Origin of the sequence: Microtetraspora malaysiensis (assembly GCF_050947145.1) — a bacterium.
Lineage (GTDB): Bacteria > Actinomycetota > Actinomycetes > Streptosporangiales > Streptosporangiaceae > Microtetraspora_A > Microtetraspora_A malaysiensis.
Genome location: NZ_CP191998.1, coordinates 2089757 through 2146274, shown reverse-complemented (window position 1 = coordinate 2146274; position 56518 = coordinate 2089757). Strand labels below are relative to the sequence as shown.

Sequence of the window (56518 nt, the reverse complement as noted above, 5' to 3'; positions counted from 1 at the left end):
CTTCGGCTTGCTCTCCAACGTCGTGTGGACCAACCACGGCCCCTGCGCCGTCGAGGGCTTCGAGAACGCGCGGATCCGCCTGCGCGCCCGCGGCCCGGTGACCGTGTACGGCGTGGACAAGTTCCCCCGCATGGTCGACTACGTCATGCCGTCCGGCGTCCGGATCGCCGACGCCGACCGGGTACGGCTCGGGGCGCACCTCGCCCCCGGCACCACCGTCATGCACGAGGGCTTCGTCAACTACAACGCGGGCACGCTGGGCACCTCGATGGTCGAGGGCCGTATCTCGGCCGGCGTCGTCGTCGGCGACGGTTCCGACGTCGGCGGCGGCGCGTCCATCATGGGCACCCTCTCCGGCGGCGGCAAGGAGGTCATCTCCCTCGGCGAGCGCTGCCTGCTCGGCGCGAACTCCGGCATCGGCATCTCCCTCGGCGACGACTGCGTGGTCGAGGCCGGGCTGTACGTCACCGCCGGCACCAAGGTCGCCCTCCCCGACGGCACCACGGTCAAGGCCAAGGAACTGTCCGGCCGCTCCAACATGCTCCTGCGGCGCAACTCGACGACGGGTGCCGTCGAGGTCGTTCCGCGTACGGGCACCGGCATCGAACTCAACGCCGCCCTGCACGCCAACGACTGACCCGGCCCGGCCTCGCCCCGTCACCACCCGGACGGCGCGAGGCGCCTCCTTTGCCCATCCCGACGCCACAGCACAGCGACCGCCGGGTGGGAGCGCAGTCCGGAGCGCCGTTCGGAAGACCCACCTTGTGGTCATCATTGGCGGGTCCTGGTTCGGGAGCCGATATAGGTGAAGCCCCAGCGGTCCTTGCCGGCGCGGTGGAGCCGGTAGTGGGCGGGGTTGCGGTAGCGGTCGCGGTTGTGGAACTGGCAGGTGGGTCCGAGGTTGTCCAGGTCGGTGGTGCCGCCGTCGGACCAGTTGGTGATGTGGTCGATCTGGCACAGGTGGGCGGGCATGGGGCAGTGGTCGACCATGCATCGGGTGTAGCGGGTGAGGATGGTCCGGCGTTGTCGTCGGGTGGCGCGGCGGGCGGTGCGTCCGACGTCGAGGACGCATCCGTCGGCGTCCATGACCAGGCGGGTGAGTCCGGAGGTCTGGGCGAGGCGGTGGATGTCGGTGACGGGCAGGAGCTGTCCGGTGGCGAGCAGCAGCCCGGGCAGTGCGCGTCCTGAGATGAGCCCGCCGGGCGTCGCCCAGTCTGCACCCCGCCCCCGTCCCTGGCTCTGTGCCTGGCCTTGTCCCTGTCCCGGCCCCCGCGCCTGGCCCCGTGCCTGTCCCCGCTCCCGTGCCTGGCCTTGTTTGCGCTGTTCGCTATCGCGGGCAGGCCGATCGCTCGGCCTATCGGCCCGGGTGCCCCGGCCGCCCGCTCTCTGACCGCGCTCCGCGTCACGCCCAGCGCTCCGACCATGCTGCCCGCTGTCGCGAGTGCCCTGGCCAGGTGCTTCCTGGCCACGCTCCTCCGCGTCGCGCCGAGTGCCTTCATCTCGCCGCCCGCCGTCGTGAGTTTCCCGGCGATGCCCTGCGTCGTGACCAGCGCTCTGGTCAGGTTGCCCGTTGCTGCGGGCGCCCTGCTCGCGGCTCGTGTCATCTTGATCGCTTGTCTTGCGCCGGTCGGGGGCGAATGCCTCGCCTCGCCCAGGGTCGGACGCCTTCGACCGCGAAGGCGCGGGCGTTCCCGCTGATGAGGAGTCGGACGTCTCAGTGGGTGAGGAGGCGGGCGGGTCGTCGGGAAGGGACTCGGCGTTGATCAACACCAGCAACTCGGTACCGATCTGCTGCTCCAACAACGCGATCAACACATCCGCGTTCCGCACCCGCAGCGGCCGCTCATCCCCCGCCACCCTCGGCTTCGCATACGCCTCCAACAGCGTCCGCAACCGCGCCGCCGCCTCCCGAGGCAGCCGGAACTCCCCCTCCACCCCGCCCGAAGCGCTCTCCCGTACCAACAGGAACCGCTCCCGATAATCCGCCTCGCCGTCGTCGGCTTCTCCGTCCGGGTCCAGCACCGCACGCAGATACCGCCCCGCACGTGCGATCTCCGCAGGAGTTGCCTGGTCCGCCAGCCCGACCAGAATCGGCTCCGCCAACGCCGCCTGCTCATCCGTCAGCCGCGCGGTCGCCGAACAGATCGCCGTCACCGCACCCTCAGCCAGGCTCCCCTCCGCGAACCGCGCCCGCACGGTCGGCAGGCGGGCAAGCTCGGTCGCCAACGCCAGCACCCGGCCCGCCCCGGCCACGCTCATCCCCGCCGCCCCCCGCAACCACGACCGCGTCGAGGCATGCCCAGCCCGCCTGGCCTCACCCGCGGCATGCACCCGCTCCACCCGCGCCGCGATCGCCGAAATCAACCGGTCCCGCGCGAACAGCAGATCCTCCGCCTCCGCCAGACACACCCCCGGCGCGTCCGGCACCACCCCCACCGCCAGCACCGACGCGACCTGCCGGACCTGCGCCACCAACGGCCACGACACCCGACCCGCGTGGGAAGAGTCGTCGCCAGGAGTGGGCCCTTCCTGCTCGGAGGTTCCATCCCCAGACTCGCCATCGCCCGGCTCCTCAGTGGGCGGGTCCGCATCGACGTCCACGGCGGACGCGCAAGCGGACGCCGCACAAGGGCGTCCGTCATCATCGCCTGACGCGGTCGCGGGGTGAGCCTCGGACACCGGCGCCGACTCACCCACCGGCGATTCCGCCTCCGCCAGCGGTTTTACCGAAGCCGCGTCCGGACCCAGGCGACCAAGGAAAGGAGGCACGGTTTTTGCCGAGATCACATTATTCGCCGTTGAATTACTTCTTTTCGCTGCATCGGGGCTCTTCGAGCTTGATCGGGGAGGTCCGCCGCGCATCTCGGTAGGCGATCACGGTGAGTGACGACCGAGGTGTAGGCCGACCCCGGATATGCGAAGCCCGCGGCTCTTGTGGATCATGACTGTTGTCTAGGCAGCCGATCTTCAAGAAACCACGGGCGTGCACAACACTACAGAGATCTCCTCGAACGCGACACTCCTGCTGGGCCTGGAAGGCCTGGCGGTCACGGCGGTGGAGCGCGGCGACGATGGCCATCGCGTGGCCCACGTGGTCACCGACGATGAGGCCGCACGGGCCTGCCCGACATGCGGGGTACTTTCGACGCAGGTCAAGCAGCGCGTGGTCACCTCGCCGCGTGACCTGTGCGTGGGTGGCGAGCCGATCACGCTGCTGTGGCACAAGCGCCGCTGGATCTGCCGGGAGACGTTGTGCCCACGCGGGTCGTTCACCGAGCAGATCGCGCAGGTCAGTGCCGGGATGCGGACGACGGCCCGGCTGCGCCGCGCATGCGGGCGGGCGGTGGCCGATGGCGGGCGTACGGTGGCCCAGGCCGCCCGCGACCATCGCGTGTCCTGGCCGGTGGCGATGCGCGAGATGCGCGCCTACGCCGCACAGGTGCTTCCCGAGCAGCCCAAGCCGACGGAGGCGATCGGGATCGATGAGATCCGCCGGGGCCGTCCCCGCTGGGAACTCGACCCGGCCACCGGGAAATATCGGCTTGTCGCGGACCGATGGCACGTCGGGTTCACCGACCTTTCGGGCGGTCAAGGGCTGCTCGGTCAGGTCGAGGGCCGCGTCTCGACGGCGGTCGCCACGTGGCTGACCGCCCGCCCCGCCGAGTGGAGAAACGCCGTCACGCACGTGGCGATCGACATGTGCACCGTGTTCCGGTCGGCGATCCGTACCGCATTGCCCCACGCCGTCATCGTCGTCGACCACTTCCACCTGGTGCAGCTGGCCAACACCAAGCTCGCCGAACTGCGACGACGGCTGACGTGGAAGATGCGCGGACGCCGCGGCCGGGCAGGCGACCCGGAGTTCGACCACCGCAGGCTGCTGCGCTCCAACAGCGAGGACCTGACCGACCAGCAGCGCTCCGACCTGGAGCGTGACCTGAAGCGGACCGGCACCTACGGCAAGCACATCCTGGCCGGCTGGCGCGCCAAGGAGAAACTGCGCCGCCTGCTCGCCCTGGCCCGGACCAACCCGGCCCGATCACAGATCAGCCACCGCCTGCATGCCTTCTACGTCTGGTGCGCCGACCACGCCTACCTGCCCGAACTCGTCACCCTCGCCGAGACCATCGCCGCCTGGTGGCCACAGATCGAGGCGTTCCTCCTCACCGGCATCACCAACGCCAAGAGCGAGGGCACCAACCGGGTGATCAAGCTCGAAGCGCGCTGCGCCTACGGCTTCCGCAACACGAGCAACCAACGCCTTCGATCACGCTGCGCAACCACTCGCGCGAGCCGGAGTCGAACCATCCCCGCCTAAATTCGTAGACCCTGCATCGGGGAGAAAGTCGTCAATCGTAAACATGGCGGCACTACGGGGCGATTCGCCCGTTTGGGCTGACCCGGGGGTTGCGGCGCGCCCCCACCAGTCAGCATCACGGGGGTGGGACTCGTCGCAGTCCGACAACTCCTCCGGAAAGAACCCGGCGGGCTCGAAGAGCTGATTCATACCCACCCCCGATCGCGATTAGAACGCCTGTATGAATAATGCCGAAGGTGGCGGCGCTAATCAAGTCGAATTCGCAAAGAATTTCGAGGCGAATATCGATATCAAATTTCAGGAAATATCGGACCAGGGCCCGGCGTCAGCACCCGTACCGCCGCCAGTGCCCATGCCCGGTGACCACGCCCGGCACCCGCCCCGCCATCCGCGCCCGATGCCCGGTGCGCGTGCCGGACCTCGTACAGGGCCGTCCACGGCCGTAAGAGCCGAGTCAGCCGGTCAGCGTTGGCGCCGGGATGCCCGGGAACGCATCAGGACGACCGATGCGTCGCCGACCTTCGACAGCGGAGGGCTGCCGCCCACGACGCGGGCGCGGCATGAGAAAGAGGAACCGCGGGCGCGGCATGAGACAGGCGGGCGCGGCATGAGACAGGCGGGCGCGGCATGAGACAGGTCGAGGCACAAAGGTGATCCGTACGGGAAGCGCCAGATTCGGAATCCGTCCTCCAGGATGATGACCATGACTTCTCAACCGCTGAACCACGGCACCGGGCCCGGGACGATCACGCCAGACGGCTGCGCCGTTGACTACTACGCGATGTTGACGCCGAACGGCGAGCCTGAATTCGTCCACGCGGCGATCCCCGAGGCGGCCTCGATCCTTGAACTGGGCTCGGGGGCAGGGCGGATCACCCACCCCCTCCTGGCACTTGGGCACGAGGTGGTCGCGGTGGACGAGTCGCCCGAGATGCTCGCCCACATCAAGGGAGCCGAGACAGTTCGGTCCCCCATCCAGACGCTGTCACTTCCGCGCAAGTTCGACGTCGTCCTGCTCATGTCCTTCGTGATCGAGACGCCCGACGACGAACTCCGCCGGGCGTTCCTTCGCACCTGCCGGGATCACGTGGCCGACGACGGATGCGTGATTCTCCAGCGCAAGCTGCCGGAGTGGTACGACACCGTCGCCGTTGTCGAACGGGTCGTCGGGGACGGCCACGTAATGCGGTTGACGCATGTCGAGCGGCCGGAACCCCACCTTCTCAACGCCACCATGGAGTACACGGTCGGCGACCGGCGATGGACCCACGCCTTCGTGAGCAGGCGCCTCGAGGACGACTTCCTCGCGGCCGAGCTCGATGCGGCGGGGCTGACCATGTCCGGCTTCCTGGCGGAAGACCGGGGATGGGTACGCGCGGTGCCGCAAGTCGGCTGACCCGGCAGCCACCACAACAGCCACCACGGCAGAACCGTCACAGAGCCGTACACCACTGGGCCACCCGAGCGCGGCCTGCCCCTGAGATGCCCCCGGGCATCCCCTGAGTTGTCCCTGAAGTTCCCTCTGACCGGGCGAATTCCCAACCGGGACGGCATAGCGTTCGAGACATGGGACGCATTCTTCTGATCGCCGCGCTCGTCGTGGTCGGCCTCTTCCTCATCGGCTCCATCGTCGGCCTGGTCTTCAGCGCCCTGAAGTGGATCCTCATCATCGGCGCGATCGTTCTCGGCGTCACGCTCATCGTGAAGAACACCGGCTCGCACCGGCACTGAGACTCTTCGGGTCCGCGCGCCCGCACGAGGCCAGGTGTCCGTACGGTCTGGCCACGCGCCTGAAACGGCGGGCCCCGGGCGCCTCCAGCCAGGCCATGGGTACGTACGGCCAGGCCGCGGGCGGCATGGACCGCCGTCATGCACAAGGGTGCGGGCCCCGCCGGAGAACCGGCAGGGCCCGCTGGATGTGACACGCCCTCAGGCACGCCTCGCATGCGCCTCGGAAGCGCCTCGGAAGCGCCTCAAACGGGGCTCAAACGGGGCTCAAACGGGGTTCACGAGAGGGGCGGGTAGGCGTTCCTGAGCAGCTCCTGGAACTGGGACGAGAACCAGTGACCCGAGACGGGAGCGTTGGCCAGCGCGCCGGTCCGGTTGTTGCCGTTGCGCTCGTTGCCGGTGTATGTGGGGTCGCACATCCGGTCGAAGCCCTTGCCCTCGTCGTTCGGGATCGCCGAGCTGGAGCCGTCGGACTCGCCCGGCGGCTTGATCCAGACGTAGGCGTCGAGGCCGGCGGCCGGGTTGGCCTTCGGACGCTCGCCGAGGCCGGCGCCACTCTGGTTGCACCAGTTGCCGGCGTGGATCCTGCGGTCGATGCGGGACTCGTCGACGAAGGTGTTCACGTCGGTCGAGGTGCTCGCCTTGGTCGGACGCGCGGTGCCACCCCAACCGTTGCGCGAGGTGTCGATGAGCATGCCGAGCGTGGACGGGAAACCCTTCGAGATCAGCGTGTTGCGGAACGCCTGGGCGTAGGACAGCTCGTCCACGTACTGGTTCCAGTCCACCCACCTGGACTGGCGGACGCTGGTGCCGTTGACCTTGGTGTCGATGGTGTAGTACGGCTCGGTCAGCGCGGAGTAGTTGGCGGTGTTGGTGATGAAGCCGTCCACACTCGCGTAGCCGGCGGTGGTGCCGCGGGCGGTCTCAGCGAACAGGTCGGCGGAAGGACCGAGGTTGGTGTCCCAGCCCAGCCATCCGTGGTGCCCGGCGTCCACGTACGTGTAGACGTTGGAGATCGCGTGCAGCTTGTTCAGGGCGTACTGGACGCCCTGGACGTACGCACCGGTCGACTTGGCCTCGGAGCACTTGGCGACGTTGAGGTTGGTGATCAGGTTCGGCAGCGAGTCGATCTCGACGATCGACACGATGCGCAGGTTCTTGTACTTCGGATCCGCCATGATGGCCGCGATCGGGTCGATGTACTCGGTCTTGTACCTGTTTAGACCGTTCTCTGCGATCAGCAGCTCACCGTTGGAGGCGAGCGCCGAGCAGTCGCGGTTGGGCAGGTTGTAGATCACGACCTCGACCGTCAGCGGCGCGCTGCCGTTCGCCGCGTCCTGCCGCACGGCCTCGTCCAGGTGATCGCGCAGGCCCATGTGGTTGTCGCCCGCGGAGCCCGAGGTGATGGCGGCGATCCGGTCCAGCCAGACGGCGGTCGAGACGTTGGCGACCTTCGAACCGCCCGGCTCGGACGCGGCCTTCGCCGACCAGTCCGGGTTCACGTACCCGGTCGCCCCGGCGTACGGGTTGTCCACATGGCTGCCGGGCGGGGCGCTGGGCGACGCGCTCGGCGAGGGCGAGGGTGAGGACGAGGGTGAGGACGAGGGAGAAGCGGACGGCGACGCCGAGGGGCTGGCCGACGGAGACGCGGACGGCGAGGCGCTCGGGCTCGGCGACGAGGTGCCGTTGCAGGTCACGCCGTTGAGCGAGAACGACGGGGGCGTGGGGTTGCTCCCCGACCAGGTGCCGTTGAAGCCGATGCTGGTCGAAGCGCCCGGGGCGAGGCTCTTGTTCCAGTCCAGGTTGGTGGCGGTCACCTTCGTGCCACTCTGCGACCAGTTGGCGCTCCAGCCGGGCAGGGTCACCTTCTGACCGGAGTTCGGGAACGTAAAGGCGAAGGTCCAGCCGTCGACCGCGTCGCCCACGTTCGTGATCGTGAGGTTGGCCGTGAAGCCGCCGTTGCCGGGGGCCGACGTCCATTCGTTCGTCGAGTACGTGACGCTGCACGCGACGGCGGCGCTCGCCGACGTGGCGGCGGCCACAGCCATCGTGGAGCCGAGCGCGAGCACGGACACGGCGACGAGGCCGCGCCGTACCAGGGAGCGCGCCGCTCCGGATCGGGGGGTGAATCTCATTGCGGGGGTCCTCCTGGCGACATGGTCACTGCGCTTGGGAGCGCTCCCACCGACCATAGGCAGGGCACACTCCCCCGTACAGGGACCGGTCAAGCACGACGGCCGCCGCATGCGGGCTGGAGCGCGGGCGCCACACCCGCGAGCAGCGCGTCCGCCCCGGCCGGGGCCCATGGACGCGTCCGCGACATCCTGAAACTTTCAACCAAACGTACGGTCGGCCCGCGCGTTACTCGCTCGCTTGGCGTCGGCCACACCGACCGCCGGGCGGGGTCATCGGCGTACGGTCAGCAGCCACTTCCAGCGGGGCAGCTCCGCGACGGCCGCGGCGGCCACCAGCACCGTGACCAGCGCGCCCGCCAGCGGATGCCAGGCCGTCCACGACGAGGCGAGCGCGGCCGCGAACTGCAGCAGCACGAGCGCGATCGTGACCGGACCCGGCACCGGGACGACCACCTGTGCCTTGTCTCCGGGCGTGGAGAACACCGTGGGAAGCCCGATCAACACCACCACCGACACGACCGCGAGCATCGCCGAGTGGCCCCATAGCGCCCACGGCGTGGCCACCCAGGCGACCAGTTCCGTCGCGAAGCGCAGTGGAGGGCCGAGCACGGGTTCCGGGGGACGGGAGTTCATCAGCACAGCTTCGCATAACGGGCAAACATCATCAGGACGGGCGGATGAGCCCGCGACGGGTGGCGACCGCGACCGCCGCCGTGCGGGAGTCGACGCCGAGCTTGGCGTAGATGCGCACGAGATGCGTCTTGACGGTCGTCTCGCTGAGGAACATCCGCTTGCTGATCTGCCGGTTGGACAGGCCCTCCGCCACGTGGCCGAGCACCTCCAGCTCGCGGGGGCTCAGCGTGCCCTCGGGTGCGCGTACGCGGCCGAGCAGCCGGGACGCGACGCTCGGCGCGAGCGCGCTCGCCCCGCTCGCGGCCGACCTGATCGCCGCGTGCAGCTCCTCGGAGGGCGCGTCCTTGAGCAGGTAGCCGGTCGCGCCCGCCTCGATGGCCGCGAGGATGTCGGCGTCGGTGTCGAACGTGGTGAGCACCAGGACCCTGGGCGCGCCGTCGCCCGCGACGATCCGCCGGGTGGCCTCGCTGCCGTGGATGCCGGGGCCGAGCCGTAGATCCATCAGCACGACGTCCGGCCGCAGCCGCACCGCCTCCGTGACGCCGTCCTCGCCGGTGGCGGCCTCGCCCACGAGCTCGAAGTCCGGCTGGCCGAGCAGCATCGCCCGGATGCCGGAACGGACCACGGGGTGGTCGTCCACCAGCAGGATCCGGATCGCGGCGCTCATCGGTTGCCCCCGGGCAACGGAAGCGTCATCGCCAAGGCCGTCCCCTCGCCCGGCGCGGACTCCACGGTGAGGGCGCCGCCGAGCGCGCGAGCGCGCTCCCGCATGACGCGCAGACCGTACCCGGTGCCCGGGCCGTCCTCGGGCGTACGCGCCGGATCGACCGGGTCGAATCCGCATCCGTCGTCGAACACGTCCAGCACGACCGCGTCGTCCAGGTAGGTGAGGGTCACTCCCGCGTTGTCCGCGCCCGAGTGGCGGCTGACGTTGCCCAGCGCGCCCTGGGCGACCCGCAGCAGGGTCAGGTCGTAGGCGGGAGGCAGCTCGACCGGATCACCGGACACCTCGAACCGCACCCGCGTCGACGTCCGCGCCGCGGCCGAGTCGCTGATCCTGCGCAGCGCGGCGGCGAGAGAGGAGTGCTGCAGGGCGGGCGGCGCCAGGGCGCGCACGAAGTTGCGCGCTTCCTCCAGGTTCTCCGCCGCGGCGCGCTCGGCCTCCAGCACCCGCTCCTCCGCGCTCTCCGGCCGTGTGGCGAGATCGCGCCGGGCGGCCCGAAGCAGCAGGACGATGCTCGACATGCCCTGCGCGAGGGTGTCGTGGATCTCGTGGGCCAGGCGCTCCCGCTCGGCCAGCGTGGCGGCGTCACTCTCGGCGCGCACCAGCTTCTCGCGCGTACGGACCAGGTCGTCGATCAGGAGCCTGCGCTGCTCGCTCTCGTGGTAGAGCGCCTTGTAGACCAGCGCCATGAGCGTCGCCACAACCGCGCCGATCGCCGGGCCGATGACCTGGGGCGGGGTCAGCCCGCCCGCGTGCCAGCTCGACGCCGCGACGGCGGCCGCGGTCAGCACGACGACGCCGGGTACGGCCGCCGGCAGGCGCAACAGGTGGAGGTAGGCGAAGAACAGCGGAAAGGCCAGCCAGACGAAACCCGGCGACGCCAGCGCGAGGGCCGCCCACGCCAGGGTCACCAGCAGCAGCCAGATCCGGCCGAGGAGCAGGTGGAGGCGCCCTCCGAAGTCGGGCAGCCGCGACTCGACGATCAATGCCGTCCCGTAGAAGAGGCCCAGCAGGACGCCGCCCGCCGCCACGACCGTACGGCTCTCCTGCACGACGGCGAGCACGAGCAGCACCGCGAACGTGCCGTGGATGGCCCACCTGAGCAGCCGCAACGCCGGAGGGAACGGAAAGTCCATCATGTCGCACTCAGCGTAAGTCACCGCCGGTCCGGTTCCGTGTCGTCCGAAAGGTGTAATCCGGGCCATCCAAGGGAGGACCCGCGGCCGCTCGTCCTCACGACGCGCCGGACCCGCTTCCCGTCCCAGGCTGGACACCGACCGAGAAACCGAACCACCAGACCACCGCCGGGGAGACACACGCCGTGTTCGTGGCACTGCGAGATCTACGCTTCGCGAAGGGACGATTCGCCCTGATGGGGGCCGTCGTCCTGCTCATCACCCTGCTCGTGACCATGTTGTCCGGGCTGACCGCCGGGCTCGCCAGGGAGAACATCTCCGCGATCACGGAGTTGCCCGCGGACCGCATCGTCTTCGCCACCTCCGGGGACTCCGCGCCCTCGTTCTCGGACAGCCGCGTCACCGACACGATGTGGCGGGAATGGCAGCGGGTCCCGGGCGTCTCCAGCGCCGAACGGCTCGGGATCTCCATGGGCCGCGTCGCCTCCGGCGAGCGCGGCACGAGCGCCGCCGTCTTCGGGGTCGAGAACGTCCGGGACGGCGAGATCGTCCTCTCGTCCGTCCTGGCCGAGGAACTGGCCGAGAAACCGGACGGGGAACACACCACGGTGCGGATCTTCGGGCGGGACTTCACCGTCTCGGCGACCGCGGGGAGCGCCTCGTACAGCCACGCCCCCGTGGCCTGGATCAGCATCGGCGACTGGCAGCGGACCGCCGGGCAGGACGCCGTCGCCACGGTGATCGCCCTGCGCACCTCGGGGGATCCGGACCTCTCCGGCGCCGACGCGCGCCTCGGCACCACCACGGTGGACCGGGACGACGCGCCCGCCGCCATCGGCTCCTACTCGTCCGAGAACGGCTCACTGCAGCTCATGCGGGGATTCCTGTTCGCGATCTCGGCGCTGGTCATCGGCGCGTTCTTCACCGTGTGGACGATCCAGCGCCGTGGGGACGTCGCCGTGCTGAAGGCACTCGGCGCGAGCACGGGCTACCTGCTGCGCGACGCGCTCGCCCAAGCCGTCATCGTGCTGCTGCTGGGCGCGGGGATCGGCGGAGCGCTCGGCGCGGGCGCCGGGGCCCTGGCCGGGGACGCGGTCCCGTTCGTCCTGTCCGCCGCCACCACGGCCGTTCCCGTGGCCGTGATGATCCTGCTCGGCGCCGCCGGCGCCGCCCTGGCCATCCGCAAGATCACCTCTGTCGACCCGCTGACCGCGCTCGGAGCCTCCCGATGACCCTCCCGATGCCCCTTCGCCTCGACGACGTCGTCCTCACCTACCCCGACGGCGACCGCACCCTGACCGCGCTCGACCACGTCGATCTGGACGTCGCACGAGGCGAGTTCGCCGCCGTGGTCGGCCCCTCGGGTTCGGGCAAGTCCAGCCTGCTGGCCGTGGCCGCCATGCTCCTCACCCCCGACTCCGGGCGGGTGACCGTGGCCGGGCACGACGTCTCCGACGCGCCGGAGGCCGTCCGGACCCGGATCCGCCGCGATCACATCGGCGTGGTGTTCCAGCAGTCCAACCTGCTCGCCTCGCTCACCGCGCTCGAACAGCTCCTGGTCATGGCGCACATCTCCGGCGCCTCCCCGCGTGCGGCCGCCGTACGGGCACGGGAGCTGCTCATCGCGGTGGACATGGCGGACAAGGAGCACAAGCGGCCGCACCAGCTGTCGGGCGGCGAGCGGCAGCGCGTCAACATCGCCCGCGCGTTGATGAACCGGCCCGAGGTGCTGCTGGTGGACGAGCCCACCAGCGCGCTCGACCACGAGCGCGGCACGCGGATCGTCTCGCTGCTGGCCGGCCTCACCCGGGAGAACGGTCTGGCCACCGTGATGGTCACGCACGACCTCGCCGCGCTTCCGCTGGTGGACCGGGTGCTCACGATGGCGGACGCGAAGCTGTCGGGAGGACTGCCGGGAGGACTGCCGGAAGAACTGTCTGGAGAGCTGTCCGGAGAACGGTCGGGAGGGTTGCCGGAGGATGGACGGAGGACCAACACCGACCTGCTCGCGGCCCCCAAGGGGGTGGGCGAGTAGCATCCGGAGGTCACACCTATCGCGAATGGGGATCGTCATGACCGTCAAAGTGACCGTCACCGGCGCGGCCGGCCAGATCGGTTACGCGCTGCTCTTCCGCATCGCTTCGGGCCAGCTCCTGGGCCCGGACACCCCGGTGAAGCTGAGCCTGCTGGAGATCACTCCGGCGCTGAAGGCCGCCGAGGGCACCGCGATGGAGCTGGACGACTGCGCGTTCCCGCTGCTGCGCGGCATCGAGATCTCCGATGACCCGAACAAGGCCTTCGACGGCGCCAACGTGGCGCTGCTGGTGGGCGCCCGCCCCCGCACCGCGGGCATGGAGCGCGGCGACCTCCTCCAGGCCAACGGCGGCATCTTCGGCCCGCAGGGCCGGGCCATCAACGACCACGCCGCGGACGACATCCGCGTGCTCGTCGTGGGCAACCCGGCGAACACCAACTCCCTCATCGCGCAGTCGGCCGCGCCCGACGTCCCGGCCGAGCGGTTCACCGCGATGACCCGCCTGGACCACAACCGCGCGCTCTCGCAGCTCGGCGCCAAGCTGAACGTCCCGATCACCGAGATCAAGAAGATGACGATCTGGGGCAACCACTCCGCCACGCAGTACCCCGACCTCTACCACACCGAGGTCGCCGGGAAGGTCGCGGCCGAGCTGGTCGAGGAGGCGTGGCTGCGCGACACGTTCATCCCGACCGTCGCCAAGCGCGGCGCCGCGATCATCGAGGCCCGGGGCGCGTCCTCGGCCGCCTCCGCCGCCAACGCCGCGATCGACCACGTCCACGACTGGGTCAACGGCACCCCTGAGGGCGACTGGACCTCGGCCGCGATCCCGTCCGACGGCTCGTACGGCGTGCCCGAGGGCCTCATCTCCTCCTTCCCGGTCGTCTCGAAGAACGGCAAGTGGGAGATCGTCCAGGGCCTGGAGATCGACGCGTTCTCGCGTGAGCGCATCGACGCCTCGGTCCAGGAGCTCGTCGAGGAGCGCGACGCCGTCAAGGAGCTCGGCCTCATCTGACGCCGTCTCGGACGCCGCAGGGACCCCCGTCGCATGTGTGACCACACGCGACGGGGGTCTTCTCATCGGCACGGCAGTTGATGCGGAGTCGTGACCAACCGGGCACTCCTCCCGTCGGTCTAACGACGGGGAGAAAGGGGAGTCCAATGACGACGACGACCCGACCGGCCGCACGGGTGCCGGTCCGCAGCGCGATCACCGCCCTCGCCATCGGTGCCATCGGTGCCCTGGGGACGACGGGGGCCATCGGAACCGCCGCATCGCCCGCCGCGGCGAGCGCCCGAACCGCCGTGCATGCGCACGACTCGATCAGGAACGTCTCGGTCAAGGGGTGCCGGGACAAGAAGTACGGCCAGGTCCCGTGCGGGCCGTGGCGGCTCGCCATGCACAGCGGGAAGACCGTCACCTTCACCGACGCGCTGGTCTGGCCGCGCGACGCGAAGGGCAAGACCTACACCTACCTCGCGGCGCCCATCGCGGTCAGCGGCGACGGCCACTCGCTGGTGTACTTCCGCAAGAGCGACAACCGCCTCGTCGTGCGCGAGCTGGGCGGCACGGTCCACGTGATGCCCACGCTCAAGGGGCTGAACGCGAACGCGTCGGTGGAGCTCAGCCTGTCGCAGGACGGCCGCCGCCTGCTCGTCGGCTACTTCGGCTCCGACGGCGAGCGGCGGCCGTACCGCGTCTACGACGTGTCAGACCCGGGTCAGGGCGCGACCCTCCCCAAGACCCTCGTGAACGCCTCCCTCAGCGGCGACGGCGCGACCGTCCTCGGCGAGATCGAGACCGACGAGAACACCCAGACGCTGGTCACCTACGACGCCTCCGGAAACGAGGTGTCCCGGGTCGAGCCACCCCAGGTCGTCGTCAACAACAGCCCGCACGCGCTGTCCTCCGACGGCCGGACCGTCGCCGTCGTCACCGGGTCCGGCGGCGGGGCGCGGCTCAAGCTCTACGACATGGTCGAGGACCGCGTGGTCCGCAGCGTCCGCGTCAAGCTGCCCGCCGGCAGGACGCCGTTCATGCTCGACTGGACCGGTGACCACCAGGTCACGATGCACGTCGACCGCGGGCGCACCATGTGGATCGGCCAGTTCGACAGCGAGACCGGGGCCGGCAAGGTGCGCGACACCTACCCGATGCCCAAGGACGCGTTCGTTTTCGCGGCCTGCGGCGGGTGACAGGCGAGCGCCCGCCAGCAGCGCCATCGCGAGCAGCGCGCCGACCTGGGACACGACCGTCACCCGCTGGGTGAGCCCCGCGGGCATCAGCCCCGGGTCCAGCCCCAGCGTCCGGATCGCGTACGGCACCAGCACCAGGAGGAGCGAGCCGATCGCGATCTGGCTGAAGACGCGGACGGGCCGCGAGCCCGTCCGCCGGGCGATGAGCAGCCCCGCCAGCGGCATGCAGACGAACGCCACGAACGCGGCGTATCGGTGGATCTCACCCGACATCGAGAGGGACATCCCGGGGCGGTCGGTGGGGAAGCCCGCGACCAGCAGCATGCAGCCCGCCCACCCGCCGACCAGCAGCGCCCCCCGGCGCTCCAGCCGGGCGAGCCGTACGGCGTGCAGCGCGGCCCCCGTCGCGAGCAGCGACAGCGAGACGCCGAGCAGCCATCCGTGCGGGGTGAACACGTAATCGCTGATCATGTCCCGGAACGGGTTGAGCCCCGAGACCACGTGCAGAAGTACCATTCCCGCCGAACCGGCGACGATTGCCACATATCCCAACACGATGCCCATGACCACGACTCTGGCGGGAAGATCGACTCCGTCCCATCGGAGATCGGCCGGAAGCGTCCCCGACCTTTCCCCGAGGCGCCCCTAGGGATCTCAGGGTCGGCCCTCCGGGTTCTCCCGCGGGCGAGGGGCGGGTGTCAGCCCGTGGCCGCCATGTACCACCGGGCGTGGCCGTCGCCGCGGGTGAGGGAGTCGAGCCGGCGGGGCAGCTCCTGGCGGGAGAAGGGGTCGCCGGAGGCATTGCGGATGTGGATGCCGACCGCGTACATGTCCCTGACCTCCATCAGGGTGCTGTATCCGGGCCAGCGTCGCAGATCCGAGCCGTATGCGTGGGCGAAGGCGTCCACCTCGGCGGCGCTCAGGCCGAACCGGCGCTGCCCGTGATAGGTGTGCACCAGGTCCCACTCGCGCGGCCCGACCGCGACACCGTCCCAGTCGCACAGCACGACGTGGCCGTCCTGGCAGCGCAGCAGATTGTCGATCCACGCGTCGCCGTGCAGCAGCACGGGCGGCCCGGTCTCCAGCGCCTGCCAGCTCCCGGTGAGATGCTCGATCCGGTCGCTGAGCCAGGAGCGCTGCGCCGGGGTCAGCACCTCGGCCCGGTGCTCGACCGCGTGCCGCACCTCGGCGAGCGGGTCGGTCAGGTGGCGCAGCGCCATCGGCGGCACCGGCTCGCGGTGCAGGTTGCGCAGGATCCGGCCCAGCTCGTGGGTGGTCGGCCGTCCCCGGGCGCGTACGTAGCGCCAGAAGGTCACCGCACGGCCCGCGTGCACGATCGGCTGGCCCGGGATCTCGTCCACGGGACGGACCGTCGGGAACCCCCGGTCGGCCAGCCACCGGGCGACGGCGAGGACCACGGGGAGGCGGGTCAGCGCGTCCGGCGCGGTGGCGATCCGCACCACCATGTCGCCGCGCAGCTTGAACACCGCGTTGCTGCGCAGCCGCATGAGCCGCGCCCCCTCGGCGTCCACGCCGAGCCGCAGGCACACGTCCCGCAGTACGGCGAACGCCTCCTCCGACAGGCTCGGCGTCCGTTCCTGCCTCCCGTCCGCCGCCTCTTCATCGGACCGGCCCGCGGACCGGTCCGATGAAGAGGCCGATGAAGGGACCGGAGGCGGAGCCGATGAAGGGGCCGGGAAAGGAACCGGTGACAGGCCCGGCGACAGGCTCATAGGGCGAGCCGCGCCGACGACTCGGCGAGCACCCGGCTCAGGTGCCGTACGGCCGGCCGGCGCGGATCGGCGTCGGCGAGCAGCGCCTTGGCCCGGGTGACCACGATCGAGGTGCGGTGCTCGGCCGGGACCTGGCTGAGCGCCTCGGCGGCGATCCGGCACGCCTCCTCGTGGTCGCCGTTCCTGGCCAGGTGGGCCGCCTGGTCCAGCAGGATCAGCGCGGGATCGATCGTCTGGAAGCCGGGCGGGAACGCGTCGATCGCCTCGATCTGCTGCGCGTCGCCCAGCTCGATCAGCGTGCCGGTGCGGTAGAACACCATGCGCTTCTCGGTGAAGACGAAGGCCAGGTCGTCCTGCCGCAGTCCGCGCATCCGCGCGAAGATCTGCTCGGCCTCGGCCAGGGCGGTCCTGGCGGCCTTGCCGTCGCCCATGCGGGCCAGGGCACGGGCCTCGGCCGCGGCCGCGAGCGCCGCCGGCGAGCTCGGCGCCGACCCGGCCAGCATCCGCGCCTCGCGCGCCAGCCGCACCGTCTCGTTGAGGTCGCCGTAGTAGTAGAGCAGCATCGTCTGCTGCGCCCGGACCAGGGCGCGCAGCCGCAGGTCGCCGACATCGTCGGACGCCGTACGCGCGGTGCCGTACCAGGCGTGGGCCTGCCGCGTGTCGCCGAGCTTCATCAGCGCGTCGGCGGACAGCAGCGCGAGCATCGTGGTCGCGGTGAGCAGGCGACGCTGCGCCGAGGCCGGCTGCCGCATCACCGTCAGCTTGCGCACGTCGGCGATCTCCAGCATGACCCGGCAGAGCATGGGCATCGGCGGGGTGGTCATGTACTCCCTGCGATGGCGCAGCACCTGCTCGTCCAACCGGTCGAGCTGGTCCTCGGTGACAGTGCCGATGGCGAGGGCCCGGTCGAGGTCGTGCCTGGTCCCCTCGACCTCGGCGAAGAACCGGCCGTCCGGGCGGCCCATCAGCGTCGCGTGGTGGAAGAGCGCCCGCCGCCTGGCGTCGTCGGCCCGGTGATCGGCCCGGTGATCAGCGCGGTAATCAACGCGGTAATCAGCGCTGTGATCGGCCCGGTAATCAGCCCGGTAATCAACGCCGTGATCGGCGCTGTGATCGCCCCAGTAATCCGCGCTGCGATCGGTCCTGTGGCCGGCGTCGGCCCGCACCGCCTCCTCCGGCCGGCCCTGCGCCACGACGACGACCTTCGGCCCCCCGGTGTCCTCGCAGTAGTCCGCCGCGAGGCCGAGCCGTACGGCGTTGGCCTTGTACAGGCGGGCCAGCAGGTCGATGGTCTGGGGACGCGGCCTGGCCCGGTTGTTCTCCCAGGCGTTCAGCAGGTCGATGTTCGCCCTCGGCAGGCCGAGCCCGTGCTGCTCGCAGAGGTCCTCCAGCTCCTCGATCGCCTGCCTGGCCGACCATCCGCGCGCCAGCCGGTGAGCCTTGAGCATGCTCACACCGCAGCATCCGTGGATGGCCTGCACCGTCTGCCAGGGGGTCCACCGCCGAGCCTCGGCCTGCTCGCGCCAGCCACGAGCGCACGCGGGGGAATGCTCTCCTCGGGCCATGGTCCTGCCCTTCGCTGCGTGTGGAGGATCTCACCTGGTTACGGATATTTCCCACAGGTTAACGGGACAGCACACAACCCTCCGTACCGTTATGGGTTCGTGGCCCGGGATCCGGTGGTGTTCCACGGAAATCCGGCGAGTTCCCTGGTTGTTGCGCGGTTCCGCGGATTGGGACGGATTGCCGCCTGTTCCCCGGGCAGTCACTCTTTCCGGAGATAGGTCCCCACGTTCCCCGGAGAGACCCCCATGAAGGCAGATCGCAGCGAGGCGATGGACCACCTTCAGCGGCTGGCCGCCCAGCTTGAGGCACACTCCTTCCAGGTACGGCTGACCGCGCCGGCCGGACTCAATCCGCGCCTGCGCGTGATCAACCCGATGGAGCCCACCATGGCCGAGGACGTGCTCGCCTCGGACACCAACGACGGCGAGTGGTGGTACTGGCTGTCGTGGGCCGGCCGCATCGGGCACGCCTCCGACGTCGTCACCGCCGCCGAACGCATCGCCAGCGTGTTGCACGTGATCCGCCGATAGCGAGGCCGCGTCACCCGCTATTCCCCCCTTCGGCCGCCCGCACTATCCACATTTCAGGATGTGCGGAGCGCGGGCTTTGCCGTGCTGTCGACAGCGAGCGGATAAGTCGCTTACCCTGGGCTAGGTGGGTCTTCGCCTTTACGATACACGCCGCCGCGCGATGCGCGATTTCTCCCCGCGAATTCCGGGAATGGCATCGATTTATCTCTGCGGCCCCACCGTGGTCGTGCCGCCTCATATCGGCCAGGTCAGATCGCAGGTGAATTTTGACGTCCTGCACCGCTGGCTGCGGCACTGCGGATATCGCGTCCTTTTCTGCCGGAACGTCACCGACATCGAGGACAAGATAATCGGAAGGTCGCTTTCCGAGGGGCTCCAATGGTGGCGGATCGCCGATCCCGTGTACCGGTCGTTCGACCGCGCCTACACCACGCTCGGCTGCCTTCCGCCCAGCGTGGAGCCTCGGGCGACTGGACACATCCCGGAGATGATCGAGCTCGTGGAGCAGTTGCTCGCCGCGGGCCACGCGTACGAGTCGGACGGGAACGTCTATTTCGAGGTGGGCTCCTACCCCGACTACGGCGCACTTTCCCGGCAACAGCCGGAGAACATTCGGATAACAGAGGAGAACGAACGCGGAAAGCGCGACCCGCGCGATTTCGCGTTGTGGAAGCGGGCGAAGCCGGGCGAGCCGGTCTGGCACACCCCCTGGGGCGACGGCCGCCCCGGATGGCATCTGGAATGCTCCGCAATGGCGCGGAAATATCTCGGTCACGAATTCGACATCCACGGCGGCGGCGCGAACCTTGTTTTTCCGCATCATGAGAACGAGCTGGCCCAGTCGCGGGCGGCCGGAGATTCGTTCGCGCGATTCTGGGTGCACAACGGCCCGGTCACCCACCGGGGCGAGAAGATAAGGAAGCACGCGCGCAATCCGCTCGCCGTCCACGCACTGCTCGACCGGGTACGCCCGATGGAGTTGCGCTATTACCTCTGCGCCGCCCACTACCGGTCGCCGCTGGAATTCTCGACCGGCGCGGTCGAGGAGGCGGCGACCGCCTACCGCCGGATGGAGAGGTTCGTGCTGCGGGTCGGCGCGGAGCCCGCCGCCGATCTTCCCGCCCAGTTCAGCGACGCCATGGACGCCGACCTCAACCTTCCCCGGGCGCTGTCGGTCGCGCACGCTACGGTCGCCGAGGGCCACGCGGCGCTCAATTCAGGCGATCATGAAAGTGCCGCGCGGAAATGCGGTTCGGTGCGCGCGATGCTGAATGTGCTCGGCCTCGACCCGCTCGCGGAGGACCGGCCGAGGGAAACGCGCCTCCACGACGTCGCGAGAGCCGTACTCCGGGTCGCGCGGAATCTCGCCGCCGCCGAAGGCGACCGAGAAAGATCAATGATCATGCAGCGAAAGATCGACAACGCGCTCAACAATCGCCGCGAATCCGCGCTTATCGGTCCCTGAGTCCTCGCTCGGACACCAGCCGCAAAGTAACCCGCCGGTTGCTTTCACGCCGTCAGGCGACCGTTTCCATGTCCTCGACTACCGCCCTGCCGACCAGGAGTAGCCCGTCTCAGGCGGCGACCGCCGCACCCGACCACCGCACCCGGCCACCGCACCATGGGCGCGACGCTCCTTGAAGGAGCCCCGCCCATGGTGGCGGCTCACGTCCTTGACGCGGGGGTCCTGACATCCGCGTCCCAATGCGATACCTACTAGTGACCAGGAGTGGGTGATCCTGACGAGTTCTTGGGAATCATGAAACCAAAAGGAGGGCCGGAATGAAGAGAGTCCAGATCACCATGCGGCCTCGGCCGCCGAGGCGCCCCCAGCCCATCGACCTGCGCACCCCTTCCGGGCGCGTCCTTCCCTTCTGAGTCAGACTTCGATCACGTACGGGAACGCCCCCGACGGCGAACGGACCACCCCTCCGGCGACGTACCGGCGACCGCTCCCCATGCTCCCCGGGCTCACCGGGCGTCGGTGGAGGATGGGGAGTGCGCCGCCTCCCCCGAGGGCGCCGGACCGAGTTCGAGAGCCCGCACCCCGGCGGCGAGCGCGAGCGGCACCGCGAGCGCGAGGGTCATCGACAGCACCGCGACGCCGGAGTCGCTGGCGAGGGTGCCGACCACCCCGCTGACCAGGGCGCCGGCCAGCCCCGCCCGCAACATCGGGGCCCGGGCGAACGCCAGCGGCAGCGCCCCGGCCGTGACCTTCCCCGGGTTGCGCAGCGCGAAGACCAGGAACGCGAGCGCCGCGACCAGGATCGGCATCAGGTTCGGGTTGCCGAACGTCCGCAGCATCGCCTCGAGCTTCTGCTGGACCTGCTCGACCGCCTGGCCGTGCGCCACCTGCCCGATGAAGCGGCCTAGATGCGTCTGGTCGGCCTCCGGGCGCAGGTGGTCGAGGAAGGCGACGGTCAGCGCGAAGACCGCGCCGCCCGCGCAGATCACCGCCAGGCGGGCGGCGGACAGCCGTCGTCCCGCGACCAGGACGGCGGCGACGGCGGTCGCCGAGACGAAGCCGATGGTGCCGCCGAACTTGCTCCCCACTCCGGGCCACGCCTCGACGGCGACGCAGGCCAGGCCGATCGCGAGCACCGCGGCGACCGCGGCACGGCGGCGGCCCCGCGCGACCAGGGCCTGGGCGACGGCCGCCGCGCACAGCAGGGCGGACGCGGCGAACAGCGCGTTCGGGATGTTCCCCATCCCGTAGTAGCGCGCGCCGACGACGCCGGTGTACCCCATGACGCCGTTGAGCTGGAGGGTGGTGCCGGTCGCGAGGTCGGCGACGAGCACCGCACCGGTGATCGCGGCCACGACGGTGCCCGGGCCGAGGACCGTCCTCCGCCACGGTCCGGCGAGCGCGACGGCCGTGACCACCGCGTCGATCGCCAGCGCGCCGGCCACGATGGTGAACGCCGGCCACGGGGTCTTCACCCACGGGAAGAGGTTGACCACGTACGTGGACACCGGCAGCGCCGCCAGCGCGAGCGCGGCCACGCGCAGCGCCGACCGGCCGCGCGGGCCGCCTCGCCGCAGGATCAGGTACGCCACCCCGTAGAAGAGCACCTGGGCGACGGCGAAGGCGGTGAAGAAGGCCGCCGTCATGTCGCGGACGGTCTGCCCGGCGACGTCCGCGGCGGCGAGTTCCCGCGCCGCGTCCGCCACGGGTCCGGGGTGGCCGGCGGTCGCCGTCCAGGGCAGGCCCATCACCAGGCCGGGCGTGGCCAGGCCGCGGGCCGCGAGCAGGGTCGCGGTGACGTCCGGCAGGATGACCATGTCGTCGCGGTGGGTGGAGTCGGAGCCGAGCCGGAACCCGCCCGCGCCGCCGGTCCGCGCCGTCTCCGGCGTCCGCATCATCGCGACCCTGAGGTGCGGGGTCCGGTCGTGGTCGGCGAGTCCCGCGACGAGCACCGTCGCGTCCGCCGGGATCCGCGCCAGCGCCTCGCCCACCTCCCGGTCGGCGTCGCGTACGGCCTGAGCCCGGGTCGCGGCGGGCACGTCCTGCTCGTCCGTGAGCGTCCCGGAGGCCAGGTACGGCCGGACCGCGGCGTCCACGTCGATCGCGAGGAACGGGCAGCGCCCCCACTCGGCGGCGGGCAGCTCCGCGACGGTCGCGGCGTACGCGTCCACCCGGCCCGCGCGGTCGGCCAAGGCCAGCGCCGCTCCCGGGCCGACGGCGGCGGAGCACAGGCCCGCGTCGTGGATCGCCTGCCCGAGCAGCCCGGCGCCCTCCGCGTGCGCGCCGGAGGCGTCGGGGGTGACGAGAGCCCCCTGCCCCTGCGCCCGCGGCGCCTCCGGGAGGCATCGTTCGCCCGCCGTCGTGCGGATGCCGGCCGAGATCGTCAGCCAGCCCGCGGCCGGGCAGGTCACCGGCCCCATCGTGCGTACGGACAGCGAGCCGATCGCGCTCTCACCCGCCAGCCGCCACAGGTTGGGCGTCTCCTCTGGGCCGAGGTCGCTCCACCGCAGGCCGGGGACGCCGATCAGGGCCACGCGCGCGGCCGGGGACGTCTGCGCGTGCGCCGCGCCCGCCGTACCGGCGAGCAGCGCACCGGCCGGCACCACGCCCGTGAGCAACAGGACGAGCATCCGGATGAGGGTGGGGATCGCGCGCATGAACGCCGAGCCTAACGCCGCGACCGGCCTGGTCCGCGCCGACAGCGGGGCTACGGCCGCGCGGCGCGGACCTCCGCGTAGCAGCGCTCGAACCCGTCCAGTACGGCCGGCCACGAGCACGCGACCGGCTCCACCTCGCGGTTGTGCGCGGCGATCGAGGCGCGCAGCGGCTCGTCGCGCACCAGGCGCGCGATCGACGAGGCGAGCTCGTTGAAGGTGCGGCCGAGCAGACCCTCCTTGCCCGGACGGACGAAGTCGGCGACCCCGCTCTGCGAGCGCGCGACCACCGGCACCCCGGCCGCCCTGGCCTCCAGGGCGGCCAGCCCGAACGACTCGCGCGGCGCGGGGGCGACGAACACGTCGGCCGAGGCGAGCAGCTCCTTGATCTGGTCACGGGTGAACCGGCCGGGCAGCGACACCCAGTCCATCTCCTGCCCGCGCAGGTACCGCTCCATGGAGCCGCGGGCGGGCCCCTCTCCGACGATCGTGGCGCGCATCGGGATCGTCTCGGGCACACTGGCCCGGGCCGCCTTGAGCAGCTTGAGCAGGCGCACCGGCTGCTTGCGCGGCGCGAGCCGTCCCACCGCCACCACGTGCGCGCCGCCCCGCTCGCCCTCCGGTACGGCACGGCCCGGATCGGGACGCCACGCGGCGACGTCCAGCCCGTTGGAGACGACGTGCACCGGGACGCCGGAGCCCGCCACCGCGCGGATCGGCCGGGCGGCCGCCTCGCTGACCGTCGTCACGGCGATGCCCCAGCGCCGCCACTCGAAGGCGGCCTGCAGCCCCAGATAGAGGCCGGAGGTGATCGGGTCCCACATGCTGTGCACCGTCACCACCACCGGCATCCCGGCGCGTACGGCGGCGCCGACCCCCTGCCAGGCGAACGGCGAGACGGCGCCCGCGTGGACGTGCACGACGTCGGGCCGCCAGCCGGTCATCAGGCGGATCAGGTGGGCGGTGCCTCGGGGGTGGACAGGGAGGTCGAACGGGAGCCCGGCCACGACTCGGCGCACGCCCGGGAGGGGCTCCCCCGGTGTGGCGGTCGCCACTTCGACCGTGTGACCCGCCTCTCGCTGCTTCCCGACGAGGTCGGCCACCTGCACCTCGATGCCGCCGAGACGTGGGAGGTAACAGTCACTGATGTGCAGGATCCTCACCAAACCAGACTGGCAGAGGCCGGGACCGCCATCAAACCGTCGGTCCGGTGGCATGGAATCATTGCGCTGTGTCGAGAACCGCGGTCTTCTTTCACGCTCATCCTGACGACGAGGCGCTGCTGACTGCCGGGACGATGGCGATGCTGGCCGCCGAAGGCCACCGCGTGGTGCTGGTGGTGGCGACCGCCGGAGAGCGGGGCCTCGCCGACCTCCCCCACGGAGACGAGCTGGGCCAGGCCCGCATGAAGGAGCTGAACCGGTCGGCGGAGACGCTCGGCTGCGCCCGGGTCGTGCTGCTCGGGTACGGCGACTCCGGGCTGGCCATCGACGGCGGCGTGGCCGAGGACCGCCCGGACAACGCCTTCATCGACGCCGACAGCGAGGAGGCCGCGCAGCGGCTGGCCGCGATCCTCAAGGAGGAGACCGCCGACCTGCTGACGATCTACGACCCGGCCGGCGGGTACGGCCACCCCGACCACGTCCAGGTGTACCGGGTGGGCAGCCGGGCGGCCGAGATCGCCGGGACCCCCATCGTGCTGGAGGCGACGGTGAACCGGGACCCGCTGCTGAAGGGGGTGCGGCTCGCGGCCCGCCTCTACCCCAAGATCGACGTCCGGAGCTTCGAGCGCGCCTACTCGCCGAGCCACGTGATCACCCACCGGGTGAACGTCCGCAAGTTCGCGCGGGCGAAACGGGCCTCGATGGCCGCCCATGCCAGCCAGACGACCGGCGGCGACGGCGACCGCACGCTGGGCGCGATGCTGAAGATCCCCTTCTGGGCGTACCGGCTGATCTTCGGCACGGAGTGGTACGTCCGGCGCGATCTGCAGCCGGGCACCCGGCTGCACCACCCCTTCCAGTGATCCGCCTCCCTTAGGGGTGCGCTCCTCCCAAAGAAGGAGAGCCACCCCCTGGCGTTGCCGCCAGACTGGTACGGGTCGCCGGCGTGATGGGGAGCGGGAGCATGAGCAAGTGGTTGCGGGTCGTGTTGTCGATCACCTCGCTCGGCCTCGCGGCCGCGCTGATCGTCTTCCTCCCGCAGATCGTCGGGACGATGACCGGGGCGGACATCTCCTGGTCGCAGATCGGCGGCCTGTTCGCCTCGATGAGCTGGCAGATGATCGCCCTGATGACGGGGGTCTGGCTGGCCAGCCTGCTGGCGTACACGTTCGTGCTGACCGGATCGCTGCCCGGCCTGACCCACGCCCAGGCGCTCACGCTGAACGCCGCGGGCAGCGCGGTCAGCAACCTGCTGCCGTTCGGGGGCGCGGCGGGGGTGGCGGTGACCTTCGGCATGACCCGCGGGTGGGGGTTCACCACCCGCTCGGTCGTGGTGCTGACCCTGGTCAGCGGCATCTGGAACACTTTGTTCCGGTTCATCCTGCCCGCGGCCGGCATCCTCGCGCTGCTGATGTCAGGGCGTGCGCTGAGCCCGGCGGTGGCCGACGCCGGGTGGGCGGGCGCGATCTCGATCCTCGTCCTGGTCGCCGTGGTCGCGTCGGCGCTCTACTGGGAGAGCGCCGCCCGGGTGCTCGGCCGCGCCCTCGACGCCGTCGCCCGGCTCGCGCCGCGGCGGATCCGCCCGGCCGAGAACTGGGTCTCGGACGCCCTCACCCGGCTGCGCAAGGACACGACCGACGTGGTGCACAGCCGCTGGGCGAGGCTCTCCCTCGGCATGGTCGCGTTCCTCGTCCTCCAGTGGCTGATCCTCGTGCTCTGCCTCCAGGCCACCGGCTCCTATCCAGGCCTGGCCGAGTCGATCGCCGTCTTCGCGCTCTCCCGCGTGCTGACCAGCGCCCTGGCCACGCCGAGCGGGGCCGGTTTCATGGAGGCCGGCACGGCGCTCGCCCTGGTGGCGTTCGGCGCTCCGGAGGCGGGCGCGACCGCGGCGGCCATCCTGTTCGGCTTCTGGACGTACACGATCGAGATCCCGTGGGGCGGTCTCGCGCTCGGCGGCTGGGCGCTCTTCCGCCGCCGCTCCGGCGACGCCGGTCCGGTGCGCACGCGGTGAAGCGAACGGCCGACGACGACCTCTTCCAGGCTTGAACGCGATACTTTGTCCGCGGAGGATGACCGGGCTCGGCAGGCGTCGAACGAGGCCGTTGCCAGCGAGCGACCCCCCGGGCGCAGGCGACCATGACCACAGTGGCATTCCGGGTTCTAGGCCCGGTCGAGGCGTACGACGGCGGTCGGGAGCTCGATCTCGGCGGGCTGCGCCAGCGCGCGGTTCTCGCCCGGCTGCTGGCCGCCCGCGGCCAGGTCGTGCCGGTCGACACTCTGCTGTTCGACCTGTGGGACGACGCGCGGGGCGCGCAGTCCGGGCTCCAGGTCTACATCTCACGGCTGCGCCGGGTGATCGAGCCGGACCGGCCGCGCGGCGGCCCCACCCGGCTGCTCGTCACGGTCGCGTCCGGGTACGCCCTGCGCGCCGCCCCCGAGCAGGTGGACGCGCTGCGGTTCGAGGCGAGCGTCCGTTCCGCGGGTGAGCGGCTGGAGGACAAGCCGCCCTCGGCCCGGTCCCGGCTGGAGACGGCGCTCGGGCTGTGGCGCGGCACGCCGTACTCCGACTTCGCCGAGCAGCCCTGGGCGGAGGCCGAGGTGGCGCGGCTGAACGAGCTGCGCCTGGTGGCGCGCGAGCGGTACGCCGACGCCGGGCTGCGGATGGGCCTGCACGCCGAGACGGTCCCCGACCTGGAGGCGCTGACCGCCGAGCACCCGCTGCGCGAGGAGGGCTGGCGGCTGCTCGCGCTCGCGCTCTACCGCTGCGGCAGGCAGGGGGACGCGCTGGCCGCGCTGCGCCGGGCCCGGGCCGTGCTCTCCGACGAGTTGGGCATCGACCCCGGTCCCGCGCTGCGGAAGATGGAGGGCGACATCCTCGCCCAGGACCCGGGCCTCGATCTCCCCCCGCAGGCGCAGCGCCGGGTCCAGGAGGTGACCTGGTCCTGGCCGCCGCGTCCGGTCGAGGCGGGCCCGCTGCCGCCCCTGGAGCCCGAGCCGTTCGTGGGACGCGACGGCGAGCTGGCCAGGCTGGTGTCCGCCGCGCCGCACGCCGGGGCCGGCCGGTTCACGGTCGCGCTGATCGGCGGCGACGCGGGGGCGGGCAAGACCACGCTCGTCCGGCAACTCGCCACCCGGCTCGACGGCTGGGTCAGCGCGGTGGGCGGCTGCCCCGACAGCAACGCGACGCCGCCGGGGTGGGCCTGGGTCGAGGTGCTGCGGGCGCTGATCAAGCGAAGGGGCGCGGGCGAGTACGCCGCGCTCCTCGCGCCGCTGCTGGACGACGCCGCGCCGGACAGCTCCGACGACGAGGCGTCCGGCGGGTTCCGGCTGCACCGGGCGGTCGGCGGTTATCTGTCCGCGGTCGCCCGCGAGGCGCCGCTGCTGATCGTCCTGGAGGACCTGCACTGGGCCGACGAGCAGACGCTCGCGCTGCTTCGCGCCCTGCCCAGCCTGCTCGCCGCGAGCCGGGTGCTGCTGGTGGTCACCTGCCGCGAGGGCGAGCTGAACGACCGCCAGCAGGACGTGCTGGCCGCGCTCGCCCGGCTGGCCCCCGTACGCGTCGGGCTGGACGGGCTGGACGCCGCGTCGGTCGCCGAGCTGGTCCGGGCGACGTGCGTGCGCGACGTGGACGAGGAGGTCGTCACCGCGATCGTCGAGCGGACCGGTGGCAACCCGTTCTTCGTCAAGGAGACGGTGCGCCTGTTCGAGGCGGAGGCGGACCTCTCGCAGGTGCCCTCCGGAGTGCGCGACGTGCTGCGGCGGCGGATCGCCCGGCTGCCCGCGAAGGCGCAGCAGGTGCTGCTGCAGGCCGCGGTGATCGGCCGGGACGTGGACGTGGACGTGCTCGTGGACGTGTCCGGCGACGAGGACGCCGTGGTGGACGCGGTCGAGGCGGGCCTGCTCGCCGGACTGGTGACCGAGCCGGGGCCCGGGATGCTCAGGTTCGACCACGACCTGGTGCGCGACACCATCTACTCCGACGCGTCGCGGCTGCGCAGGTCGCGGCTGCACGCGGCGGTCGCCTCGGTGATCGAGCGGCGCACGCCCTCGGACGTGGCCGCGCTGGCGCACCACTACGAGGCGGCGGGCAGCGTGGAGACGGCGGCGAAGGCGGAGCGGTACGCGGGCCTCGCCGCCGAGCAGGCCGAGCGCCGCTACGCGCACCGCGAGGCGGCGTCGCTGTGGCAGCGGGCCATCTCCGCCTTCGACCGCGCCCGCGCGGGCGGTGTGCGGGAGCGCCTGGAGCTGCAGCTCCGGGTGATCCGGGCGCTGGCGCTGTCCGGCGACATGACCGCGGCGCGGGCGCACCGGCGGGAGGCGATGGACGTCGCGCTGCCGCTCGGCGACCTGGAGCTGACCGCGCGGGTCGCGGCGGCCCTGGCGGTGCCGCACAAGGGCATCGCCCGCGACCTCACCCGCACCGCCTGGGAGATCGTCGACGTCACCGAGAAGGCTCTGGTCGAGCTGCCGCCGGGTGAGCAGACCCTGCGCGCCAGCCTGCTGGCCACGCTGGCGCTCGAACTGGAGGGCTCCGCGACGCAGCGCGGCTACCAGGCGTCGCTGGAGGCCGAGGAACTGGCGCGTTCCAGTGGCGACCCCGCGCTGCTCGCGATGGCGCTGAGCGGCCGGCTCCGCCAGTCGTACACGATGACGCAGGTGGACGAGCGGGAGACCATCGGCCGCGAGCTGCTGCGGGTCGGCGCGGAGTCCGGGCAGATCTCGGTGCGGACGCTGGCGCACCTGGTCCTGCTGGAGTGCGCGGCGGCGCGTGGCGACTTCGCCGAGGCCGACTCCCATCTCGCGCAGGCCGAACGGCTGGGCCGGCAGTACGACCTGCCCGCCCCCGCCGCCGTGGGCGCCTGGTACGCGGGACAGCGGCTGATGATCAGCGGTGACTACGCGGGCGCGGAGCGCGCCTACCGGAACGCGGCCCGGCTCACGGCCCGCGCGGGGATGCTGGAGGGGCGCCAGGACCTGCCGCTGATCGCCTCGTTCTGCCTGCACCTCGTGCGGGGACGCGCGGACGAGATGGTCGAGCCGCTCGGGGAGGCGCACCAGCGGGGCGCGAAGTGGACCCTCGACGCGTACGCGCTGGCCCTCGCCTCGGCCGGGCACATGAAGGACGCGCGGGCCGTCGCGACGACCCGGGAGCCGGTCAGGACCGACTACCTGTACGAGCTCGCCCTCATCTGGCGAGCGCTGGCCGGCATCCTCCTGTCGGACACGGCCCGGATGCGCGAGGCGTACGACCGGCTTGTCCCGTTCCGGGATCGGATCGCGGGGGCGGGCACCGGCGTGGTCGCGCTCTGGCCGGTGGCCCGGACGCTCGGCGATCTCGCCGTACGGCTCGGCCTGCCGGCGAGGGAGCACTACGAGAACGCGCTCGCGGTCGCCGAGCGGGTCGGCGTCGAGCGTTGGGTGTCCGAGGCGCGGGCGGCCCTGTCAGACGAGACGGTAAGGTAAGGCAGACCTAAGCGACATGTCGTAGGAGAGGTGGAAATGCCCGACCCGATGTCCGCCTCGTTTCTCGGAATGCCGCTCTGGGTCGTCGTCGCGATCGGCGCCGTCGCGCTGTTCGGCGCGTTCCAGGTGTACTACTGGGTCGGCCGCACGGTCGGCAACGCGCTCTACCGCTCGCGGCTGGGCCGGAAGATCGGCCAGGAGCGCATCCTCAAGGTGGAGAACATGGTGCGCCGGTGGGGCGCGTTCGCCGTCTACGGCTGCTTCTGGGTGCCCGGGCTGCGCCACACCCTGCCCTGGGTGGCCGGCGTGCTCCGGGTCGACTACCGCTGGTATCTCGTCGCCAGCGCCCTGGGCTGCCTGACCTGGGCGCCGATCACGGCGTTCGGGCTCTACACCGTGTTGTGGGGGTGGCTGAAGGTCGCCGCCGAGTCTCCCTCGATCGCGGCCGCGGTCGCCGCCGTCGCGCTCGGCGCGGTCGCCGGTTTCATCCTCTGGCGCCGTCGGCGGCGTCAGCCGGAGGCCGGCGCGTGATCGTGCCATCATGACGGGATGCGCATCGGTCTGATCACGGCGTTGTCGGCCGCCTTCCTGGCGTTCGGATCGGTCGGGACGACCGCCGTCGCCGACACCGCCACCTCCCCCATTCCCGCGGCCCGCGCGGTCACGACACAGGACGCGCCCCAGGTGACGGCCCGCGCCGCGTACCTCGTGGACACGACGGCGGACCAGGTCGCGTTCACCAAGCGGGACACCCGCCGCCTCCCCGTGGCCAGCCTCACCAAGGTCATGACGGCCTACGTGGTGCGGCGCGAGGCGTCACTCGACGACGTCATCAAGATCACCGCGGCGGACGTCAAGCACGCGGTCGCGAACGGGGCCACCAGCGGCGGCCTGCGGGCCGGCGAGCGGCTGACCGTGCGCGAGCTGCTCTACGCGCTCATGCTGCCTTCGGGCGCGGACGCCGCGCACGCGCTGGCCGAGCGGTACGGCCCGGGCACCTCCCGCTTCGTCGCCAAGATGAACGCCGCCGCCGCGAAGCTCGGCCTGGCCGGCACCCGGTACGTCAATCCCGACGGGCTGCCCGCGAAGGGCGCGTACTCGACCGCCAGGGACCAGGTGGCCCTCGCCCGGGTCGTACTGGACGACCCGGTGATCGCCGTGGTCGCCAAGGCGCGCACGCACAAGGTGGTGGCCTCGAAGATCCACCGCGCGCACGTCTGGCGCAACACCAACACGCTCCTGTCGTACGGCTCGTACGGCGCGATCGGCCTCAAGACGGGATACACCGCGGCCGCCGGGTTCTGCCTCACCTTCGCGGCGGTGCGCGACGAGCACACGTACGTGGGCGTGATCCTCGGCGAGACCAGCGAGGCGCGCCGCCTCGCCACGGCGCGCAAGCTACTCGACTGGGCGGCCGGCGAGCCCGAGTCCGGCGGAGCCGTCCCGGCGGCCCCGGTCAGCGCGCGGCGGCGGTGAGCAGGTAGCAGGCGATCGCGGCCGCGGCGGCGACGTTGAGCGAGTCGACCTCCCGGCTCATCGGGATCCGCACCCCCTGGTCGGCCTCGGCCAGCCAGCGTGACGACAGCCCGTCGCCCTCGGAGCCGAGCAGCAGCGCGGTGCGCCCGCCGGTCAGCGCCTCCTCGATCGGGACGGCGCTCTCGGCGGGGGTGAGGGCGAGCAGCCGGAAGCCGTGGTCGCGGAGCTCGGCCAGGCCGTCGTGCCAGTCCTTCAGCCGCGCGTACGGCACCGAGAAGACGGAGCCCATCGACACCTTGACCGACCGCCGGTAGAGCGGGTCGGCGCAGCGCGGCGAGAGCACGATGGCGTCGACCCCGAGCGCGGCCGCGCAGCGGAAAATCGCGCCGACGTTGGTGTGGTCCACCAGATCCTCCAGCACGACCACGTGCCGGGCGCCACGCAGCACCTCGGCGACCGAGGGCAGCTCGCGCCGCGCCATCGAGGCGAGCGCGCCCCGATGCACCTGGAAGCCGGTGATCCCCTCCATGACCTCGTCGGAGACCAGGTAGACGGTGACGCCGTCCCCGTCGATGAGGTCGGCGAACCTGTCCAGCCACTTGGCCGTCATCAGCATGGAGCGGACCCGGTGCCCGGCCGCGATCGCCCGGCGGATCACCTTCTCCCCCTCGGCCAGGAAGAGGCCCCGGCCGCCTTCGAGGCTCTTGCGCAGGTCGACGTCGCGGAGCCGTACGTAGTCGGCGATGCGGGGATCCGTGCTGTCTTCGACGGGAATGACCACCCGCCAAGGGTACGGCGTGCGCCGGGGAAACGCCCATTATTGATCACCTAGCGTGATCATCCGAGCAAAATGAGTGTTTTGCCCCCTTACTACTTCCCAGTAGTGTTCCGTAAGCACTACCCGGATCTTCGGTGAAAAGAGGACACCGTGGGCGGACGCCACCGCACAGAGGAGACCGACGGCGAGCACGATCCGTACGTGCCGCGCCGCCGTCGCGGATCGAGGCCGCCGAGCCGAGGACGAGTACTCGCGCCCCTGGCCGGAGCGGTCGCGGTCGCCGTGCTGTGCGGAGTCGCCGCGTACGTCGTGGTGAACAAGGGCCGGGGCTGCGACGGCGCCCCGATCGGGCTCTCGGTGGTGGCGTCGCCCGACATCGAGCCGGCCGTCGCCAAGGTGGCGCAGAAGTTCGGCCAGTCCGGGCGTACGGCGGGCGGCAAGTGCGTGACCGTCTCGGTGAAGGCGGTCCAGTCGGCCACGGTGGCCAACGCGATGTCCGGCAGCGGCCCGACCTCGGGCAAGGTCGATCCGGACCTGTGGGTGCCCGACTCCAGCCTGTGGCTGACGCGCTCCGGCCTGGCCGGGTCGGGCCTGAAGGCGTCGGGCAGCGCGGCCCGGTCGCCGGTCGTGCTCACCGCGTCCAAGACGGGGGCGGAGAAGCTCCAGGCGGCGTTCAGCCCGGCGAGCTGGACCGGCCTGCTGAACGCGGCGAACGCCGCCAACCCCGACGGCCTGGCCCGGAAGGTGCGGGTGCTCGCGCTCGACCCGGCGCAGAACTCCGCGGGTCTCGGCGCACTGCTCGCCGGGTCGGCGGTGCTGAAGGCGGGGGGCGGCGGCGAGGAGTTGCTCGTGGGCGTGCTGCGGCAGCTTTCCGAGTCGACCGTGTCCTCGCCGGACAGCCTGTTCGCCACGCTGACCAAGGCCGCCGCGCGCATCCCGGTCGGCGTCGCCTCCGAGCAGTCGGTGTGGGCGTTCAACACCACGTCGCACCCGTCGAACCCGGCGGTCGCCCTCTATCCCGAAGAGGGCACGGTCAGCCTCGACTACCCCATCGTCATCACCGCGAAGGACGCGGCCGTACGCGAGGCGGCCGAGGCGTTCCAGACCGAGCTGACCTCGGCGGCGGGCCGGCAGATCGTGCAGGACCACGGTTTCCGCACGCCACAGGGCAAGGCCGGCGGCGCGCTCAGCCCGGAGAACGGCGTCAAGGCCGACAAGCCGGCCGAACTGGCGCTCCCCGACGGCGCGGCGGTCGCCAAGCTGACCCAGGCGTGGCACCAGATCAAGCTGGGCACCCGGATCCTCGCGCTGATCGACGTCTCCGGGACCATGGGCGAGCCCGCCGACAGCACGGGTGTGAGCCGCATGCGCGCCATCGGCAACGTCGCCGTCGAGGGGCTCAAGCTGTTCCCGGACAAGAGCGAGGTGGGCACCTGGATCTTCTCCGACAACCTGCGCGGACAGGGGGTGGACTGGAAGGAGATCGTGCCGCTGGGCCCGCTGGCGCAGCGGATCGACGGCGTGACCCGGCGCGACCGGATCGCCCAGGAGATGCGGAACGTGCAGGCGATCCCCACCGGCAACACCGGGCTGAACGACTCGCTGTGGGCCGCCTACCGGAAGATGACCGACGAGTACCAGGCGGACAAGGTCAACACGATCATCCTCTTCACCGACGGTGTCGGGAACGACGACCCCAACGGCGGGCTCTCCAACAAGGAGATCCTGGCCAAGCTGAAGAGCGCCTACGACCCCAAGCGGCCGGTCGGCATCCTGATCATCTCGTTCAACACGGAGAAGGGCGTGGACCGGGCGCAGATGAGCGCGATCGCCAAGGCCACGGGAGGCGCGGCGTACTTCCCGCAGACCGTGCTGGAGATCCGCGAGATCTTCCTGAAGGGGATCGCCCGGCGGCTGTGCGCGCCCAGCTGCGGCTCCGCGCAGCGCTAGCCAGTTCTCCTGATGTTGGCCGGCCCGGCGCCTGTTACTCGGCCGACGGCGGGGATAGCTCGGTGTCGGTCCATCCGGACTCCAGCACCACGTTGACACCGCCGGCGCCATCATCGGCCAGCACCTTGGCTGACCGCGTCCGCACCGCCCGCGTGTGAGAAGGCGGGGCATGCGGACGGCGCGGGGGTGGCCGTACGCCGTCAGGTGAGCGGGTCGTACTGGAACGCCCGAACCTCCTGCGAGCAGCGGCAGGCGGCCGCGATCTTCTTCGCCCACTCCAGCGCCGCCTCGCGGGAGGGCAGGTCCAGGATGGTGTACCCACCGTTCAACTGCGTGGTCTGCGGATAGGTGCCGTCCGTCACCGTGCCGTCACCGGCCACGAGGACGGGGTCGACGTCTTCGTCTATCCCGCCGCCGAAGACGTAGACGCCGGCATCCTTGGCCTCCTGGATGACCGCGTGGGAGTCGCGTACCACGTCAGGAAAATCCTCGTCCGAGATCACCATGGCGGCGCTGGGGAAGGAGATGAGAAAGTGCGTCACCTCTCGATCCTGCCGTGCGCCGGTGACATCGTCGAGGTGTTCCTCGATCAGCGCTTCCCGGCCTTGCGTGTGGTCACCACGGTGCTTTCCGGAATCCGGGATGGACGCCGGCAGTGAGCCCTTGCTGGGCGGCGATGGCTTCGAGCAGACCGGTGAGCTGCGCCCGCTGGTCGTCGTCGAGCGCGGCGCAGATCTCGTCCTCGTGCGCGGTGGCCAGCTCACGCATCTTGCTCATCACGAGTGCGCCGTCCTCGGTGAGGTGCAGCGCGTAGTTACGCCGGTCCTGCGGGTTCCGCCGTCGTTCGACCAGCCCTTTGCGCTCCAGGCCGTCGACCAGTGAGACGACCCGGCTCGGCACGACTCCCAGCTCCTCGGCCAGGGACTGCTGGCTGCGCCCCGGCCGGCTGGCGATCATGCGCAGGAGTCCGACATCGGAGGGGAGCACCCCCAGACCGCTGATGCGTTCGGCGAACCGTGTCGCGGCCTGAGCACCCACCTGAGAGAGCAGGAACGCCGCTCCCCTCGGCCGGGAGCGCCGCGCCGGTCCGTCGTCGTGGCCGGTCTGCTGTTCCGTGGACATGCAAGCGATGGTAGTGGCAGAGAATCGTTCTGTGCTATGAATAGTTCACTGCACAGAACGGAGTGGACATGATCAGCGATATGAGCGGCCCGGCGCACCCCGGCCTGGCCGGCAAGGTGGCGCTGGTGACCGGCGGCTCACGGGGCATCGGAGCGGCGACCTGCCATGCCCTGGCGGCGAACGGAGTCAGGGTCGCGGTGAACGGCCGTGACCGGGCGGCGATCGACGCGGTCGTCGAGAAGATCACGGCAGACGGCGGTACGGCGGTGGCGGCGCCCGGTGATGTCACCGATGAGGCCGTGGTGCGGGACATGCGCGACACGATCGAGCGCGCGCTGGGACCGGTGGAGATCCTCGCGGCGTTCGCCGGCGGCCAGGGCGCCCCCGCGCCCACCGCCCAGCTCGGGTCCGACCGCTGGCGTGCCATCGTCGAGTCCGACCTGACGTCGGTTTTCATAACGGTGGCCGCGTTCCTGCCCACCATGATCGAGCGGGGTGGCGGGAGCATCATCACCATGGCGTCCACGGCAGGCCGCCAGCCGAGCGGCGCGAACGCCGCGTACGCCGCTGCGAAAGCGGGCGTGGTGATGTTCACCAAGCATTTGGCGAACGAGGTCGGCGGGCACGGCGTCCGGGTCAACTGCCTGGCCCCGTCCGCCGTGCTCAACGAACGCATGCAGCGGTTCATGTCCGCGGAGCAACTCGAGGAGCTGGCCTCGGCCTACCCGCTCGGCCGCATCGGGCAGCCCGGCGACATCGCCCAGGCCGTGCTGTACCTCGCCTCGGACGCCTCGTCCTGGGTCACCGGGGTCACGCTCGACCTGACCGGTGGGCGGGTGATCGTGTGACAACCGTCGAGCGCACCCGGCGGCAGACCGACGGCGGGCCGCCGCTGGGGATCCTCGCCGTGGTCTTCACGGCACTGTTCCTCGGCGGGATCGTCGTCAGCACGGCGATGGCGGGCGGTGCCACCTTCCCGTCGCCTTTCGGCTCGGCGGCCGAGATCCTGGCGTACTTCCAGGATCACCAGGACGCCGTACACGTGAGCGCGTTCCTGCAGTTCGGCGCCGCGGTTCCGTTGGCGATCTACACTGCCACCGCCTCCGCCCGCCTGCGCAACCTCGGCATCCGGGCACCTGGCGCCACCATCGCCCTGGCCGGCGGCCTGCTGGCCGCCGCCATGCTGGCCCTGTCCGCGATGTTCAGCTGGACACTCTCACGCCCGGAGGTGCTCACCGAGCCCGCGGTGGTTCGGGCCCTGCAAGATCTCGCCTTCGCCTCCGGCGGCGCCGGGCACGTCGTCTTCCTGGGGCTGCTCGTGGTGGGCATCGCCGTACCGGGGCTGCTGGCCGGTCTGCTGCCGCGAGCGATGGCGTTCGCCGGCCTGGCCATCGCCGTCGTCGCCGAACTGTCCCACCTGGCGCTGCTGGTCCCCGACACGGCGATCCTGCTGCCCGTGGCCCGGTTCACCGCCCTGGCCTGGCTCATCGCCACCGGATTCCTGCTGCCCCGCACCAGAACCAACAGAGCCGGCGCCCGCCTGAACCGAACGACAGCGTCGATGGCTGAAGAAGGAGCCGCATGAACACCGCACTGACCGAACGACTCATCCGGTTCCAGCACCCTGAGAAGGCCCTGGGATATCTCGGCGGGCTCGACGACGACCGCATCGCCGCGCTGTACGGACTTGACGCGGGCTCCTACCGACGGGTGCGCCAGGAGCACGCCGAGCAGGCACGTCGCGCCGCGACGGAGTTGCTCGACGATCCCGAGTTCGCCGAGAAAGTGGACCGGTTGCCGTTCGCACCTGAGCAGCGCGTCGTGGCCGTCGGTGAGAGCACCACCGACGACCTGCTGTCATGGTTCGAGATCCTGCGCCACGTCATCGACCTCCGGCGCCCCGCCGACGGCATCACCCTGACGAACACGGCGGTCTCCGGACACACGACCACCCAAGCTCTCACCTTGTTGCCCGGGTTGTCCTTCCACCGCCCGGACTGGGTGCTGTGCATGCTCGGCGGCAACGACGCCCAGCGCCTCGGGTCGGTCGACGGACCGACCCTGGTCAGCGTCGCCGAGACCGAACGCAACCTCCGGGCCCTGCGCGATCTCGCCGCCAAGCGCACCGCGGCGCGATGGGTGTGGATCACTCCGTCCCCGGTGGACGAGGCACGCCTCGCGGCCTATCAGCCGTTCCAGCGAGCCGGGCTCACCTGGACCAATCGCGATGTCGACGCCATCAGGCAGATCGTGAACGCGCAACCGGACCTCACGGTCGACAGCCACCCTGCCCTCGCCCGGCAGACGGGAGAGGAGTTCCTCCTTGACGACGGGATCCACCTCTCCCTCGCCGGCCAGCAGGCTCTGACCGCCGCCGTGGTCGACGCTCTTTCGGACAAGTCGTGAAACTCCTCATCTTCGGCCCCACCGGCGGCAGCGGTGCCCAACTCCTGACCCAGGCGCTCGACGCCGGTCATGACGTCACCGTCGTCGCCCGCGATCCGGGCCGGATCCCGGCGGCGGGCCACGCCCGGCTGGCCCTCATCACCGGAGACGTCCTGGAGCCCCGGACCTGGGAAGCCGCGGTCGGTGGTCACGAGGCCGTCCTGTCCTGCCTGGGCAGCAGGGATCGCAAGCACCCCACCACGGTCTACTCCCAGGGCGCGGCCAACATCATCGATGCCATGAGCCAGGCGGGGGTGCGACGCCTCATGTGCCTGTCCTCGGCGGGCCTCGAAATCCCTCCCGAGACTCCGTTGCCCCAGAAGCTCGTCACCAGATTTCTCATCCAGCGTCTCTACCGCCACGGCTACACCGACATGGCCGCCATGGAGCGCGTCGTGGCGGCGAGCGCCGTCGACTGGACGGTCATCCGCCCGCCGATGCTCACCGACGGGCCACTCACCGGGCGCTACCGGGCCGCGGTGGGCCGCCACCTGGCGAACCCGAGGAGGATCTCGCGTGCGGATCTCGCCCACTACATGCTGAGCCACGTCGAGGATCACGACACCTGGCAGAGAACGGTCGAAATCTCGTCGTGAGCCGGACGGCCGTACGACGGAGGGTCCTCGATCCCTTCCGTTCCGCTGCCTCGATCCCGGTGAACGTGTGCGGAGCGCACCGGCCAGGTCGGGGTTTCCGGCCTGCCGCAATAACCCGAATTGCGGGATTTTGTGGTGGATTTCGGGGTGAATACCGGTTGAGTATGACTTTTCAGGGAGTAAACGGCGGCCGCTGAGGCGGCGTCCTCCTCGTGGGGCCCGACAAGTTCTGGTTTCCACTCTGGGGGAGGAATGTCCGTTGCCCGCATGGCCATACGTCAACCGCGCCGACGACCGACGGTCGCTGGAGGCGCTGCGACAAGGTGACGGGGAAGCGATCGCCGGGCTCTACGACGCGTACGCCGACCGGCCGGCCGACTACGCCCATTCCCTGCTCGACGACCAGGACCGGGCGGCGGACGCGGTGCGACGCGCGTTCGCGGCGGCGCGGGCGGGCGGCCGGCGGCCGACCGACCCGGGCCGCCTGCGCGGCTGGCTGTACGCGCTCGTCCGGCTCCAGTGCGCGAGCCGCGACCGGGGCAGGGCGGCCCCTGTCGCGGTGCTCGACGACCCCGCGGATCCCCGGACGGCGGCGCTGGTGCGTGACGCGCTCGCCGAGCTCGGGCCGGGCGACCGCGAGATCCTCCACCTGTCCGTACGGCACGGCCTCACGCCCGCCGAGACGGGGTCGGTGCTGAGGCTGACCTCACGGCAGGCGGCGGTGCGGCTCGCCCGGGCCAGGGACCGCATGGAGAACGCGGCGGCGGCGGTCGTGCTGCCGGAGAGGGGGCGGGCGTACTGCCCCGACCTGTCCGCGCTGGTCGAGTCCGCTCCGGCCGGTTCCCCGGGGACGCTGCTGCGCAGATGCCTCGCGTACGCCGACGGCCGCCCGTCCCCCGGCGACGTCGTCTGCGCGCGGCCGCCGCGCGGCCGCCTCCCCCCGGCGGGCTCCCCTGCTGTCGGTGAGCTGCCCCGGCGGGCTCGGCGACCCGGCCGCCCGAGCGGGCAGGGCGCGATCACTCTGTACGCGCGTGACGCCGCGATCGCCTGGACCGCGACCGTCCCCGAGGGGGTCGTGCTCCGTCCCGGCCAGGGCAGGCTCCGGGCGGGGGCGTCCGGCCGGATCACGCTGACGGTGGCGGACCAGGCGTCGGCCGGGAGCGCGCTGGTCACCTTCCACTCCGCCAGTGGGAACCCGTACTGCCGAGTCTCCTGGCAGGGCGCCTCGCCGAGCCCGGCCGCGGAGGAGATCGTGGGGACCGGCGAGGGGACCGAGTGATCACCGATAATTTGCAAGCCTGTGAAAAATTTGGGAAAGGGGAGGAATGTGGGGAAATTGGGAAAGATCATCGAAGTGAATGTCACTATTCCATGAACATCTTTCGACATTTGGGATAAGATCCTTCTTTCCGGTGCGGCCTGGTAAACCGGGGGCTGAGGCAATGCGTCGCCATAGACGGGTGCCTGTTGTGATTGGTCCCATAAGTGGGTCCACCAACCGCGTCACAGTGGCCTCTACCTGCCGGGAGACCAGGAGACATGGGTAGAAACCGGAGTATCCCCGTCGTCGTACTCGGGGTGGCGTGCGCCGTCGGCGCGGTGCTCGCGCTCGCCGACATCAGGACACCGGTCCGGATGCTCCTCACCCCGCTGTTCCTTTTCCTGGTCCCCGGAGCCGCGGTCGCCGGACTGTTGCGCGACCGCGACCCGCTCTCGGCGCTGACGGTGGGCGCGGCCGCGAGCCTGGCCGTCAACGTCGTACTCGCGGAAGCCATGCTGCTCTTCGACGCCTGGTCGCCCCGGGCCGGGGTGGCGACCGTCGGGGTGCTGAGCTTCTTCCTGCTGGTCATCCGGCTGCTGTACCGAGGCCGGGCGCCGGGCGAAGGGGAGGCCGGCACGAAGTGAAAAGGGGTCCCCGCTCTTGACCGACCGCCCGGAAGGACATCCAGTCAGATGAGTCCCGAGCACAGCGCCACTTCCCCGTTCGCCGCCGTGCGTCCGCTGCCGGCCGGTCGCCGCCTGACCCCTCTGGGCCCCCACCTGGCCATCGCGCCCACGGTGAGCGTGGTCGTCCCCGCGATGAACGAGGCCGAGAACCTCCCGCACGTCTTCGCCACGCTGCCCTCCTGGATCCACGAGGTCGTGCTCGTCGACGGCCACTCGGCCGACGACACCGTCGCCGTCGCGCGCCGGCTGCGGCCGGGGCTGCGCGTCGTCCACCAGCGCGGGCGGGGCAAGGGAGACGCGCTGGCCGAGGGCTTCGCGGCCTGCACGGGCGAGATCATCGTCATGATCGACGCGGACGGCTCGACCGACGGCCGCGAGATCGTCCACTTCGTCAGCGCGCTGGTGAGCGGCGCCGACTTCGCCAAAGGCTCGCGGTACATCCCGGGAGGCGGGAGCGACGACCTCACGTTCACCCGCAGGCTGGGCAACACGCTGCTGCGGACGCTGGTCAACCGCGTCTACGGCACCCGCTACACCGACCTGTGCTACGGCTACAACGCGTTCTGGGCCCGCCACCTGCCGGTGCTCGACCTGGACTGCGCGGGGTTCGAGGTCGAGACACTGATGAACATCCGCGCGGCGCGGGCCGGGCTGCGGGTCCACGAGGTGCCGAGCCACGAGCGGTGCCGCCTGCACGGCGAGAGCAACCTGAACGCGTTCCGGGACGGCCTGCGCGTCCTGCGCACGATCCTGCGGGAGCGGCGGCGGCCGGCCGTACAGCGGCCCGCTCCGGCGCACGCCCCGGCGGCCGACCAGGGGGCGGCGTGACACCGCCTCCCGCGCCGGTGCGGACGTCGGTCGTCATCTGCGCCTACACCGAGGACCGCTGGGACGACATCCGGGCGGCGGTCGAGTCGGTCCGCCGCCAGCGCCGCCCCGCGTACGAGCTGATCCTGGTGGTGGACCACAACCCCGACCTGCATCTGCGGCTCAAGCGGGAGTACCCCGACGCGGTCGTGGTGGAGAACGCCCACGAGCGGGGGCTGTCCGGCGGCCGGAACACCGGGACGGAGGTCGCCGGGGGCGACGTCGTGGCGTTCCTCGACGACGACGCGGCGGCCGATCCGGACTGGCTGGAGGCGTTCGAAACGGGGTTCGCCGATCCGGCGGTGGCCGGGGTCGGGGGGCTGACCCGGCCCCTGTGGACGGCGGGCGGGCGTCCCCGCTGGTTTCCCGAGGAGTTCGACTGGACGGTCGGCTGCACCTATCGCGGGATGCCGGTCGAGCGGGCCCCGATCCGTAACGTGATGGGCGGCAACGCCGCGTTCCGCCGCGACGTCGTCAGCGAGGTCGGCGGCTTCAGCACGGCCATCGGGCGCAGCGTCCAGGGGCGCAGGAGCCGGCCGCTCGGCTGCGAGGAGACCGAGTTCTGCATCCGGCTGTCGCAGCGGCGGCCGGGGGCGGTGCTGCTGTTCGAGCCGGGCGCGGCCATCGGGCACAAGGTGTCCCCCGAGCGGGCGCGGTTCGGCTACTTCCGGGCCCGCTGCTACGCGGAGGGCCTGTCCAAGGCGCTCGTCACGAGCAGCGTGGGCGCGGGCGACGGGCTCTCCAGCGAACGCGGCTACACCTTCAGGACGCTGCCGCTCGGGGTGCTGCGCGGCCTCGGCGACGCGGTGCGCGGCGACCTCGCCGGCCTCGGCCGCGCGGGCGCCATCGTGATCGGGCTGGCCTGGACGACCTGGGGCTACCTGGTCGGCGGCGCGCGCATCCGGAGCCGCTCGTGACGCGGGTCCCGATCCTGATGTACCACTCGGTGACGGACCGGCCCACGCCGGAGACCCGGCCGCTGGCCGTGCGGCCGGGCGACTTCGCCGACCAGCTCGGCTACCTGCGGGAGACCGGCTTCACCCCGCTCACCGTGGCCGATCTGGTGGCGTCGCTGCACGGCACCGGCCCGGAGCTGCCCGACCGCCCCGTGGTGATCACGTTCGACGACGGGTACGCCGACTTCCACGAGGAGGCGCTTCCCGTGCTCGACCGGACGGGCTTCCCGGCCACGCTCTTCCTGACCAGCGGCTGGGTGGCCGACGCCGGCGCCGACGCCGCGGGCCGGCCGCTGGACCGTACGCTCTCGTGGGGCCAGGCCCGCGAGGCGGCCGAGCACGGCGTGGAGATCGCCGGGCACAGCCACAGCCACCCCCAGCTCGACCAGATCGGCGACCACGAGCTGCGCCAGGAACTCCGCCGTAACAAAGGGGTGATCGAGGACCGCCTCGGCCGCCCGGTGACCACCATGGCCTATCCGTACGGCTATTCGAGCGCGCGGGTGCGCCGTGAGGTGCGCCGGGCGGGGTACTGGGCGGCCTGCGCGGTGGGCAACGCCGTCGCGGCCGACCGGCACGACGAGCTGGCCATCCCCCGGCTGACCGTGAGCAGGGGCACCACGATGGCGCGGTTCACGCTCGCCGTGGAGGACCGCGGCGTTCCTCTCATCTACCTCAAGGAGCGCACCCTGACCAAGGGATACGCGGTCCTCCGGCGTACCCGGTATGGCCTGCGCAAGATTGCCACTCGCCAGTAACAATCACGGCCCACGAGGTGTCAGCTCCGGCGCATAAGGGGAGAAAACAGGGCGATCGAGGATTGAGGGGGCACAGTGGCCCACGCATGGATGCCCGGCGCCAGCCGAATTCCCGCTCCCGAGGACTCCGGACCCATGATCGGCGGAGTTCCGAGGGCCGTCTGGTTCATCTGGCCGACCGACCCTCTCGCGGTCTCGGCCAAGTCCGCCGCCCAACGCATGATCCAGCTCGGGTGTCCCGCCCACCTGATCTGGAATCCCGTGACCGGCGAGATCGCCCAGTCGCTTCCCCCCACGCGCGCGGCCCGCGGACTGCCGGGCGATCGGGGACGTGAGGGACGGGTGTGCGTGCAGATCCGCGTGCTCGGCTCGGTGGAGCATCCCTTCACCGACGGGAAGCTGGACGGTCTGGACGACATCCTGACCTGGCTGGACGCCTGGCGGGTGCCCCGCCGCTGGCCGGCCGGGCCTCCGCTGCCCTCGCCGCACTCGCTGGCGGCCGAACGCAGCCGCCGCCTCTGGGCGCGCGGCGGCCACTTCGGCCACTCGCAGGTGCCGGGGACGGTGGAGGGCGACCCGGGCGGGATCGACGTGAACCGCATCACCGGCGAGAGCGTGCCGCCGTTCGCGCTGCCCCGCCCTCGGGAGGAGTTCCGCGTGCTCGAACGGGTCATCTGAGCGGGCCGGGAGCTCCCGCTTAGCCGCTCACCGGGATCGAGGGAGCGGAGCGGAAGGGAGCGAGGACCGGAGCGTTGGCCCAGCGAAGCGGGCTTCGCGAGGACCGGAGGCTTCCTTCTGGCGAAGCGACCGACTCTGCCGAGGTTCGTGGTCACAGCACTGACGATCTCGGATCAGCTCCCGGATGACGGCGCAGCCGCGCCGGACACCCGCGAGCGACGCGGAGCCGTACCCCAGGACGAGGCCGTGGACCCGGACCGGCCCATGGTGGTGCCGGGCGGTGGTGTCGAGCAGCACGCCGCGCTGCCGCGCCTCCTCCACCAGCGGGCCGACCGCGTCCTCGGGCAGCTCGACGAGGACGTGCAGGCCGGCGGTGTCGCCCTTCACCAGCGGTCCGAGCGTCTCGACGACCGCCGCCCGCCGGCGCGCGTACTCCAGGCGCATCCGGCGCAGGTGCCGGTCCAGGTCGCCGCGCCGCAGCAGGGTCGTGACCGCGCGCTGCACCGGGCCGGAGGTGCGGTCGCCGAGCAGCGTCCTGTGTTCGGCGACCCGCGCCAGCGACTCCGGCGCGGCCACCAGCCAGCCGAGCCCCACGTCGGGGCTGAGCGACTTCGACAGGGTGCCGAGCAGCACGACCCGCGCGGGGTCGAGCCCGTACAGCGCGGGCAGCGGCGCGACGTCGTAGCGGAACTCCGCGTCGTAGTCGTCCTCCACGATGACGGCGCCGGTGCGGCGGGCCCAGGCGAGGAGCCGTTCGCGCCGGGCCATGGGCAGCCGGCCGCCGAGCGGGAACTGGTGGGCCGGAGTGGTGTACAGCACGTCCAGGTCATCCGGCAGCTCGTCCACGATCACGCCCTGGTCGTCCACGGGGCACGGCACGATCTCGGCGCCGCGCGCCCGCAGGACGTTCCTGGCCACGCGGTAGCCGGGCTCCTCCACCCCCGCGCGGACGCCGGGCCGGAGGAGGGACGCGGCGAAGAGGTCGAGTCCGTGCCCGGTGCCACGGGTGACCAGCACGTTCTCCGGCCCGGCGGGTACGGCACGCGCCCGGCGGAGGTGATCGGCGAGCAGCGCGCGCAGGTCGGGGTGCCCACGGGGATCCGGGGTGTGGTCGGGTGGCGCGTCCCCGGCGTGGCGCCAGGCCCGGCGCCACGCGGCGACGTCGTACCCGAGCACCCAGGGCCGCCCCGGGCGCAGGTCCACCAGATCCGGCCCGGCGGGTTCGAACGGGTCCGTCGGATCCCACGGGATCCTCGGCTCCAGCGGCCTCACCAAATCCGGAAATGTTGTGACGTCGGCGACGTAGGTGCCGGAGCCGCGCCTGCCGTCGAGCCAGCCCTCGGCGTAGAGCTGCTGGTAGGCGTCGGTCACGACCGTACGGCTGACGCCGAGCAGCGCGGCCAGCGCGCGGCTGGACGGCAGCCGCTCGCCCGCCCGCAACGCTCCGTCCCGCATGGCGTCCCGGAGCTGGTCGGTCACCTGCGCGGCGAGCGCGACGGGCGAGAGCCGGTCCACGACCAGCGGGAGGTCGACGTTGGCCCGCAAAGTGGTTCCCCATTCATCACCGGAAGTGGCCATATGCAGCGGTCCACTCGGCTCCTAACGTAACGGACATGCTTTCCACAACACCCCGGACCGTGCTCAAGCGCGGCAAGGACCGGGCCCGCACCGACCACGCCGACCTGTACGCCGTGCTGGACGCCGGGCTCATCTGCCACCTGGGCGTCCTGGTGGACGGGGCGCCGAGAGTGATCCCCACCGGGTACGGCCGGATCGGCGAGACGCTGTACCTCCACGGCTCCACCGGGGCCGCCTCGCTGCGCGCCGCGTCGGACGCACCGGTCTGCGTGACCGTCACCCACCTGGACGGCGTCGTCCTGGCGCGGTCAGCGTTCCACCACTCGGTGAACTATCGCTCGGCGATGGTCTACGGACTGGCCCGGGAGGTCGTGGACGACGACGAGCGGCTCGACGGCCTGCGCGCGATCACCGAGCGGCTCGCCCCCGGCCAGTGGGACGCGGTCCGGCCGCCGAGCAGAAAGGAGCTCGCCGCCACCGCCGTGCTCGCCCTCTCCCTGGAGGAGGCGTCCGTCAAGGTACGGCAGGGCCCGCCGAAGGACGACGAGGAGGACTACGCCCTGCCGATCTGGGCGGGGGTGCTGCCGCTGCGGAGCGTCTGGGGCGCGCCGGAGCCCGACCCGAGGCTGACCTCCGGAATCCCGGTCCCGGAGCACGTTCTCCGCAGGTCATGACCGGTTTGTGACTAAGTTTCACGACTTTTCGTCTTAATGGGTGATCCATCACTAAGCTACGGTCTCGTCATGCGCCGATGAGGAGACCTGATGTACGGGCAGACGGGCGCCTGGAGTGCCCCCGGTTATACCGAGATTCGAGAGCTGGGCACGGGGGGCGGCGGCCGGGTCGTGCTCGCCAAGCACGACGCCGACGGCATACAGGTGGCGATCAAGTACCTGTCCGACGCGCTGCGCTCCGATCTCAACTTCGTCGGCCGATTCCGCCAGGAGGCCCACCTCCTCGCGCTCATGGAGCCCAGCCCGCACGCGGCGCGGTTCTACGAGTACATCGAGGCGCCGCACGGCGCCGCCATCGTGATGGAACTGGTCGACGGCGTCTCGTTACGCACGATCCTCCGCTCGGAGGGGCCGACCGGCCCGGAAGCCGCGCTCACCGTGCTGAAGGGCTCGCTGCTCGGGCTCGCCGCGGCGCACGCCGTCGGGGTGGTCCACCGTGACTACAAGCCGGAGAACGTGCTGGTCACGGCCGACGGCATGAGCAAACTGGTCGACTTCGGCATCGCCGCGCGGGCCGGCGAGGGGGTCAACGCGGCCGGCACCCCGCCGTACATGGCGCCGGAGCAGTGGTCAGGCAGCCCGGCGAGCCGGGCCACCGACGTGTACGCCGCGACCGTGGTCTTCTTCGAGTGCCTCACCGGCACCCGGCCGTTCCGGGCGCAGAGCCTGCCCGCGCTCGCCCGCCAGCACCAGTCCACGCCCCCGCCGGTCGAGGAGGTGCCGGAGGCCCTGCAGGGGCTCATGGAGCGCGGCATGGCCAAGAACCCGGCCGACCGGCCCGCGTCGGTCGAGGCGTTCCTGCGCGAGCTGGAGACCATCGCCGCCGAGGCGTACGGGCCCACCTGGGAGGAGCGCGGACGGCGGCGCCTGGCCGCCCTCGCCGGCCTGCTGCTCCCCTTCTTCCCGCTGGCCGAGGAGAAGCCCGAGGCCGCCACGGCGCTCGCCGAGACGCACCTCGCCAACAACCGGTTCACCAAGGTCAGCATCAGGATCGGCCTGGTCGCGGTCGCGGTGGCGCTGGTCGCGGGCGGCACGGCCGCGCTCGTCGGGTCGTTCGGCGACGCCAAGCTGCAGGCCCACACGACGGTCGACTCCCCGAGCAGCACGCCCCTGGACCTCGGCATCGACGAAGAGGAAGAGGAACCGGTCGAGGTGACGACCGCGCCCGAGCCGTCGCCGTCGCCGTCGAGGACGCCCACACCCTCTCCCACGCCCAGCGTCCAGCCGACGGTCAGGTCCTCCCCGTCGGCGGTCCCGTCCGCGAAGCCGTCGCCGAGCAGGAGGCCGACGCCCTCGCGGACGCCCACCCGCCCGCGTCCCCGGCCGAGCCAGTCGAGCCCGGAGCCGGACGACACGGTGAACATCCCCGACCTCCCGGGCTGGGGGTCCACGCCGACCCGGCCGCAGAACACCCCCACGACCTCCTCGCCCACGTCCAAGCCGACGGACCCAGGTCCCACGGAGACGCCGCAGGAGACGCCCCGGCTCACCTCCGCGCCCATGCCCAGCGCCTCAATGGGGGCGTTCGCCCTGGGCCTGGTGACGACCGGCCTCGTTCCCGCCACACTGGCCGTGAAGAGGATGACGGGGCGGCACCGGAGGCGATAGATGGATGACGGCGGTTCCGTCGCGGGGCATCGGCTGACCGGACGCGCCCGGTCCGGCGAGATCGGCACCTGGCGCGAGGCGGTCTCCCCCGCCGGAACCCCGTCGGGCGTGCTGCGGTTCGACCCCGCCCTGGTGGCCACGCCCGCGGCCCGCGAGCGGCTGGTCGCCGCCGTGACCGCCGACCGCCACCTCGCCCGGAGCGCCGGGCTGCTCCCGGTCGCCGACCTCGTCACCGCGCGCGGCGACATCTGGCTCATCACGGACGGCGCGCCCGTTCCCACGCTCGCCGACCTGCTCGCCGAGGTGTATCGCGGGGGCGTCCCCTCCCCCGGCTCCGGCGCGGTGGCGGCGATCCTGGCCGACACCGCGCGGACCCTGCTCGACCTGCACGCGGCCGGGCTCACCCACGGCGCGCCGCATCCCGGCACGATCGTGATCACGGGGGACGGCACGGCCCTGCTCGCGGAACGCGGCCTCCTGCAGGCGCTGCGCGGGGAGCCCGCGTCGCCGGAGCGGGACGTCACGGCCTGGATCGAGCTCGCCAGGGGGCTCGCCACGAGCTGGGCGGACGACGGCTCGGCCGTCCTGTTCGAGCGCGCGGCGGCGGCCGCCGCGGCCCACGGGCTCGCCGCCGCCCGCGACGTCCTCCTCGCCGCGGGCGACCCGCTCCCCCAGAGCCACACGACCAGGGAGCCGCTGGCCCGCACGCGCCATCTGTGGTCCTCGGCCGCTCCGGAACCCGCCCCTGCGGCGGACGAGATCGGTGCCGCCGTCACCCTGCTGGGGATCCCCGGTCCGGCCGCCGCGGACGACGTCGTCATGCGCTTCGGTCCCGGCGTGCCCGCGGACACGGCGGCGGCGCAGATCTGGCGTTCCGGGACGACCACGGAGCTCGCCGACGACGTGGGCCGGGACGCCGGGCCGTCCCGGCGTCCCGGCCGACGGCGGGGCCGGCGGGGCGCGTGGGCGGGATCGGCGCTCCTCGCCGCGCTCCTCGCGGTGGTCATCCTGTGGCTGCGCTTCCAGCCGGCCGCGGGCGTGGTGGTCGAGAAGGTGGACGTGCGCGGCCCCAAGAAGGCGATCGCCTGCGACGGCATGGCCGCGCTCGTCGGCACGGTGACCACCAACGGCGGCGCGGGCACCATCCGGTACGTCTGGGTGCGCAGCGACGGCGTGCGGATGCCGGAGCGCGAGCAGAACGTGTTCTCGGGGAGCACGTCGGTCGAGCTCCCGTTGCGCTGGGAGGTGACGGGGTCCGGCCGTTTCAAGGGCGTGGCCACGTTGCGCGTCCTGTCGCCGACCGCCTCGGGACAGCCGCTCCAGGACAAGGCGTCCTTCTCCTACCGGTGCTGAAACACGGTGGTGAAACCGGCCGGGCGCTGAAACGCCGCGCCGCCGAGGCGGCCCGCGATTTGACCGCGCTTTCCCACGAACGCACAGCAACATCAGAGATAGCCGACGTTTTCCGGCAATCTCATGAACAGATGTGGGATTGCTAATGTGGCCCGCATGACGACGACGCCCGCCGGCTGGTACCCGGACCCGTACGGCTCCCCTCTGTTGCGGTGGTGGGACGGGTCCCAGTGGACCGACGCGACGCATCCCAGGGAGCAGCCGGGCGGCGCCCAGCCGGAGGCCGAGCAGACCGTTCCCGGCGGCGCGCAGGGCGGCTCCGACGGCGGGTTCCCGGCCCAGGGCGGTTCCGAAGGCGGGTTCCCGACCCAGGGCGGCGGCCCGCAGTGGGGCTCGGCGTCCCAGACGGCCCAGCTCCCCCTCCCCGGCTTCGGGACACCGCCGCCGAAGCAGTCATCGCCGTGGCCGTGGCTGCTGGGCGGGCTTACGGTCGTCGTCGTGCTCGCCCTGGTGTCCGCCGCCGGGGTGTTCTTCTTCCGGGTCCAGAGCAGCGACGTGGTCGCCCGGCCCGGCACGGAGACGACGGCGCCCCAGCTCGACCACACCGTCCCTCCCCAGGAGACGGAGCCGCCCCAGCGGCAGCTCACCGAGCTGCCGCAGCCGTCGGGCGGCCGGATCTCCGACCCCGTCACCGGGCTGTCGTACGCGTTCCCGGGCGATCCTTGGGTGGTGCCGAAGGCGGCGGACATCAACAACCCGAACAACCAGCAGATGCCGCAGTGGTCGAGCGGCTACCAGGCCCTCTCGCAGCAGAACTTCGACGGCAAGAACGGCGACTGGGTCGCCTCGGTCTTCGCCGCTCCGCTGCCCGCGGTCTTCCCGTACAGCGGCCCGCAGGACCTGCGCAACCTCACCAGCGCGGCGCTGGTCGCGTACGAGCCGGCCTTCTACTCGCCCCCGCACGCGCGCAGGATCGTGAGCAACAAGGCGATCAAGGTGGGCGGCCGCGACGCCTGGCTGACCGAGTTCGAGATGGACTTCACCGCGGAGTCCCGGCGCAACGGCTGGAAGTTCAAGACGGAGAAGGGCGCGTTCGTCCTGGTGGACGCGGGTGCGGGGCAGCAGCCGGCCATGCTCTACATCTCGGTGCCCGACAATCTCGACCAGTCGGTGCTCCAGCAGGTGGTGGACTCTCTCCAAGTAAGTTGAACGCCCTACTACTCTGGGTCTCATGACTGACCTGCTGGTCTGGATCGACTGTGAGATGACCGGGCTCGACCTCGGCCGTGACGCGCTCGTCGAGGTGGCCTGTGTCGTCACCGACGGCGAGCTGAACCAGCTTGACAAGGGCGTGGACGTCCTCATCAAACCCCCACCCGAGGCCCTGGCCCAGATGTCCGAGGTGGTGCGCGAGATGCACACCACCTCGGGTCTGCTGAACGCCCTTCCCACCGGGGTGACGCTGGCGGAGGCGGAGACCCTCGTCCTGGAGTACATCCGGTCCCACATCCGCGAGCCCAACAAGGCCCCGCTGTGCGGCAACTCGATCGCCACGGACCGTTCGTTCATCGCCAGGGACATGCCGCTGGTGGACGACTACCTGCACTACCGCATGATCGACGTCTCCTCGATCAAGGAACTGGCCCGCCGGTGGTACCCGCGGACCTACTTCGCCTCCCCCGAGAAGCAGGGCGGCCACCGCGCGCTGGCGGACATCACCGAGAGCATCCGTGAGCTCCGCTACTACCGCGCGGCCGTCTTCGTGCCGCCGCCGGGCCCCGACACGGCCACGGCACGCGAGATCGCCGAGGCGGTCTCCGCCGGCTGACCGGCGCTCAGATCCTGGCCGGGTCCTCGCGCTCCGCACGAGCGAGCGCGAGGATCTCGTCCACCGGCCACTGATCGTAGGCATGGTCGCCGTACTTCACCGCGACCACGCGGCCGTCAGCCGCGATCAGGAAATCGGCCGGCAGCCCGAGGCGCCCGCCCTCCGGAACGAATGACGGCGACGGCCGCCGCCCGCGCAGGACGGGACCGAGATCGCGAAGCACTCCGTACACCACCCGGCCCCAGACGCGCGGGTCGAGCAGGGCGCGGGGCGCGGACTCGACGCCGAACTCGCGGTACAGCCGCTTGTCCGGGTCGGCGACGACCTCGAACGGCAGCTCCGCAGTGTGCGGCCGCAGCGCCTCCGCCGACGAGTGGAAGACCACCACCTCGCGCACGCCCGCGGCCGCGATCTCGTCGTGCCGCGCCGCCACCGACCGCAGGTGCAGGTTGCAGACGGGACAGCCGGCGAACCGCCGGAACTGAAGGTGGATCAGCCGGTCGGCGTCCGGGATCGGGATCGTCTCCCCGGAGACGGCGGCGAACCGCCGCCGCGTGATCGTCGCGCCTGCCCTGATCCGCCCGGAACCCCCGTTTCGCGCCAACGCCTTCTCCTCTCCATAGGCGTAGCTTGTACGCTTACGACGTTATGAGCGTATGTTGTACGCTGTCAACCCGTGCCGCGACCTCGCTCCTACTCCGAAACCGACATCGCCGCCGCCGCCCTCGCTGTCATCGACCACGACGGGCTCGCCGCGCTCACGATGCGCGCCGTCGCGGTCCGGCTCGGCCTGGGCACGATGTCGCTGTACCGGTACGTCAGCGACCGCGAGCAGTTGGAGGGGCTCGTCGTCGATCTCGTACTCTCGGCCGTCGACACGACACCGCCGCCCGGCCTTCCGTGGAACGAGCAACTCACGGTGCTGGTCGAACGGGTGCGTGCCGCCGCCGCCGCGCACCCGCAGGTCATCCCGCTGGCCTTGACCCACCGCCACACCTCGGCGAACGTGCTGCGCTGGGCGGAGGCCGTCCTCGGCGTGCTGACCGCCGCCGGATTCACCGAAGACCGCCGGGCGATCGCCCTCCGCTGCCTGCTCGGCCATCTGATCGGCTCGATCCAGATGGACCACCTCGGGCCGCTGTCCGGCGCGGGTACGGAGGCGATGGCGCGGCTGTCCCCCGAGGCCTACCCCCTGCTGGCCGAAACCGCCCGCGAGGCGCGGGAGGTCACCGCCGGGGACGAGTTCCGGCGCGGCTTCCACATCCTCCTGCTCGGCCTGCGCGCCTCGCTCGACGAGGCAGCCGAAACGGGTCCAGAGGTGACAAATCGGCGAACGCCGCGCGGCGGGACATGACGACTCCGAAATACCGCTACACTTTTCTCGTACGCCGCCGAGTGCGGCGGACATGGTGGGTGTAGCTCAGCTGGCAGAGCGCCAGGTTGTGGTCCTGGATGTCGTGGGTTCAAGTCCCATCACTCACCCGGGAAGACGGCCGGTCCGAAAGGACCGGCCGTCTGCTTTTGTGGCGCGACCACAAGAATGATCCACAAAACATGACCTACGCGCGTTATGCTCGCTCTCGACCGCTACGCCGGACGCGCGGGGGCCTCGGCGATCTTGATTCTGCCCAGGAGGCCGGATGAGAGTCGACGACCGCACCCGTTTGAGCCTGAGCAAACGCGAGGCCGAGGTCATGGACCTCATCGCCGTGGGCCACTCCAACGGTGAGATCGCACAGCGCCTCTTCCTCAGCGAGAAGACGGTGAAGAACCACGTCAACCGCATCTACGCCAAGCTCGGCGTGGAGTCGCGGAGCGCGGCGATCGGCCGCTGGCGGGACTCGACCGGCGACTGAGGCCGGCCCCGCTCAGCCCGGGGTGAGGACCTCGCGGAGGCGGGCCAGGCCGTACTCCAGCTCGTCCGGCTGTACGGAGAGCGCCGGGCGGAGCCGTACCGACTGCTCGCCGGACGGGAGGACCAGCACCCCGGCCGCACCCTCGTCGCGCAACCGGGCGATCACGCCGGCCCGGTCGGGCACGTCGAACGCGCACATGAGACCGCGGCCTCTGGCGTTCGCGACGAGGCCCTCGGCCTCCAGGGTCTGCAGCCCGGAGAGCAGCTTCTCGCCCATGATCGCGGCCTTCGGGATCAGCTCGTCGCGCTCGATGATCTCCAGCATCCGGCGCGAGCGCACCATGTCGACCAGCCCGCCGCCCCAGGTCGAGTTGATCCGGCCGCTGACGTTGAAGACGTTGCCGGGGACCAGATCCACCCTGCGGCCGGCCATCACCCCGCCCACCTGGACCTTCTTGGCGAAGACCACGACGTCGGGCGCCAGGCCGAACTGCTGGTACGCCCAGGGGGTGCCGGTCAGCCCGACGCCGGTCTGGACCTCGTCCACGATGAACAGCGCATCGTGCTCGTGGCAGAGGTCCTGCATCGCCTGAAGGAACTCGGGACGCATGTGGTTGTCGCCGCCCTCGCCCTGGACCGGCTCGGCGATGAAGCAGGCGATGTCGTGGGGGTTGCGGGCGAAGGCGTCGCGCGCCTGGGCCAGGGAGCGCCGCTCCGCGGCCTCCACGTCGCCGAAGTGGATGGCGGGCACGTCGATGCGGGGCCAGGAGAACTTGGGGAAGCGGTCGGTCTTCACCGGGTCGGTGTTGGTGAGGGACAGCGTGTAGCCGCTCCGGCCGTGGAAGGCGCGGGTGAGATGGAGCACCTTGGTGCCGAGGCCGGGGTGGCGGCCGTGGGCCTCATTCCAGCGGCTCTTCCAGTCGAAGGCGCACTTCAGCGCGTTCTCGACGGCCAGCGCGCCGCCCTCGACGAAGAACAGGTGCGGCAGGTCGGGGTCACCGAGCACCCGGTGGAAGGTCTCGGCGAACTCGGCGAGGTGGGTGGTGTAGAGGTCGGGGTTGGCGGGCTTGTTCGCGGCCACGCGCGCGAGCAGGGCCATGAACTCGGGGTCGTCGTCGAAGGGGTTCATCCCCAGCGGCGACGAGGCGAAGAACGTGTAGAAGTCGAGGTATCTCCGGCCATCGCGCGCGTCGACCAGCCAGGAGCCCGAGCTCCTGTCCAGATCGAGCACCAGCCGGAAGCCGTCGACAAGCAGATGCCGGGCGAGGACTTCGTGTACGGCGTTCGGGTCCATATCGCCTCCACATTGAGCCGGGACAACACGATTCCCTCACGACCGGGGTCGAATGTGAAGACTTTCCCGCCGAATGAACCTCCTGGAGAACGTTTTACTACCTCCTTGGCACATCGGCCGGAGAAACACCTGTCTCACAGGGCACGCAGGAAACGCGCGGCGATCGGGATCGCCGCGTTGCGCCCCGTGCCGCCGTGTTTCACGAACACGGCGAACGCGAGGTCGCCCTTGTATCCGATGAACCAGGCGTGGTCCGGGCCGCCCTGCCAGTCCTCGGCGGTGCCGGTCTTGCCGGAGACGCCCTCGGGCAGCTCGGACCCGGCCGCGGTGCCCTCGGTCGTCACCGCGCTCATCAGCGACCGGAGCCCGGCCGCCACCGTGTCGTTCAGCGGCACGCTCGCGGGCGGCGCATGCCCCTCGATCCGCTCCGCCACGTCGGCCGGGAGCAGCCGCGGCGGGTGCCAGGCCCCGCTCTGCACGGCCGCCGCGACGCTCGCCATGCACAGCGTGCTCGCCTCCACCGTGCCCTGGCCGAATGAGGCCTCCGCGAGCGCGTCCGGGTTCTCCGGCCTGTTCAGGCTGCCGCAGGTGCCGCCGACGCCGGTGGCGAGGCTGGTGCCGAAGCCGAGGGCGGCCGCCTGCTCCATCAGCCGGTCGGCGCTCACGAGCTGTACCGCGAGCCGCGCGAACGTCGTGTTGCACGACAGCGCGTACGCCTGCTGGAGCGTGACGCTTCCGTGGTCCTTCTCCTGGTAGTTGTTGATCGTCCGCCCGTTCGGGATCGTGTACGCCGCCGGACAGGGGACCTGGGAGTCGGCGCTCAGCCCGCCGTCGAGCAGTGCGGCGGCGGTGACCGTCTTGAAGGTGGAGCCGGGCGCGTACTTCCCGGTGAACGCCTCCCTGCCGCCCAGCCGGTCGGCCACCGCGGCCACCTCCCCGGTGGACGCCCGCACCACGACGATCGCGGCCTGCTGGACGGGGTCGAGCGCCCGGGCCGCGGCCGCCTGGGTGAACGCCTCGACCGTGGTCTTGGTCCCCTCTGACGCCGCCGCCTTCTTCTCCAGCAGGACCCGGGGCTGCTGGGCCGGGTTCCGCAGCTCGATGGTCCACCCCACCTCCGTGCCGGAGGGCGGCTGCGGGATCCGCGTGCCGAGCTCCGCGAGGTACGGCTCGGCGTAGCTCTCGTGCGGGAACGCGCGCCCCTCCTTGGTGACGAACCGCGTGGTGGGCACCGGCTCGTCGATCCGGACCAGCTCGCCTCCCTCGGCCAGGTCGGGGTGCATCACGGCCGGGGTCCACAGCACCTTCCAGCTCAGGTCCCGGACGGCCAGGCGCAGGGTCGAGGCGAAGTCCCAGGCGCCGTCGTATCCGGCCAGCTTCCGCGCCCCGGTGAAGCGCATCTCGGCCGTCTGCTCCCCGGTTTTGGTGACCTTGCCGGGCTTGAGCCGTACGACCTGGGCGGAGAGGGCGTCGTCGAGCTGCCGATGCTGGGCGGCGAAGTCGGCGGGCGGCTCGTCCACGAGTTCGCGCATCGACTCGTAGTCGCCGGTCGCCCAGTCACTCAGGTAGGTGCGGGCCGTCTCCTCCGGCGTGCCCTCGACCTGCCCCTCGGCCGGCCCGTCGTCGGGCACGGGCGCGGGCGGCGTCGGTCCGTCGATCAGGAGCTGCGTCTGCGGGCCGGTCCCGGCCTCGTCCTTCCCCTGCAGGACGAGCCCGGTGACGCTCGTGACGATGATGGCGACGACCACCCCGACGAGGGCGAGCAGCGCTCGTCTGCGCATACGGTTTCTCCTGGGGGGGTCGGAGTGCTCCCCCCGATATACCACGCATAGGGAGCAAAAGGTTGAGAGATCCGGTGCAGGGCCGCTATCCCGTGACATATGGCGAGGTGGAGCTCCTGCGGGACCTCGACCGGCCGGACGGGTGGATGCTCGTCATGAACGGCGTCGCCCAGTCGTACGTGGACCTGGCCGATCCGACCTACCTCGACTTCGACTACGTCCGGCTGATGGCCGAGGTGATCGGCTGCCTCCCCGAGGGGCCGCTCGACGCCGTTCACATCGGAGGAGGGGCCTGCACGCTGCCCCGCTACCTCGCCGCGGCCCGGCCCGGCTCCCGGCACATCGTGATCGAGCCGGACGCCGAGCTGGTCCGGCTCGTCCGCGAGCAGCTCCGGCTGAAGTCGGTGCCCCGGCTGAAGGTGCGGGTGCTCGACGGGCGGGCGGCCGCGGCCGGGCTGGACGACGCGTCCGCGGACCTGGTCGTGCTCGACGCCTTCTCCGGCGCGGTCATGCCGGCCGAGCTGGCCACCACCGAATACCTCGCCGAGATGCGGCGGATCCTGCGCCCCGGCGGCACGCTGCTGATCAACGTGGCCGACGGGAAGGGCCTGCCGTTCGCCCGGCGGCTGCTCGCCACGGTGCTCGGCGCGTTCCGCCACGTGCTGTTGCTGGCCGAGCCCGGCATCCTCCGGGGACGGCGCTTCGGCAACCTGATCGTGGCGGCGTCCCCGGCGGAGCTGCCGGTCGGGGCGGTCACCCGCCGGGCGGCGGGCGGCCTGACCCAGGCCCGCTGCCTGTACGGCAGGGAGCTGACGAACTTCGTCGCCGGCGCCGCCCCGATCAGGGACGGCGAACCGGTCGTCTCGCCCGTGCCGCCGCCCGGCCTCTTCGACTGACGGTCAGCTCGCCCCGTGGGCGGCCGCGATCTCGTCGATGCGGGCGGCGAGCGTGTAGTCCAGCTCGGTCAGGCCGCCCGCGTCGTGCGTGGTGAGCGCGAGGTGCAGGGTGCGCCACCTGATGTCGATGTCGGGATGGTGGTTCATCTTCTCCGCCTCCTCCGCGATCTCGTTCACGATCGCGATGGCGGTGCGGAAATCGGGGGCGGTCACGGTCCTGCGGATCGTGTCGCCGTCGGTCTGCCACGTGGTCGGTTCGCCCATGCGGACAAGGAGATCACGGGAGGCGGCCGCCGCGCTATTTGAGCGCGCCCGCGGTGAGGCCCGACTGGATCTGCCGCTGGAAGACGATGTAGACGATCAGCATCGGGATGATCGCCATGCAGAGCGCCGCGAACAGCCCCGCCCAGTCGGCCTCGTAGCCGGCGTTGGTGGAGATGTTGGCGATGCCCTGGGTGATCAGCCACTTGTCCTCGGCGTTGCCCGGCAGCAGCACGATCGGCAGCAGGTACTGGTTCCACTGGCCCAGGATGTTGAAG

Annotated in this window: 51 protein-coding genes, 1 tRNA gene and 2 pseudogenes (2 of these 54 cut by a window edge); 35 read left to right on the top strand and 19 right to left on the bottom strand. The window is 71.6% G+C overall.

What is annotated here, in order from left to right:
- Window positions 1–637, top strand: partial view of a 2,3,4,5-tetrahydropyridine-2,6-dicarboxylate N-succinyltransferase gene (dapD, locus tag ACQP1V_RS10445; RefSeq protein WP_433421418.1) — the 3' portion only. 329 nt of this gene lie to the left of the window's left edge; only the last 637 of its 966 coding nucleotides appear in the window; its start codon lies off the left edge, out of view; its stop codon occupies window positions 635–637.
- A gap of 134 nt (window positions 638–771) precedes the next feature.
- Here the strand turns inward: dapD and ACQP1V_RS10440 are convergent, their stop codons facing one another.
- Window positions 772–2487, bottom strand: a complete 1716-nt coding sequence (locus ACQP1V_RS10440; RefSeq protein ID WP_433421415.1) for a DUF222 domain-containing protein — start codon at window positions 2485–2487, stop codon at window positions 772–774.
- Between the two features lie 496 nt (window positions 2488–2983).
- On the opposite strand from ACQP1V_RS10440, the gene ACQP1V_RS10435 reads away from it, so the two are divergent.
- The 3 genes from ACQP1V_RS10435 (at window position 2984) to ACQP1V_RS10425 (ending at window position 6049) form a co-directional block, all read left to right on the top strand.
- Window positions 2984–4318, top strand: a complete 1335-nt coding sequence (locus tag ACQP1V_RS10435) for an ISL3 family transposase (RefSeq protein WP_433421412.1) — start codon at window positions 2984–2986, stop codon at window positions 4316–4318.
- Between the two features lie 703 nt (window positions 4319–5021).
- Window positions 5022–5714, top strand: coding sequence for a class I SAM-dependent methyltransferase (locus tag ACQP1V_RS10430; RefSeq protein ID WP_387413213.1), 693 nt, complete (start codon window positions 5022–5024; stop codon window positions 5712–5714).
- A gap of 170 nt (window positions 5715–5884) precedes the next feature.
- The gene (locus ACQP1V_RS10425) at window positions 5885–6049 is read left to right on the top strand and encodes a hypothetical protein (protein WP_157570472.1); all 165 of its coding nucleotides are present in this window, start codon (window positions 5885–5887) and stop codon (window positions 6047–6049) included.
- Window positions 6050–6324: 275 nt separating this feature from the next.
- Here ACQP1V_RS10425 and ACQP1V_RS10420 read toward each other — a convergent pair whose 3' ends face one another.
- From ACQP1V_RS10420 to ACQP1V_RS10405, 4 genes are all read right to left on the bottom strand, one after another.
- On the bottom strand, window positions 6325–8181 hold the full coding sequence (locus tag ACQP1V_RS10420; protein WP_433421409.1) for a glycoside hydrolase family 6 protein: 1857 nt from the start codon (window positions 8179–8181) through the stop codon (window positions 6325–6327).
- Between the two features lie 270 nt (window positions 8182–8451).
- Entirely contained in the window at window positions 8452–8814 is a 363-nt protein-coding gene (locus tag ACQP1V_RS10415; protein ID WP_433421406.1) for a hypothetical protein, read from the bottom strand.
- A 31-nt stretch (window positions 8815–8845) separates the two neighbouring features.
- Window positions 8846–9481, bottom strand: a complete 636-nt coding sequence (locus ACQP1V_RS10410; protein ID WP_387413205.1) for a response regulator — start codon at window positions 9479–9481, stop codon at window positions 8846–8848.
- On the bottom strand, window positions 9478–10677 hold the full coding sequence (locus ACQP1V_RS10405; RefSeq protein ID WP_387413203.1) for a sensor histidine kinase: 1200 nt from the start codon (window positions 10675–10677) through the stop codon (window positions 9478–9480). Before ACQP1V_RS10405 ends, ACQP1V_RS10410 begins: the two co-directional genes overlap by 4 nt.
- 182 nt (window positions 10678–10859) lie before the next feature.
- On the opposite strand from ACQP1V_RS10405, the gene ACQP1V_RS10400 reads away from it, so the two are divergent.
- From ACQP1V_RS10400 to ACQP1V_RS10385, 4 genes are all read left to right on the top strand, one after another.
- Window positions 10860–11906, top strand: coding sequence for an ABC transporter permease (locus ACQP1V_RS10400; RefSeq protein ID WP_433421402.1), 1047 nt, complete (start codon window positions 10860–10862; stop codon window positions 11904–11906).
- A complete protein-coding gene (locus tag ACQP1V_RS10395; RefSeq protein ID WP_433421399.1) occupies window positions 11903–12709 on the top strand; it encodes an ABC transporter ATP-binding protein in 807 nt (268 codons plus the stop codon). The genes ACQP1V_RS10400 and ACQP1V_RS10395 overlap by 4 nt, the downstream gene beginning before the upstream one ends.
- A gap of 37 nt (window positions 12710–12746) precedes the next feature.
- Complete coding sequence (locus ACQP1V_RS10390) at window positions 12747–13724, top strand: malate dehydrogenase (protein WP_387413197.1); 978 nt, start codon at window positions 12747–12749, stop codon at window positions 13722–13724.
- A gap of 146 nt (window positions 13725–13870) precedes the next feature.
- Window positions 13871–14905: a hypothetical protein gene (locus tag ACQP1V_RS10385; protein ID WP_433426160.1), complete on the top strand. Its 1035-nt coding sequence runs from the start codon at window positions 13871–13873 to the stop codon at window positions 14903–14905.
- 78 nt (window positions 14906–14983) lie between these two features.
- On the opposite strand, the pseudogene ACQP1V_RS10380 reads toward ACQP1V_RS10385, so the two are convergent.
- The 3 genes and pseudogenes from ACQP1V_RS10380 to ACQP1V_RS10370 all read right to left on the bottom strand — a co-directional run.
- Window positions 14984–15421: pseudogene (locus tag ACQP1V_RS10380) on the bottom strand (DUF998 domain-containing protein); the annotation flags it as partial.
- Between the two features lie 182 nt (window positions 15422–15603).
- On the bottom strand, window positions 15604–16455 hold the full coding sequence (locus ACQP1V_RS10375; protein ID WP_433421397.1) for a phosphotransferase enzyme family protein: 852 nt from the start codon (window positions 16453–16455) through the stop codon (window positions 15604–15606).
- A gap of 179 nt (window positions 16456–16634) precedes the next feature.
- Window positions 16635–18086, bottom strand: coding sequence for a helix-turn-helix domain-containing protein (locus ACQP1V_RS10370; RefSeq protein WP_433425800.1), 1452 nt, complete (start codon window positions 18084–18086; stop codon window positions 16635–16637).
- Between the two features lie 363 nt (window positions 18087–18449).
- On the opposite strand from ACQP1V_RS10370, the gene ACQP1V_RS10365 reads away from it, so the two are divergent.
- Both ACQP1V_RS10365 and cysS read left to right on the top strand, forming a co-directional pair.
- Window positions 18450–18734 carry a hypothetical protein gene (locus tag ACQP1V_RS10365; protein ID WP_067135941.1) on the top strand — a complete coding sequence of 95 codons (285 nt, stop codon included), beginning with the start codon at window positions 18450–18452 and terminating at the stop codon, window positions 18732–18734.
- Between the two features lie 124 nt (window positions 18735–18858).
- A pseudogene (gene cysS, locus ACQP1V_RS10360) lies at window positions 18859–20195 on the top strand (cysteine--tRNA ligase); the annotation flags it as partial.
- 510 nt (window positions 20196–20705) lie between these two features.
- Here the strand turns inward: cysS and ACQP1V_RS10355 are convergent.
- Window positions 20706–22856 (bottom strand): hypothetical protein, encoded by a 2151-nt coding sequence (locus ACQP1V_RS10355; RefSeq protein WP_433421394.1) that lies wholly within the window; start codon window positions 22854–22856, stop codon window positions 20706–20708.
- 50 nt (window positions 22857–22906) lie between these two features.
- A complete protein-coding gene (locus tag ACQP1V_RS10350) occupies window positions 22907–24016 on the bottom strand; it encodes a glycosyltransferase family 4 protein (RefSeq protein WP_433421391.1) in 1110 nt (369 codons plus the stop codon).
- 68 nt (window positions 24017–24084) lie between these two features.
- Here ACQP1V_RS10350 and ACQP1V_RS10345 point away from each other — a divergent pair, with 68 nt between their 5' ends.
- The 5 genes from ACQP1V_RS10345 (at window position 24085) to ACQP1V_RS10325 (ending at window position 30955) form a co-directional block, all read left to right on the top strand.
- Window positions 24085–24879 carry a PIG-L deacetylase family protein gene (locus tag ACQP1V_RS10345; RefSeq protein WP_387413186.1) on the top strand — a complete coding sequence of 265 codons (795 nt, stop codon included), beginning with the start codon at window positions 24085–24087 and terminating at the stop codon, window positions 24877–24879.
- A 101-nt stretch (window positions 24880–24980) separates the two neighbouring features.
- Window positions 24981–26027 (top strand): lysylphosphatidylglycerol synthase domain-containing protein, encoded by a 1047-nt coding sequence (locus tag ACQP1V_RS10340; RefSeq protein ID WP_433421387.1) that lies wholly within the window; start codon window positions 24981–24983, stop codon window positions 26025–26027.
- A 125-nt stretch (window positions 26028–26152) separates the two neighbouring features.
- The gene (locus ACQP1V_RS10335) at window positions 26153–29479 is read left to right on the top strand and encodes a BTAD domain-containing putative transcriptional regulator (protein WP_433421384.1); all 3327 of its coding nucleotides are present in this window, start codon (window positions 26153–26155) and stop codon (window positions 29477–29479) included.
- A gap of 36 nt (window positions 29480–29515) precedes the next feature.
- Window positions 29516–30010, top strand: a complete 495-nt coding sequence (locus ACQP1V_RS10330) for a DedA family protein (RefSeq protein ID WP_433421381.1) — start codon at window positions 29516–29518, stop codon at window positions 30008–30010.
- Window positions 30011–30028: 18 nt separating this feature from the next.
- A complete protein-coding gene (locus ACQP1V_RS10325; protein WP_433421379.1) occupies window positions 30029–30955 on the top strand; it encodes a D-alanyl-D-alanine carboxypeptidase family protein in 927 nt (308 codons plus the stop codon).
- Here the strand turns inward: ACQP1V_RS10325 and ACQP1V_RS10320 are convergent.
- Entirely contained in the window at window positions 30936–31736 is an 801-nt protein-coding gene (locus tag ACQP1V_RS10320; RefSeq protein ID WP_433421376.1) for a TrmH family RNA methyltransferase, read from the bottom strand. The genes ACQP1V_RS10325 and ACQP1V_RS10320 overlap by 20 nt on opposite strands.
- Window positions 31737–31883: 147 nt before the next feature.
- Between ACQP1V_RS10320 and ACQP1V_RS10315 the strand changes: the two genes are divergently transcribed.
- Window positions 31884–33683, top strand: a complete 1800-nt coding sequence (locus tag ACQP1V_RS10315; RefSeq protein WP_433421373.1) for a substrate-binding and VWA domain-containing protein — start codon at window positions 31884–31886, stop codon at window positions 33681–33683.
- 200 nt (window positions 33684–33883) lie between these two features.
- Here ACQP1V_RS10315 and ACQP1V_RS10310 read toward each other — a convergent pair whose 3' ends face one another.
- Both ACQP1V_RS10310 and ACQP1V_RS10305 read right to left on the bottom strand, forming a co-directional pair.
- Entirely contained in the window at window positions 33884–34225 is a 342-nt protein-coding gene (locus ACQP1V_RS10310; protein ID WP_433421370.1) for a YciI family protein, read from the bottom strand.
- Between the two features lie 73 nt (window positions 34226–34298).
- Window positions 34299–34805 (bottom strand): MarR family winged helix-turn-helix transcriptional regulator, encoded by a 507-nt coding sequence (locus ACQP1V_RS10305; protein ID WP_387413168.1) that lies wholly within the window; start codon window positions 34803–34805, stop codon window positions 34299–34301.
- A gap of 68 nt (window positions 34806–34873) precedes the next feature.
- Between ACQP1V_RS10305 and ACQP1V_RS10300 the strand changes: the two genes are divergently transcribed.
- The 10 genes from ACQP1V_RS10300 (at window position 34874) to ACQP1V_RS10255 (ending at window position 43052) form a co-directional block, all read left to right on the top strand.
- A complete protein-coding gene (locus tag ACQP1V_RS10300; protein WP_433421367.1) occupies window positions 34874–35653 on the top strand; it encodes an SDR family NAD(P)-dependent oxidoreductase in 780 nt (259 codons plus the stop codon).
- The gene (locus ACQP1V_RS10295; RefSeq protein ID WP_433421365.1) at window positions 35650–36390 is read left to right on the top strand and encodes a hypothetical protein; all 741 of its coding nucleotides are present in this window, start codon (window positions 35650–35652) and stop codon (window positions 36388–36390) included. Before ACQP1V_RS10300 ends, ACQP1V_RS10295 begins: the two co-directional genes overlap by 4 nt.
- The gene (locus ACQP1V_RS10290; protein ID WP_433421363.1) at window positions 36387–37211 is read left to right on the top strand and encodes an SGNH/GDSL hydrolase family protein; all 825 of its coding nucleotides are present in this window, start codon (window positions 36387–36389) and stop codon (window positions 37209–37211) included. The genes ACQP1V_RS10295 and ACQP1V_RS10290 overlap by 4 nt, the downstream gene beginning before the upstream one ends.
- Window positions 37208–37846 carry an NAD(P)-dependent oxidoreductase gene (locus ACQP1V_RS10285; protein ID WP_433421361.1) on the top strand — a complete coding sequence of 213 codons (639 nt, stop codon included), beginning with the start codon at window positions 37208–37210 and terminating at the stop codon, window positions 37844–37846. Before ACQP1V_RS10290 ends, ACQP1V_RS10285 begins: the two co-directional genes overlap by 4 nt.
- A 259-nt stretch (window positions 37847–38105) precedes the next feature.
- Complete coding sequence (locus ACQP1V_RS10280; protein ID WP_433421358.1) at window positions 38106–39125, top strand: RNA polymerase sigma factor; 1020 nt, start codon at window positions 38106–38108, stop codon at window positions 39123–39125.
- A 260-nt stretch (window positions 39126–39385) separates the two neighbouring features.
- Window positions 39386–39751, top strand: coding sequence for a hypothetical protein (locus tag ACQP1V_RS10275; RefSeq protein ID WP_067135918.1), 366 nt, complete (start codon window positions 39386–39388; stop codon window positions 39749–39751).
- A gap of 48 nt (window positions 39752–39799) precedes the next feature.
- Window positions 39800–40621 carry a glycosyltransferase family 2 protein gene (locus tag ACQP1V_RS10270; RefSeq protein ID WP_387413154.1) on the top strand — a complete coding sequence of 274 codons (822 nt, stop codon included), beginning with the start codon at window positions 39800–39802 and terminating at the stop codon, window positions 40619–40621.
- Complete coding sequence (locus ACQP1V_RS10265) at window positions 40618–41577, top strand: glycosyltransferase family 2 protein (RefSeq protein WP_433421354.1); 960 nt, start codon at window positions 40618–40620, stop codon at window positions 41575–41577. The genes ACQP1V_RS10270 and ACQP1V_RS10265 overlap by 4 nt, the downstream gene beginning before the upstream one ends.
- Window positions 41574–42374 carry a polysaccharide deacetylase family protein gene (locus ACQP1V_RS10260; protein ID WP_387413150.1) on the top strand — a complete coding sequence of 267 codons (801 nt, stop codon included), beginning with the start codon at window positions 41574–41576 and terminating at the stop codon, window positions 42372–42374. The genes ACQP1V_RS10265 and ACQP1V_RS10260 overlap by 4 nt, the downstream gene beginning before the upstream one ends.
- A 135-nt stretch (window positions 42375–42509) precedes the next feature.
- Window positions 42510–43052 carry a hypothetical protein gene (locus ACQP1V_RS10255; RefSeq protein ID WP_174550742.1) on the top strand — a complete coding sequence of 181 codons (543 nt, stop codon included), beginning with the start codon at window positions 42510–42512 and terminating at the stop codon, window positions 43050–43052.
- A gap of 27 nt (window positions 43053–43079) precedes the next feature.
- Here ACQP1V_RS10255 and ACQP1V_RS10250 read toward each other — a convergent pair whose 3' ends face one another.
- On the bottom strand, window positions 43080–44630 hold the full coding sequence (locus ACQP1V_RS10250; RefSeq protein WP_433421349.1) for a PLP-dependent aminotransferase family protein: 1551 nt from the start codon (window positions 44628–44630) through the stop codon (window positions 43080–43082).
- A 35-nt stretch (window positions 44631–44665) separates the two neighbouring features.
- Between ACQP1V_RS10250 and ACQP1V_RS10245 the strand changes: the two genes are divergently transcribed.
- The 5 genes from ACQP1V_RS10245 (at window position 44666) to orn (ending at window position 50153) form a co-directional block, all read left to right on the top strand.
- Window positions 44666–45304, top strand: a complete 639-nt coding sequence (locus tag ACQP1V_RS10245) for a pyridoxamine 5'-phosphate oxidase family protein (protein ID WP_387413145.1) — start codon at window positions 44666–44668, stop codon at window positions 45302–45304.
- 90 nt (window positions 45305–45394) lie between these two features.
- Complete coding sequence (locus tag ACQP1V_RS10240; protein WP_433421345.1) at window positions 45395–46972, top strand: protein kinase domain-containing protein; 1578 nt, start codon at window positions 45395–45397, stop codon at window positions 46970–46972.
- Window positions 46973–48325: a hypothetical protein gene (locus tag ACQP1V_RS10235; RefSeq protein WP_433421341.1), complete on the top strand. Its 1353-nt coding sequence runs from the start codon at window positions 46973–46975 to the stop codon at window positions 48323–48325.
- Window positions 48326–48481: 156 nt separating this feature from the next.
- Window positions 48482–49534, top strand: coding sequence for a DUF2510 domain-containing protein (locus ACQP1V_RS10230; protein ID WP_433421338.1), 1053 nt, complete (start codon window positions 48482–48484; stop codon window positions 49532–49534).
- Window positions 49535–49556: 22 nt separating this feature from the next.
- Window positions 49557–50153: an oligoribonuclease gene (orn, locus tag ACQP1V_RS10225; RefSeq protein WP_433421335.1), complete on the top strand. Its 597-nt coding sequence runs from the start codon at window positions 49557–49559 to the stop codon at window positions 50151–50153.
- Window positions 50154–50160: 7 nt separating this feature from the next.
- Here orn and ACQP1V_RS10220 read toward each other — a convergent pair whose 3' ends face one another.
- Complete coding sequence (locus ACQP1V_RS10220) at window positions 50161–50757, bottom strand: peroxiredoxin-like family protein (RefSeq protein ID WP_433421332.1); 597 nt, start codon at window positions 50755–50757, stop codon at window positions 50161–50163.
- A gap of 72 nt (window positions 50758–50829) precedes the next feature.
- Between ACQP1V_RS10220 and ACQP1V_RS10215 the strand changes: the two genes are divergently transcribed.
- The 3 genes from ACQP1V_RS10215 to ACQP1V_RS10205 all read left to right on the top strand — a co-directional run bounded on the left by ACQP1V_RS10215 (window position 50830) and on the right by ACQP1V_RS10205 (window position 52009).
- A complete protein-coding gene (locus ACQP1V_RS10215) occupies window positions 50830–51507 on the top strand; it encodes a TetR/AcrR family transcriptional regulator (RefSeq protein WP_433421329.1) in 678 nt (225 codons plus the stop codon).
- Between the two features lie 55 nt (window positions 51508–51562).
- Window positions 51563–51635, top strand: a tRNA-His gene (locus tag ACQP1V_RS10210).
- Window positions 51636–51793: 158 nt separating this feature from the next.
- Window positions 51794–52009, top strand: coding sequence for a helix-turn-helix domain-containing protein (locus ACQP1V_RS10205; RefSeq protein WP_067135895.1), 216 nt, complete (start codon window positions 51794–51796; stop codon window positions 52007–52009).
- 12 nt (window positions 52010–52021) lie between these two features.
- On the opposite strand, the gene lat is transcribed toward ACQP1V_RS10205, so the two are convergent.
- Both lat and ACQP1V_RS10195 read right to left on the bottom strand, forming a co-directional pair.
- Window positions 52022–53302 carry an L-lysine 6-transaminase gene (gene lat / locus ACQP1V_RS10200; RefSeq protein ID WP_387413131.1) on the bottom strand — a complete coding sequence of 427 codons (1281 nt, stop codon included), beginning with the start codon at window positions 53300–53302 and terminating at the stop codon, window positions 52022–52024.
- Between the two features lie 134 nt (window positions 53303–53436).
- Window positions 53437–55083: a penicillin-binding transpeptidase domain-containing protein gene (locus ACQP1V_RS10195; protein WP_433421325.1), complete on the bottom strand. Its 1647-nt coding sequence runs from the start codon at window positions 55081–55083 to the stop codon at window positions 53437–53439.
- 62 nt (window positions 55084–55145) lie between these two features.
- Here ACQP1V_RS10195 and ACQP1V_RS10190 point away from each other — a divergent pair, with 62 nt between their 5' ends.
- A complete protein-coding gene (locus ACQP1V_RS10190; RefSeq protein WP_387413127.1) occupies window positions 55146–55979 on the top strand; it encodes a spermidine synthase in 834 nt (277 codons plus the stop codon).
- 3 nt (window positions 55980–55982) lie between these two features.
- On the opposite strand, the gene ACQP1V_RS10185 is transcribed toward ACQP1V_RS10190, so the two are convergent.
- Together ACQP1V_RS10185 and ACQP1V_RS10180 are read right to left on the bottom strand one after the other, a co-directional pair.
- Complete coding sequence (locus ACQP1V_RS10185) at window positions 55983–56243, bottom strand: 4a-hydroxytetrahydrobiopterin dehydratase (protein WP_066950140.1); 261 nt, start codon at window positions 56241–56243, stop codon at window positions 55983–55985.
- Between the two features lie 34 nt (window positions 56244–56277).
- Window positions 56278–56518, bottom strand: the final stretch of a protein-coding gene (locus ACQP1V_RS10180; RefSeq protein ID WP_387413123.1) for a carbohydrate ABC transporter permease. The gene runs 623 nt beyond the window's last position; only the last 241 of its 864 coding nucleotides appear in the window; its start codon lies beyond the right edge, outside the window; it ends in the stop codon at window positions 56278–56280.

Coding starts and splice junctions, on each gene's coding strand:
- ACQP1V_RS10430 (WP_387413213.1), top strand. CDS start 5,022: ATGACTTCTCAACCGCTGAACCACGGCACCGGGCCCGGGACGATCACG.
- ACQP1V_RS10425 (WP_157570472.1), top strand. CDS start 5,885: ATGGGACGCATTCTTCTGATCGCCGCGCTCGTCGTGGTCGGCCTCTTC.
- ACQP1V_RS10420 (WP_433421409.1), bottom strand. CDS start 8,181: ATGAGATTCACCCCCCGATCCGGAGCGGCGCGCTCCCTGGTACGGCGC.
- ACQP1V_RS10415 (WP_433421406.1), bottom strand. CDS start 8,814: ATGAACTCCCGTCCCCCGGAACCCGTGCTCGGCCCTCCACTGCGCTTC.
- ACQP1V_RS10410 (WP_387413205.1), bottom strand. CDS start 9,481: ATGAGCGCCGCGATCCGGATCCTGCTGGTGGACGACCACCCCGTGGTC.
- ACQP1V_RS10405 (WP_387413203.1), bottom strand. CDS start 10,677: ATGATGGACTTTCCGTTCCCTCCGGCGTTGCGGCTGCTCAGGTGGGCC.
- ACQP1V_RS10395 (WP_433421399.1), top strand. CDS start 11,903: ATGACCCTCCCGATGCCCCTTCGCCTCGACGACGTCGTCCTCACCTAC.
- ACQP1V_RS10390 (WP_387413197.1), top strand. CDS start 12,747: ATGACCGTCAAAGTGACCGTCACCGGCGCGGCCGGCCAGATCGGTTAC.
- ACQP1V_RS10385 (WP_433426160.1), top strand. CDS start 13,871: ATGACGACGACGACCCGACCGGCCGCACGGGTGCCGGTCCGCAGCGCG.
- ACQP1V_RS10370 (WP_433425800.1), bottom strand. CDS start 18,086: ATGCTCAAGGCTCACCGGCTGGCGCGCGGATGGTCGGCCAGGCAGGCG.
- ACQP1V_RS10365 (WP_067135941.1), top strand. CDS start 18,450: ATGAAGGCAGATCGCAGCGAGGCGATGGACCACCTTCAGCGGCTGGCC.
- ACQP1V_RS10355 (WP_433421394.1), bottom strand. CDS start 22,856: ATGCGCGCGATCCCCACCCTCATCCGGATGCTCGTCCTGTTGCTCACG.
- ACQP1V_RS10340 (WP_433421387.1), top strand. CDS start 24,981: ATGAGCAAGTGGTTGCGGGTCGTGTTGTCGATCACCTCGCTCGGCCTC.
- ACQP1V_RS10335 (WP_433421384.1), top strand. CDS start 26,153: ATGACCACAGTGGCATTCCGGGTTCTAGGCCCGGTCGAGGCGTACGAC.
- ACQP1V_RS10330 (WP_433421381.1), top strand. CDS start 29,516: ATGCCCGACCCGATGTCCGCCTCGTTTCTCGGAATGCCGCTCTGGGTC.
- ACQP1V_RS10325 (WP_433421379.1), top strand. CDS start 30,029: ATGCGCATCGGTCTGATCACGGCGTTGTCGGCCGCCTTCCTGGCGTTC.
- ACQP1V_RS10305 (WP_387413168.1), bottom strand. CDS start 34,805: ATGTCCACGGAACAGCAGACCGGCCACGACGACGGACCGGCGCGGCGC.
- ACQP1V_RS10300 (WP_433421367.1), top strand. CDS start 34,874: ATGATCAGCGATATGAGCGGCCCGGCGCACCCCGGCCTGGCCGGCAAG.
- ACQP1V_RS10290 (WP_433421363.1), top strand. CDS start 36,387: ATGAACACCGCACTGACCGAACGACTCATCCGGTTCCAGCACCCTGAG.
- ACQP1V_RS10275 (WP_067135918.1), top strand. CDS start 39,386: ATGGGTAGAAACCGGAGTATCCCCGTCGTCGTACTCGGGGTGGCGTGC.
- ACQP1V_RS10270 (WP_387413154.1), top strand. CDS start 39,800: ATGAGTCCCGAGCACAGCGCCACTTCCCCGTTCGCCGCCGTGCGTCCG.
- ACQP1V_RS10255 (WP_174550742.1), top strand. CDS start 42,510: ATGATCGGCGGAGTTCCGAGGGCCGTCTGGTTCATCTGGCCGACCGAC.
- ACQP1V_RS10250 (WP_433421349.1), bottom strand. CDS start 44,630: ATGGCCACTTCCGGTGATGAATGGGGAACCACTTTGCGGGCCAACGTC.
- ACQP1V_RS10245 (WP_387413145.1), top strand. CDS start 44,666: ATGCTTTCCACAACACCCCGGACCGTGCTCAAGCGCGGCAAGGACCGG.
- ACQP1V_RS10240 (WP_433421345.1), top strand. CDS start 45,395: ATGTACGGGCAGACGGGCGCCTGGAGTGCCCCCGGTTATACCGAGATT.
- ACQP1V_RS10235 (WP_433421341.1), top strand. CDS start 46,973: ATGGATGACGGCGGTTCCGTCGCGGGGCATCGGCTGACCGGACGCGCC.
- ACQP1V_RS10230 (WP_433421338.1), top strand. CDS start 48,482: ATGACGACGACGCCCGCCGGCTGGTACCCGGACCCGTACGGCTCCCCT.
- orn (WP_433421335.1), top strand. CDS start 49,557: ATGACTGACCTGCTGGTCTGGATCGACTGTGAGATGACCGGGCTCGAC.
- ACQP1V_RS10205 (WP_067135895.1), top strand. CDS start 51,794: ATGAGAGTCGACGACCGCACCCGTTTGAGCCTGAGCAAACGCGAGGCC.
- lat (WP_387413131.1), bottom strand. CDS start 53,302: ATGGACCCGAACGCCGTACACGAAGTCCTCGCCCGGCATCTGCTTGTC.
- ACQP1V_RS10195 (WP_433421325.1), bottom strand. CDS start 55,083: ATGCGCAGACGAGCGCTGCTCGCCCTCGTCGGGGTGGTCGTCGCCATC.
- ACQP1V_RS10185 (WP_066950140.1), bottom strand. CDS start 56,243: ATGGGCGAACCGACCACGTGGCAGACCGACGGCGACACGATCCGCAGG.